Origin of the sequence: Microcystis aeruginosa LEGE 91341, assembly GCF_015206885.1 — a bacterium.
In the GTDB taxonomy this organism is placed as follows: Bacteria; Cyanobacteriota; Cyanobacteriia; order Cyanobacteriales; family Microcystaceae; genus Microcystis; species Microcystis aeruginosa_H.
This window is the reverse complement of record NZ_JADEXY010000006.1, coordinates 1-57,671: the sequence shown is the minus strand read 5'-3', so window position 1 is coordinate 57,671 and position 57,671 is coordinate 1. Positions and strand designations below refer to the sequence as shown.

Below are 57,671 nucleotides of genomic sequence, written 5' to 3'. Positions count from 1 at the left end.
TAATCCTCTGATCAGGTAAAGTTTTGTAAATAGATGCGGTGGTAGCAACAGCAAAATTGATCGCTATAAAGATTAAATTTTAGTCAAATTGCTGGTTTTTCGCCCTTAAAGCGACTATAAAGCCTCATTAGGTCAAAAATGGCCTAAATAGTTTGATTAAGCTCAAAATAACTAAATATTGTGGATAGTTGCTGGCAGCCCGCAGCCGGCTGAATTGATTTGTGTTCATCCTCAGCAAAGATTTAAACTAAAGAATCGAGACAAGATTCCCGATTTAATCACAAAAAACTATGTTTCCTATTCATCGCCCCCGTCGTCTGCGTCAAACCCCTCAAATGCGCCGTCTGGTGAGTGAAACCGTCTTGACAGCCAATGACTTTATCTATCCCCTTTTCGCTACGACGGGGGAAGGTATTGCCTTAGAAGTCAAATCGATGCCGGGGGTGTACCAATTATCAATCGATAAAATTGTTGATGAAGCCAAGGAAGTGCGGGATTTAGGAATCCCAGCGATTATTTTATTCGGGCTGCCGGAAAGTAAAGACACAGAGGCGACGGGAGCATGGCACGATCATGGTATTGTCCAAAAAGCGGCCACAGCAATTAAAGAGGCAGTTCCCGATCTACTCATTGTCGCCGATACTTGTTTGTGTGAATATACCAACCACGGTCATTGTGGTTATCTGCAAACGGGAGATTTAACCGGCAGGGTGTTAAACGATCCTACTCTGGAATTATTGCAAAAAACCGCCGTTTCTCAGGTAAAAGCGGGAGTGGATATCATTGCACCGTCGGGAATGATGGATGGTTTTGTCCAGGCAATTCGTCAAGGATTGGATGAGGCGGGTTATAGTGATACACCGATTCTTTCCTATACGGCTAAATATGCCTCTGCCTATTATGGGCCGTTTCGGGATGCGGCTGATTCTACCCCCCAATTCGGCGATCGCAGAACCTACCAAATGGATCCGGGTAATGCCAGAGAAGCCTTAAAAGAGGTGGAATTGGACGTATTAGAAGGAGCAGATATGTTAATGGTAAAACCTGCCCTGTCTTACATGGATATTATCTGGAGAATCAAGGAAATGACTAATTTACCCGTGGCTGCCTACAATGTATCGGGGGAATATTCGATGATTAAAGCGGCGGCGTTAAATGGCTGGATTGACGAAAAACGGGTGACTTTAGAGACTTTAACCAGCTTTAAACGGGCGGGTGCCGATATTATCTTAACCTACCACGCTAAGGATGCCGTGCGCTGGTTAGCAGAGGGTTAAACTTGTTGATTTAACCCACCATGCTGATTATTAAGTAGGTAGGCACAATTGATTCAAGCAACTACATAGCGCACTGCTGCAACAATTTGTAACTGATCGTGGAATCTATGATGCCTTTTATTTTTGGATGTTCAAGTTCCGACGGTTCCACAGTTTTAGTCCTTCAAACCAGAAAATACTGACAACTCCAGAAACTAAGCTAACCAGCAAATCATCAGTATGTAGCAGTGAAAAGCTGAACAGGTGTCGTAACAAGGGAACATAGAGAACTAATCCCAAAAACAGGAGTCCACCGCCGATCACCCACCACAAAGCCTGATTAGGAGCTTGGAGCATTTCTGGAATCGTTCGGGACCAGGAACGATTGGTGAGGATCATAGCCAAGTTGGAGATAATCAATGTGGTAAATGCTAAGGCACGAGCATTAAATTCACTATTGCCGTTGCTATAGGCGATCGCAAATACAATAACCAGTACCACTAAAACGCTGATCCCCTGAAGCAAAGCCAATCGCAACGTCCGACGACTGAACAAGGGTTCTTTGGGATTACGGGGGGGGCGACGCATAATATCGCTTTCTGCCGGTTCAGCTTCAAACACCACCGTGCAGGCCGGATCAATAATTAAGTGCAGAAAGGCAATGTGGATGGGGAGTAGCACCAAGGGCCAGCCAAACATGACTGGAATCAACGACATACCCGCGATCGGAACGTGAACGGCCAAGGTATAGGCCATCCCCTTTTTCAGGTTGTCAAAGATACGTCTTCCTAGTTTGACCGATTCGACAATGGATGAAAAATCATCTTTCAACAGGACCAGATCGGCAGACTCTCGCGCTACATCGGTCCCCCGTTCACCCATGGCAATGCCGATATGAGCAGACTTGAGGGCCGGGGCATCGTTGACACCATCACCGGTCATGGCCACAATTTCCCCGGAGCGTTTCAGTGCATTGACAATCAATAGTTTTTGTTCGGGGACGACACGGGCAAAGATGTTGGTGCTTTGAATGCGATCGCGCAATTCCGACTCACCCATTTGCTCCAGTTCCCTACCGGTGATCACCTTGTCTAAAGGCCTGAGTCCAATCTGACGGGCAATATTCTGGGCTGTTACGGGATAATCACCCGTAATCATGACAACGCGAATTCCCGCACCATAGCATTCAGCGATCGCAGGTGCCACAGTAGGACGCACGGGGTCTTCCAGGCCGATGAGTCCGACAAATTCAAACTCAAAGTCGTGTTGTTGAACCGGTAAGCGATCATCAGATTCTAAGTAGGCTGCAGGCCCGGATGACTCAAGAGCGTGGGTTTTGGGTAATGTTCCCATTTTGCGTCCTTGGGCGACTCCCAGAACTCGCAAACCTTCTCTGGCCATTGCCTGGATCTGTTCGACCAGATCCTGTTGTTGAATCGGGCTGAAATGGCAGAGATCGGCGATCGCTTCTGGGGCTCCTTTTGCCGCAACGGTAAGCTCCCCCGTCAGGGATTCCCAGACACAGGACATGGCCAAGAGATCGGTGGACAGGGGATATTCGTGCAGTAGTTGCCAATCGCTATGCAGGTGTTCAGTCTTGGCTAGGTAATCCCAACCAATTTGCTGCAAAGCTTTTTCCATCGGGTCAAAGGGATCTTTGCGACTCGCTAGAATACCAAACTCGACCAGGGGGTGAAGGACTTCTGGCAAGGGTTCGCGCTCATGGAGCGTCACATCGTACAGATAAGCATTGGAGCCGCTGTAAACCAACAACTGTTTAACGGCCATTTGATTCAATGTCAGGGTTCCAGTCTTATCGACACAAAGAACGGTGGCAGAACCCAGGGTTTCAACCACTGGAATGCGACGAGTTAGTACCTGTTTTTGCGAGAATCGCCACGCTCCCAGAGCCAGAAAGATGGCCAGCACCACCGGAATTTCATTGGGCAAAATTGCCATCGCCAGGGCTAATCCTGCCAAAAAGCCCTGTAACCAATCGGCCCGGGTTAATCCATAAATCACGACCACCGCCGCACAAATGGCAAGGGCGATTATCGTCAATTTACCGACAATGCGACGGGTTTCTTTTTGTAAGACCGTGTCTTCCGGTTCAACCGTTTGCAGAGCTTTGCCGATTTTTCCCATTTCAGTGCCGATACCCGTTGCTTGTACCTGGGCAATGCCCTGCCCTTGTACCGCCAGAGTGCCAGAATAGACGGTGGGTAAGTCGTCGCCACCCGGTCTCAAGGTGGCTGAAAGGTGCTTCGGGTCTTCTTCCCTGTGGATGGTGCGTTTTCTGACCGGAACAGACTCTCCAGTTAACAGCGATTCATCAATCGTCAAGTGAGTGGACCACAGCAAAATCGCATCCGCAGGAACGCGATCGCCCTCCTCCACCACGATCAGATCGCCCTGTACCACTTCTCGGCCGGCAATCCGCTGCCGCTCCCCATCTCGAATCACCAAGGCCCGCGGACTGGATAAGTCCCGCAGTGCTTCTAGAGAACGTTCCGTTTTTTGCTCTTGGTAAAGATTGATGCCAATAATAAAAAAGACAAACCCCAGTAAAATCAGAGCTTCTTGTGCATCACCCAAAAAGAGGTAGATGACACCACAAGCAATCAGGAGCAAGAAAATCGGCTCTTGGATAATGTCTAGGGCGATGGTTAAAAAAGTACGATGCTGAGTTGAGGGGAGTTCGTTGTAGCCTTGCTGTTTCAAGCGATCGCCAGCTTCTTGACTAGACAACCCGTTAAACTGCCTATTTTGCATAGGTGCAACCATAACACTTACCTGGGTTTTTCACACAGGCTATTCTCGCACACAGAGAGTGGGTAAGCTGTACTGAATTTAAACTGCGTATTGAAAATTTTAGTACAAATGCTCAAACTTCCTCTCCCTGCTCCCAAGTCTGGCACTCCGGTGCAGTCTTAACGGCTAATTTAGATAGTCAAGAGCTTGGCCGGTCGTCAAGACCAAATTAGGTTATAAGCTAAGACGCATCTTAACCGCCTATCCTTAGATTAGCTGAATCTCCCCCAATTCTTTTACTAAGTACCTAAGCAAAATTAATTACACATATCTAACCCCCCCTTTGCCTATTGCCTATTGCCTATTGCCTCTCCTAACCAAGAAGTTAATTTTTTTCTAGTGCTTAATCATATTCTTTTGCCGCTTGTACTAAGGATAAAAGTTGTCCAGTTTGATCGGTTCCCGATACTCCTAAATCACTGTGACAGAGGATAACTTTTTCGCTTACCCTTGCTAATAAATCCCTTAAAACTCTCTGTAAACGGGCCTGATTTTCCTCTAATTCTGCCTCCGTTGTCCAGGGTTGATAGGGACTTTTTCGCCAAAAAATTGGCGCGGCAAAAAGAGTGGCAGCACCTCCTTGTTCCCAGAGTGGAGAGGAACAATCTAGCCAAAAATGCCAACGATGACTAGAACGAAAAGAACGATATTGAAAGATATTGCCTAGGGTAACTGCTGAGGAAGATTTAATAAATTGTCGCACAGGATAGGGATTAGCAGTAATTGTACCACGGCGCAAAAGTTGGATAAACTGACTAATAGTTTCGCTGGGACTTTGAAAAGAGGGTTCACTCTCACGCCAACGGCGATCGATCTCCCAAAAATGTTGGGCAGTTTCCATTAATTCTCGCAAAGCTGCCAAGTGATCGAAGGGCAAATTTTCCCCATCGTTTAATAATTGTTCGATCGCTTGATTTAAGACAAAAATCGGGAAAAGTTTGGCTTCCTGCTGCCGTTTTTTCATCCCTTCGATCCAGTGACAAATTCTTTCGTAGGCAGTACAAGCTTTTTGTCCTAAGCGATCCCAACGGGGAAAAGTTTCGATCGCTAATAAACGAGGATTTTCCAGATCCACTTGATAACAATGATCGGCAATTAATCCAGCGCGAACCGGATCGATATCGGGAATTAAATTTTCTTCTTCATCCCAGCGATAACGGCTAAAAATCACCAGCATTTCCGCTATGGCCTCTTGGGGGGCTAAACGCCCCAAATTTTCATAAACAAGGGCGAGAAGGGTCAATAATGCCCGAATCAGAGGACAACTGATCAGGGGTCGTTGTTCGTTGAGGGGTTGAACGGCTATCCCGGCACTGGTTAAAATTTCCATCAGGCTATAACGGGCGATTTCGTCTAAACCGGGGGCAATAACGGCGATTTCTTCGGGTTTTACTGCCCCTTGCTTGACTGCTTGAATAATAGCTGTGGCTGTCTTCCGTAACAATTCAGCGCGAGAGGTGGTTTGCAGGGAGATGAATTGATCGGGAAGATTGCCACGATAGTCACCGTCGCTGATTAGGGAGAGAATCGTCTCGCTAAACTGAGCAGCTAATCCTTCAGTGGTGGATAATGGCATAATTTGACAGCGTTTCTCTAATTCGTGTAGATAATCGGGATCGGCAGTTAATCCTAAGCGAATTTTTCCCTGGGGATTGTAGGTAAAAACGCTAAAACAATCGTGATCGAGGAAAAAACTGAGTAAATCCTTGACAATAGCCGGATAATCGTCCACATCGTCTGCAAAAACTCCCCGGAAGCGTTTTAATAGTTGCTGTTGATAACGACTATCAGGAAATAAATAGCGCCAATAGAGTTCGTAGATGATACCATAACTTAATAAACCACGTTCTAGAGACCAATCACGCCATTTAATGATTAATTCTCCCACTTTTTCTGGTATTTCCTGCTCATTAATCGCTAAAACTCGTTTTAGATCTGTTTCTGATAATCCGTAGGCTAATCTTTCGGGTATCTTTTCTGCGGGAACACCACTAGCGCCAGCTAATTGTAACAAGTCGAGAACTTGACGCACGAAACGATATTCATTTATGCTAGTAAGCTGGAAGAATTCGGCGATTGCTGGTTGCCAGAGACGGGTGGCGAGTTCCTGCTCCGTTTCTGGGCGTAATCGGCGGGGAAATTGCGCTTTTAGCCCCAAAAACTCGAAAATTAACGGCCAAAACAGGATGACTTCATCGGTGAGAAAACCTAAAGGGGTTTTGCAGAGAATCGGATAGCTACCCCTAACAGCAATGGCTAATCGATCGGCTAATTCCCGTTTATTATCATCGTTGGCAGCGAAAACTAAGATCGATCGAGCAAGGGGGGATGATTTTGAGCGATCGCGAGACACCCAGCACCGAAATTCCCCGACTAAAGCGGTGGTTTTTCCCGATCGCGTGCCACCTTCGATCCAAATTGGTATGATTGACATCGTTTTTTCTCGATTGTATTTGTTAAGATAACTGATCGGTACTCTAGCTTTTCTCCCTTGTGGAAATAATTGTTTTCTATGAATCTTAATCGGATTTTGCAAGGTGTTAATCAATGGTTATTACAAACTCCTGAACGTTCTTTAGATGAAGCCTATCATGCAGCTTTGAAGATTAAGGAGATAGAAGACAAGCATTTTCAAGGGCGAAAAGTGGCGAATGAGTTCTCGAATTATGGCAGCAGCACTAATTCCTATTTTATCGCAGAAGTTAAAGGTTATCTGCAAAAAATTAAAGTCAGACTGACGGAGTTTAAAGCTAGTCGCTCGATCGTTAATACCTTCGGACCAAATCAACCGACAATTAATAATGGGGTGATTACTGTCACCACAGATGTTTGTCTGAAAAAACTTCAGTTTATCGATAGTATTATCGGGAAATATCAAGATAATTATTGGCAAGAAGAGGTGCAAGATGTCCCCAAAAGTCTCCAGAAAAGAAATTTTGACCAGGAAACAGCCAAAAACAAGACTTCCAGAAATCGCTCTTTTTTAGCAGCGGGTAGTATTGAAGATGAGGAAATAATCAAAAGTAATAAATCCCAAAAAGCTACGGAAAAACCGGGGGTTTTACCCCGTTCTTTTGTCAATACTTTTAATCGCATTAAGCAGGAAATTGATCCCCAAGCGGAGGAATCGGAGGAGGCAGTTTTAAAGAAATTTCGCAATTCTCGTTATAAAACAGCCATTTCCCTCAAGTTTATTTTACTGTTAATTATTGTTCCTTTATTAACCCAGCAATTAACCAAAACTTTCCTGATTACCCCCTTGGTTAATAAATATTTCCAACAACAGGAACAGTTTATTTTTATCAATCAGGATTTAGAAGAAGAAGCTTTTTCGGAATTGAGAAGATTTGAGGAAGCTTTACATTTTCGAGGTATGATTGGTTTAGCACCCAAATTATCTAACGAAGAAATCGAGGGAGAAATTACCAAAAAAGCAGCGGTACTAAGTGAAGAATTTCGCCAACGAGGTTTAAATGCGATCGCTAATATTTTCGCCGATATTTGTTCCCTAATTGCCTTTGGTTTTGTTGTCGCTTTTAGTCGCCGAGAAATCGAGATTGTCAAGTCTTTTCTGGATGGCATTCTCTATAATCTTAGTGATTCAGCTAAAGCTTTTTTAATTATTCTCTTTACCGATATATTTGTCGGTTTCCACTCTCCCCACGGTTGGGAAGTGATCCTAGAAGGATTAAGTCGTCATTTCGGTTTACCGGAAAATCGCCAGTTTAATTTTCTCTTTATCGCCACTTTTCCCGTTATCTTGGATACAGTCTTAAAATATTGGATTTTCCGTTATCTCAATCGCATTTCTCCCTCGGCAGTGGCTACCTATCGTAATATGAATGAATAGGGTAAAATCTGGGAGAAACTTGATAATTTACTCTTCTAATTTGGGGGGGATAATCTTGCTGCCGTCTCTTGTACTTTGGTAAGTTCTAACTGCAAAGCAGTGGCAATCTGTTCTATACTTAAACCTAAAGCCAGTAAACCAGCGATCACTTCAGTTTTAGCTTCTTCACGACCTTCTTCTTTAGCTTCTTGATAAAGTCGAGTCTGTCTGAGATCATCTAATCCGAACATAGCTTCTAACTCCGTGCGACTAAGATTAGTAAATTTATAGGCTAAGGTTCTTTCAATTAATTCTATAACTTTTTGCTGGAAAACTAGATCATCAATTTCAGCGATCGCTTTTTGTAAAAGTGGTTTTCCTCGTTGCTGTGCTAATTGGGGTGTAGCGACAATTAACTGAATAATTCCTAAACCCAGAGACGGATCTGGACTATCGATTAATTCATCTAAATAAATACGTCTGATCTGTCCCGTTATCTCAAATCCCCGTAGTTGATAGGGAAAATTATTGTCGATATCCCTGGAGGCAAATAAAGCTACAGCCATCCAATCCTGAACGGGTTTATACTGATTGAGATAAGTAGCTGGTTATAATTAAATTAAAAATGGATTTTAGGTTCGATCCCCCCTGCCCCCCTTGATAAGGGGGGTGCCGATAGGCGGGGGGATCTGATAATTTTTAACGCCTACCTACTTAGATGACAATTTCTGTTAAAAATCGCCAATAAAAATCACTTTTATCCTGAAATTGCACTTCAACAAAGTAAATAATTAGTTCTGGTGCTGCTGTGGTCGGTAAAAAAATACCGTCAAAACGACGCGCTAATTCTTTGATTTCTCGGGAGGAGAATTGATAATTTTCAGCTTTCTGGGTTGATTCTCCCAGTAATTCAAAAATTAACCACGGAAAAGTTTGCAAGAGTTGATAAAAAATTGTATCGGTCTTCACAAGCTTAAAAAAATCTAGATATTTACTAACAATTACTTACAAATCATCCAACAAGAGCGTGACTAACACCTTATCGACGCGATTACCGTCCATATCCACCACTTCCAAGCGCAACCTTTGCCATTCAAAATGATCGGCAGCCCCCGGAATCCTACCAAGATGGGTAATAATAAAACCCCCTAAAGTGTGATAATTGCCCTGTTTTTCCCCGGGTAATTCACTAATTTCAAATAAGTCTTTAAAATCTTCGATCGCCACTGTGCCATCGATCAACCAAGAACCATCTTCCCGCTGCACGATCTGAGCATCTTCAATATTATCTAATTGGGGTAAATCGCCGACAATTGCCTCTAAAATATCCTGACGCGTCACCAATCCTTGAATCACCCCGTACTCATCCACTACCAAGGCAATATGATGACCACTTTGCTGCACCAATTCTAAAACCTTTAAACCCCTAGTGCTTTCTGGCACAAAAAGCGGCTGCTGTAAATCCTTCGTTAGGTCGAAACTTTCACCGGTTAAACAATCGGCCAATAAGTCTGTGACTTCGATTACCCCCAAAACCTCATCTAAACTGCCCTGACACACAGGAAAACGGGTATGATTGCTCTCAATTAGCTTCTGGCGATTAATTTCGGCACTATCTTCCAAATCTAACCAAACAACATCCGGACGCGTGGTCATAATCTGACTGACTCGGCGATCGCTCAATCCTAACACCCTTTCCACCATATCCTGTTCTGCTTCCTCAAAGGTTCCCGCTTCGGTTCCCTGTTTAAGCATAATTTTCAATTCTTCTTCCGTAATTGGGGAATCATTATTATTGCCGCTAATCCCCAACAAACCGAGAATCAGATTAGTCGATTGACTCAAAAGATGGACAACAGGCGAAACAATTTTTGATAACCTATTCAGAGGATCAGCAACGAGGATAGCGATTTTTTCAGGATTACTTAAACCTAACCGTTTCGGCACTAATTCCCCCACCACTAGGGATAGATAGGTAATAATTAACACCACTAATCCTAATCCCAAAGCTTGACTATAGGGGGCTAAAACAGGAACTTGCGCCAACAATTGCGCCACACTGACCGATAAATTGGCTCCTCCGTAGGCCCCGGCAAAGATACCCACTAGGGTAATGCCAATCTGCACCGTCGATAAAATTTGATTGGGATCATTGGCCAATTTTAAGGCCACCGCCGCCCTTCGATCATCTCTGGCTAATTGTTCCAAACGGATTTTGCGGGCCGAGACAATGGCAATTTCCGAGAGAGCAAAGACTCCATTGAGGAGGATGAGGAAGAAGATAACAAGAATTTCGGTAGTCGCCGAGAACATGGTTAAAAGTTACAGGTAAAAGGGCGGATAGTTGTTTGTATCATAGTGCGAGGATCGGTTAAGTTCAGTAAAGAATCATCTTGATTTTTAACGAGTTACTAAGGCTTGTGTCTGGAGGGGGTTACTCCCAGTATAAATGGGATAGGATCAAGTCCGCACTCTTAACTCAGTTAGCAGTGAACAGTCAGGAGTGACCTGTTGCCAGTCAAAAAAGTTGTCCCTGGGAGAGTGGGGACAAACTATCTCAATCTATTCGCCTGAAAAATTATGATCGCTACACCCGTATCATCGAAATCGAACCCTATCACGGAAATCCGCCCCGGACTACCGACTATTTGCGGTTGGGAACAGGAAATTGCAGCGATTGTTAATCACGATGATCCGATCTTTTTACCGACAACAAATCTCAAATTAGACCATATCAACGCTGGTTTTGCCTGTGCCTTGCATATGCACCAACCCACTATCCCGGCGGGTGTTAACGGGGAATTAATCTGCAATCTCCAGCATATGTTCGAGAATCAAGGGGATGGCGATAACCATAATGCCAGCGTTTTTGCCTGGTGTTACAGTCGCATGGGCGATTTTATCCCGGAATTGGTGGCGGAAGGCTGTAATCCCCGGATTATGCTCGATTATTCCGGCAATCTCCTCTGGGGTTTGGTACAGATGGGACGGCAGGATATCCTCGATAAACTCAAATTAATCACCTGTAACAGTCAATATCAACCCTATGTGGAATGGTTGGGGACAATGTGGAGTCATGCGGTGGCTCCTTCCACACCGATTCCCGATCTAAAATTACAGATGCAAGCATGGCAAACCTATTTTGCCTCGATTTTTGGCCTAGATGCTCTGAAACGAGTCAAAGGGTTCTCTCCCCCAGAAATGCACCTTCCTAACCATCCCGATACCCTCTACGAGTATATTAAAGCTCTGAAAGAATGCGGCTATCGTTGGTTATTGGTACAGGAACACTCGGTGGAAAATCTCGACGGTTCGGGATTGAGTCAGGAACAAAAATATATTCCTAATCGCCTGGTGGCCCGCAATTCTCGCGGTGAAGTGATTGCGATTACTGCTTTGATTAAAACCCAGGGTTCCGACACCAAATTAGTCGCCCAAATGCAACCCTACCACGAGGCTAAATGCCGCGGTAAACAGCAAATCGGCGGCGTTTGGGTTCCTTCCCTAGGTTCCCAGATTGCCGACGGTGAAAATGGTGGCGTGATGATGAATGAATTTCCTCGCGATTTTCCCAATCCTTGGCGGGAAATGCAGGGGGGTTCCAGTGTGGCAGGATTTAACGGTACGGAATATCTGGAGTTAATCGAGGCTGCTGGCGTTAATCCCCAAGATTATCCGGCAATTCAAGCCGTACATCAGCATAAAATCTGGCAGCGAGTTAATCCCGATGCCGCTACCCCGGAAGCAGTGGAACAAGCGATCGCTGAGTTAAAACAGACCGACCACCGTTTTAGCATGGATGGGGCATCTTGGACAAATGATCTCAGTTGGGTGCGCGGTTACGAAAATGTCCTCGAACCGATGAACCAATTAAGCGCTCAATTCCACGAAAAATATGATCCTTTAGTACAGGCGGATCCTAGCTTCACCCGACGGCCGGATTATCTGGAGGCACTGCTTTATAATTTGCTTGTGCAAACCAGTTGTTTCCGTTATTGGGGCCAGGGTACTTGGACCGATTACGCTCGCACTTTGTACGAAAGAGGCGCGGCCTTAACCCGCTAAGATAGTAAGGTATCTAGGGCGCAGGATCTGCGCCCTAGATAGTACATATATATTATAAAATCCTGTTTAAAAGGTATCGGGGAACGGCGAGAAACAATCCATCTTCTTTACATTAATTTACGAACCCTCTCTTATACTAAATCCGTTGAGTAACGCACAGAAAACGGGTTTCTCGGAGAAACCCGTTTTCTACTCATGCACTCATGCAAAACGGAGAATAAATAATCAGTTTTTAATAACTGGATTTAGTATTAAATGTTTTTTAGCTGACTAAACAGCACCAAGGTGATTCTCCCCGTTGGCAAACCTAATCCCGCAACAATTAGAGGCAACACCGATGATGACTGGCGCTTCCCCTGCTTTCCACCCACCCGCAATTGATTTAATTGGGTTCGGTCCCCTGTGGACAGGTTTTAGTCAAGGTCGTTTTTCCCCCGATTCTTCTGGGGTAAAAGTGCAGTGTCATGGACGAGTATTATGGCTAGGCATAGGTTGCATCCGTGGGACGGAGAAAACGGTCATAGATAGGGCAATTAGGGCTGTTTTTCAGCGTTATCACCTCTCTTTAGCCGCTATTGCCGGTATCGCCACCCTTGACATCAAAGCTGATGAACGGGGTTTAATTGCCTACTGTCAGGAGAAAGGATTGCCACTAAAAACCTTTACTGCCCAGGAGTTGAGAGATATTAATGTCCCCAATCCCTCAGCCATTGTCAACAAGCAAGGGGGAACCCCTAGCGTCGCTGAGGCTGCCGCTTTAAAAATGGGCGAGATTTTGCTAGTCAGCAAGCAAATAGAAGCCAAATCGGTGACAGTGGCGGTTTCTTTGGCAGCAAGGGAATATAGAGGATACGAAATCGATGCTTAAACAGGTTTTATTTCTTAGTAATGGTCATGGCGAGGATTTAAATGCTAGTTTAATTGTGGGGGAATTACAAAAAATTCAGCCCCAATTATCTATAGCTGCTTTGCCTTTAGTGGGAGAGGGAAAAGCTTATCAAAAATTGCCAGTACCAATTATTGCCCCCACTGCCACTATGCCATCGGGGGGAATTATTTATACCAATCCTTTTAATTGGATTAAAGATATTGGTGCGGGATTAATTGGTCTAACTATTCAGCAAATTCGGGCAGCTTTTAAAGTTAGCAAGAATTGTGATTTATTGATAGCAGTGGGGGATATAGTGCCAATTGCGATCGCTCGTTTAACTGGTCGTCCCTTTGTGGCTTTTATTGTTTCTACTTCCAGTTATTACGAAGGTACAATTAAATTACCTTTACTGACAAAATTATGTTTAAGATCAGACAAGTGTTTAAGGGTTTTCACCAGAGATAAATATACAGCAACAGATCTACAAAATCGGGGTATTAAAAAAGCGATTTTTGCTGGTTATCCGATTATGGATGTCCTAACACCAACGGGTAAAGATTTAGAATTAGATAGTCAAATTCCTATGATTGCTTTATTAGCGGGGAGTCGTTTACCCGAAGCTTTGAGTAATTTGGCTTTACAGTTACAAGTCTGTGAGGAAATAGTTAAAATTAAACCAATGCAGTTTCGGGCTGCTATCATTCCTAGCATCAGAGAAACCGACTTAGAAAATTTAGCTAAACAAGAGGGATGGCATTATTTAGGAGCGGGAAAATTAGAGAAAAATGGGGCTTTATTGTACTGTTATCGTGATGCTTTTGCCGATATTCTACACCATTGTGACGCTTGTTTAGCCATGGCGGGAACAGCAGTAGAACAAGCGGTAGGATTAGGAAAACCCGTCCTACAAATACCCGGATTTGGTCCCCAATTTACCTACCCTTTTGCTGAGGCACAAATGCGCTTATTAGGGGAATCGGTGATAACTATTGGAAAGAAACCCACGGAGGTAAATTTATTTAAAAATGCTGCAGTTAAAATTATCGATATTTTGGCAGATTCTCGTTATTTATACAGATGTTTAGAGAATGGTAAAATTAGAGTGGGAGAGTCTGGAGGTAGCAGGAAGATTGCCGAAGAAATTTATATGAAATTAGGGTGTTAAGTAGCTGGTTATAATTAAATTAAAAATGGATTTTAGGTTTGATCCCCCCTACCCCCCTTGATAAGGGGGGTGCAGATTACTCCTTAATCCCCCCTTAATAAGGGGGGCATCTGAAAGTTTTTAATACCTACCTACTTAGAGCAGCGCAATCCGGCTTAAAATTAGCTCAATTACCTTTTAATTAACCATCGTCATTTTTCTGAACAGATAAAAACTCGGCCACCGCTTGATTAAACCTTTCCGGTTCCCCTAAAAATGCCCAATGATTACCCGGTATCTTTTTAATCTCTAGAGAAGTTAAATACTTTTTATAGGATTGAATTTGCCAAGCAGTGCGATTTAATCCCTGTTGGGGAAGGATTAATAAACTGGGAATATCTAAAGCTTTAGTTAATCCAGCAAACCCCATGACATCCTCAAAAATTTCTCCCCGTGCCGATAAAGTAAATTTACTGCTCCAACTGCCATCCGCTTTTTGTTCAATGGCATTTTTAAACACCTCTTGCTGTAGATTTGACCAACCTTTATATTGTTTTAATTGATAAGCGATCGCTTCTATGCTCTGATAACTATCAAAGGAACGAGTAATCTTTAAAAAGGGCAAAACTTGATAGAGAATTGGAAAAGTTATCCTAATCCAACTAGGCATTTTATCGATAAAAAAGGGATCGACTAAAATTAAACTCTTAAATACTTCTGGCTGTTGAGTTGCCCAAATTGCCGCTATTTTAGCACTCCAAGAATGACCTAAAATATGTGCTTGCGTCCAACCTAAATGATTAATTAAAGCCCTTAAATCGCCGATATAATCCTGAAAGTGATAACCCGTTGCTGGTTTACTGCTTTCCCCATGTCCCCGCAAATCTGGGGCAATAACTTGATAATTTGAGCTTAAATAATCGCCCAAACTTGACCAAACCAAAGCATGATCCGCCATGCCGTGCAATAATAATAGAGGCATACCTCGATCGCTCCATTGTAAATAGGAAATTGCCATCGAGTTATTGGTAAAAGTCTGGCGTTGTGGCATAAATTCTCGGCTGATTTTTACTCTATAATTTAAATATCACTTAATAAAACTTCATACAATGGCACTACAATCGCCGCTCACTGCCACTAGCTTAGAGCAATTGTCTTGGACATGGCAAGGTCACACCATCCCCTACACTGTGCGGGGAGAAGGACAACCCCTAGTATTAATTCACGGTTTTGGGGCATCTATCGGTCATTGGCGCAAAAATATCCCCGTTTTAGCGGAAAATGGCTATCAAGTCTATGCCCTAGATCTTTTGGGATTTGGGGGTGCGGATAAGCCCGCTTTAGATTATAGTCTCAACCTTTGGCAGCAGCAAATACAAGACTTTTGGCGGGAAAAAATCGCAAAACCGACCGTATTTGTCGGTAATTCCATCGGGGGACTGATTACCTTAATGCTGATGGCAGAATCTCCCGAAATCACTGCCGCAGGAGTAATTATCAACTGTGCGGGAGGATTAAACCATCGTCCCGAAGAATTAAATTTCCCTTTGCGTTTAATCATGGCTGCCTTTACCGGTTTAGTTAGTTCTCCGGTGACAGGAAAGTTTATTTTTGAACAGGTAAGGCAGAAAAATCGCATCCGGAACACCTTAAAACAGGTTTATCGCGACCATACTGCGATTACCGAGGAATTAGTCGAAATTCTCTATCAACCCTCCTGTGATGAGGGTGCGTGGGGAGTGTTTGCATCGGTGTTGACAGCACCCCCCGGACCTTCTCCCCAGGAATTATTACCGCCAATCGATCGCCCTTTATTGGTACTCTGGGGAGAGGATGACCCTTGGACACCGATCGCCGGTTCGGTAATTTACCAAGAAAGAGCTAAAATGGGAAATAATACCCAATTTTATCCGATTGCCAAAGCCGGTCACTGTCCCCACGATGAACATCCCGAAAAAGTTAATCAATTAATTTTGAGTTGGCTGTCGGAAATGGGGATTTAGTCAGTTAAAAAAGTTGGGGTTGAGGAATAATTTTTCTCATCCCCAAAGGTGAAGGAAGATTTTAGCGATTAATAGTTACTGGAGAAATCTGCCAATCGGGGCGAAGATTTTTCGCCCCCCGGAGATAGACGTGCTGCATTTCCCCTTGTAGTTTGGGAGTATTAACGTGGAGAATTATGCGAATACACTTTTCCAGACTACCAACGACGTGCATCTGTTGCACATCGAGGAGGGGGACATTTTGCCAATGGGGACGTTCACGAGCGATAGCAGCGGGGAAAATCACGTCTAAATCCTGAGTTGCCGTAAAGATAATACTAACAATATCATCGGGATCGAGACTATTGTGAATTTCGATCGCTTCGAGGAGTTCTGTCACTGCTTCTCGTATAGCTTCAATAGTATTAACCGTTACCGTCGTTGCTCCCCGAATGGCTCGAACCTTCCACTGCACGATTGTTATCCTCCGATAATCCTGATGAGTCAATTTTAGGGGTTAACGCGCCCTTTTTCTCGACTTTAATCTGGTCATCAGGGTCGGTATAACCACAACAGTTGTCCGTTAACTTCCAATTCAAATTCTAGACGCTGTAGGGTTTTTTGTAATCCTGGGGGTATTTGGGAACGATTGCCAGTCAGACGACTGAGGAGGGGTTTGGGTTCTTCGATAGTCTGACATTTAGTTTTATCTGGGGGTAATCCTGCCAATTCTAGCGCCCAAAGTCGGGCATCTTCCTCGGTTCCCAAGCGATCAACCACTCCTAATTCTAAAGCCTGTTGACCGGTAAAAATGCGCCCATCGGCAAAACTTTTCACCTGATTGACATCTAAATTTCTCGCTCCGGCGACGGTTTGCAGAAATTGCTGATAACTGGTATCGATCATATCCTGGAGAATTCTTTCTTCTTCATCAGTTAATTCTCGATCGAAGGAGAGAATATCTTTATAGGGGCCCGATTTAATCACTTTAAACGAAACTCCCACCTTATCCAACAATCTTTCCAGATTGTTCCCTCTCAGGATAACACCGATCGAGCCGGTAATCGTGCCGGGGTTAGCCATAATATAATTAGCCCCCATACCGATATAAACGCCGCCAGAGGCGGAAATATTGCCAAAACTAGCGATTATTTTCGTGTTTTTTTGTAACCGCTTCAATGCTTCATAAATTTCTTGGGAATCCCCCACGGTTCCCCCGGGGGAGTCAATACGGAGAAGTAGGGCGGGATATTGCCTTTCTTTAACGATTTCTAGGGCTTTTAAGACTCTTTTGCGGGTATCGGAGGCAATTGCACCTGTAATTTCTATTCGAGCGATTTGTTTGCGGGTTTTCGGTTTAAAAGGCCAGACCATCAGGTTTAAATATCTCTCAAAAAAGGACTCTTTCTAATCTAACGCTTTGATCGTTCTAGGTTAAGCAGACATTATATTTCAGAATTTAAGGACAAAATGTCTGGTTAAGTGTATAATGGCATTAAGTGACCGGAGTTGAGGTAGGCGAGGTGAACATTTGGGCAAGGTGGAATCCTTTAATTTAGATGGCTTAGATCTGTTTTTCAATTCTCACGATCATTTGCCACCTCATTTTCATGTTCGTAAACCGGGCCAATGGGAAATTAGAGTTTTTTTCTTGCTTTGTAATCAAGAAAATGGTCTAAAGTTTGAGGTGAAATGGCCCGCCAATGCCAAAATATCTAGTAAGGAAAAAAAGCAAATACTCGACCACGTTTTGACCAATCGTTCTGCGCTCCTAATTGAATGGGAGGCAAAAGTCTGTACCCAGGGGAATTAATCATGTTAAATAAGCCAGAAATTACTGTTATAATTGAGGATAAAGAAAGTTATAATTTCTTGCCAGAGTTTCAATCTGTGCCGATTCTTTCCTTACCAGATTTAAAGAATATTGATTCTTTAAAAAACATCTTTATTTATACTTCTTTGACCGGTTTAAAAGCAGTGTCAGATATTGTCAGAACCGCTAATGATAAACATCATCTACGAGGTCTTTTTATCCGAGCAGACATTGATTCTATCTACTTGCCGCAACTATTTAAACGGGTCAATTTACGCACCCTGCGAAATACCCTAATTTATCGAGATTTTACTTTACCGACAAGGGTGATTAATGCTTGGATTTGGGGAGCGCAAGAGCATTTAATCGCCACAGCTTTAGTTATTGGGGAAAGTTTATTAATCAGTCGCTGTGATTTCGATGAGCTAGAAATTCCCTTTGCATCTATGCCAGCTTTACAGCGTATTCCTCCAGAAGAAAGAGAGAAGTTCATTATAGCAGAAGATGGTAGTTATATTCATTGGCCAGTGGTGGACATTCATCTTGATATAGCGGCTTTTTTGAGTGTGATTGAACCGGCAGCAAAACAAAAGTTTGCAGCGATTAAATTAAAACATGATCAGATTTTTGGTCAAGCGATCGCATCTTTACGCAAACAGCATCAACTGCGACAGTCAGATATTATAGGAGTATCCGAGCGTCAAGTGAGACGCATTGAACAGGGAGAAGGAACAAAGGTAGAAACCCTTAATTTATTTGCTCAAGCTCACAAAATGGAACTTAATGATTATCTTGATGCTGTTGCTCAGTTAATCGATAATACTTCCGTAGATTTGCTCCAATCTTAGAGCTTATTTATAAAGCAAACATCAAAATAAATGTAGGGCGATCATTCCTTGATCGCCCTAGTTTTTCTGACAAGGATTTCTTATTTTCCGCAGTCATAATAGCTTATGCCACTTTCTTCACCTGTCTTTGTTCTCCAATCAGGACGACACCACTCGTTAAGAGATCTGACAAATGAGCCTCTTTTATATTCATTCTCTATTATTGGTAGAGCGTTATTGGCATCTTGCTGGGTTGGGAATAAGATGACACTCACATAAAAGTTGCTACGTTTAAATAATGAGCGCTCAAGGTTTCGATATTGTGGCAATCGTCCAGGCAGTTGATTAATTTCTGTTTGTGCCTCTTGAATGTTCGTGTCTGAACCATAAACAACCCCCCAAGAAAATTCAGACCCAGCAAATGCTATATTCAAACAATTGAAGACCAGACAAAATAATGTCATTAACAAACAATACTTATTATTCATGGTAAATAATATCCTCAAATATCTAAGGTTGTTTAAATACTTACTTCTCCTGTTTCAGTTTTTCATCTATACTACCACCTTTGAGCTTACAATCATTAGAACCAGGCTTTATTTGTTGAAAACCTAGTCTGGATAAAGTTTCTCTGTCTGATAAGCTATTTTTGTTGCTATAACAAGCATCTTGATATTTATTGTTTTTATCGAGAGAAACATTTGTAAGCGATGCTCCATCAAAGTTAATTCCTGATAAATCAGAATTTTCAAAAGTCACGTCTTGCAGTACAGCATCAGTGAGATTAACTGTGGACAAGTCCGAGTCAGAAATAAGTATATCGCTCAATTCTGTTGCTGTCATATTAGCTCCTACGATGTTTATCGAAGAAAACACCTGACGACCTTTTAACTCCAATTTTTGTAAATTTGCTCCACCTAATTGAATCAGAGGATCTATTTTATTTATTAATTGCGATTCAGCTAAATAAGTGATAACTTTTCCTTTACGTTCACCATCCAATTGTTCTAAAACAGAGAGAGTTAAAGCTTTAGCAGTTGATCTAAATTCCTGTAATAAATTCGCCTCTTTATCCTTTGGATGTGATTCTTTATACCCAGATGTTTCTTTGATTTTTTTTGTCTCTACAATTAAACCCTGCATTTTGGAAAAATAATCCGTCAGAATCTCCTGATGTTTCTGCTCTTGTGCAATTTGATAATCTCTAAAGTCGGCTGCAGAATTCAGATAGAAAGCACCCAGGGCTAACATTAGAGGTACTATCAATAATTGTAACCAATCCCAAAAACTTTTTTTCTGAAAGCCCGACCATTTAAAATTTGCTATCCAGTTCGATACTATCGCTACATTGGCTATAATAAGTAGGAATAATAATAAGAAAAGCATCCATCTTAGCCAGGGCATATCAGTGACGAACCCATAACCATCATTTATTAGACCAATCGCAACAACTATTAAAAAGGCAAACAAAAACAAGAATATGTACGGCCAATTTTTTCGATTGCCCAAAAAATCTCCAAGTTTGCTATGTTGAAGCTTCGGTGAAACTTGCTTTAAATAATCCTCATAACTTAGGTCGGGGGGAATTAGTTTTGTATCTCCAGAATATTCATAATCTGGATTGCCTGTCAATATCTGGAAAGCCAATTCCTTACCTGTAATTGTTTTCTGAGATGAGTTTTCTGGTAAATCATGTAACCATCTTAAGGCATATTTAAGTCGTTCTATAACTTCGTCGCTTTCAAAGGGTGATTTAACATCAGGAAGAATTCTCAGGTCAAAATCACGAATATCGTGACGTTTTAGGAGTTGCAGTTCTTGTTTTTCTAGATTTCCCAAACTAAAGAAATGCGTGTCCGATAAGCCAATTCCATAATGCCACGTTTGATATTTTTCTCGCCATTTGACTAGCTTGCCATAATATTCACTTTCTGGTCGCACATTTTCTTCAATGCCGATAATTAAAGAAGCCAACTCTGAAGTTATCATTAGTATAACCCCCTGTTATTTATGTTTTTCTATAAAAAGTTAGAGAGAGTTTGAATATCCGTGAAGACTAGCACTATATGCCTATCTCTCAGAATAGCAGAAAGTCCTTAACTAGAGATATTTACTTAATATAATGTTACTTTTCTCGTCCTTAAAAATTGACTGTTTATCTGATGAGTTTGTTTCTGGATTAAATCAGGTTTATCGCCCAGTTTGGTCGATCTTTTTTAAGGATGAACTTGTCTTTTATGTTGAGGAAATAATCCAGATTTTACTAGACTTTTCCGAATTCGATTAATTCGAGTAATTGTGCTTCGGTTAGCTGAGTAATGCCCAATTCTAGAGCTTTTTCTAGCTTAGAACCCGCCGCTTCTCCTAGCAGTAAATAATCGGTTTTTTTGCTCACAGAACCCGTCACTTTCCCCCCGGCTTTTTCGATTAATTCTTTCGCTTCCTCCCGTTTGAGAGTTGGTAAAGTGCCGGTAATCACAAAGGTTTTCCCTGCTAAAGTCGCTTTAGTGGTGGTGGTTTTTGCTGCTGCGGCAAATTGTAAACCGGCTGCCTGTAATTTAGCGACTAAATCCCGATTAGCGGCGATTTTAAACCAATCATAGACCGATTGAGCGATTTCTTCACCGATACCATAGACAGAAGCTAAATCAGTCACGCTGGCGTTAGCTAACTCCTCCACAGTCCGAAAACTTTCGGCGAGAATTTTGGCGTTAACGCTGCCCACATAGCGAATCCCTAGCCCATAAAGTACCCTCGACCAGCTTTGATTTTTGCTCTGAGCCATAGCTGTAATTAAATTTAAGGCGGATTTATCGCCCATTCGGTCTAATTTGGCAATTTCCGTTTTTTCGAGGCTGTAGAGGTCAGAAATGGCGGTAACTAATCCCTGTTCAATCAGCAAAATCACCACTTTTTCCCCTAATCCCCGAATATCGAGAGCATCGCGACTGGCCCAATGTACTATACTTCCCCGCAAAATCGCTGGACAGGAACTATTAACACAGCGCGTCACCGCTTCCCCCACCGGACGGACTAGGGGAGATTGACATTCAGGGCAATGAGTGGGCATCTGGAAGGGTAAGGTCTGGCTAGGCCGCAATTCTGGCAGTATTCTCACCACTTCCGGGATAATTTCCCCCGCTTTGCGGATAATTACCGTGTCACCGACGCGGATATCTAATTCGGCCACTCGATCGCTATTATGTAAAGTAGCCCTTTGTACGCTGGTTCCTGCTACCTGTACCGGTTCCATCACCGCCATGGGTGTAACCGCGCCGGTGCGTCCCACATTGACGATAATATCTTTAACTACCGTGGGGACTTCTTCGGCAGGATATTTTAAAGCGATGGCCCACCGGGGGAATTTTTGAGTGAATCCTAACCGATTTTGTCGCTGTAAATCGTTGATTTTGACTACGACACCATCGGTCATGTAGGCTAATTGATGACGTTTTTCTTGCCAATCTTGATAGTATTGCGCCACTTCTTGCAGGGATGGACAGAGTTGACGGTGGGGATTAACTAGAAATCCCATGGTTTCTAATCTATCTAAGGATTGCCATTGAGTGGTGATATGGTTATCGTCTAAATGCAGGGTATAGGCAAAAAATTGTAAGCGTCTTTTATCAACTATTTTCGGATCTAATTGTCGTAGGGTTCCTGCTGCCGCATTGCGGGGATTAGCAAAGAGAGATTCCCCTTTTTCTTCTCTTTCTTGATTGATTTTATCAAAGGTGTCGAGGGGTAAAAAAGCTTCACCGCGCACTTCCACAATTGCCGGAGGATTGTCTATATTTAAGCGTAAAGGAATAGAGCGAATTGTCCGCACATTGGGGGTAATATCTTCGCCAGTGACTCCATCTCCTCTAGTAACACCTCTGACTAAAAAGCCGTTTTCGTAGGTTAAAGCTAATGCGGAACCATCGATTTTTAATTCACACACATATTCCGTGTCTTGGGTTTCATTTACATATCTTTGCCAACGGCTGCCCCATTTATTTAATTCTTCGAGATTAAAGGCATTTTCGAGACTATACAGGGGAATATTATGACGGACAGAAACAAATTGACTGGAGATTTTATCCCCGACTCTTTGGGTGGGACTATCGGAGGTGATTAATTGGGGATAACGCTTTTCTAGGTCTTCTAATTCCCGATAAAGTTGATCATAAACGCTATCGGGTATAAAAGGATCATCAAGAACATAATAAGCATAACTGGCTCTTTGTAGTTCTGTTTTTAGTTGTTGGCAACGTTGTTGGATTTCTAAGGGGATAGTCATAATCGTTAATAATGCTACAGGGCAAAGACCATTTGAGGAGTTAATTTTAAATCGGGAAAAGTGACCGATATTATTCTATCTTCTTTGTGAAATTCTGCCAGTTCATAAAATCCTGAAATCAGGGTTAAAACTGATATTTTTAGGGCAATAGGATCGATAATCCAGTATTCAGGAATGCCTCTCACTGCGTATTCTGAACGTTTATAACGGTAGTCATCATCGGCATTACCGGGGCTAACAATTTCTACAACTAAGAGGGGAGGAAATTCAATCACTGCTGTGGTCATATTTCTAATCTCTTGACATTGTTCGGCAGTTAAAATCATTAAGTCGGGGATTCTCGATTTAGCTTTATCGGTGCGAATTCCCACCGTAGCAGGCATAACTTTCCAAGTTAGATTTAATCTTTTAATTTCTGCCATTAAATAATCATAAAGAAAGGCAAGAATTAAGGCATGAAAGCCACTAGCAGGAGGCATAGAAATTAATTCTCCGTTAAATAATTCGTATTTATTATCTGTGGAGTCCTGATAATTTAAATATTCTGCAAAGGTATATATTTTTTGTTGGGTAGCAATCATAAAAGTCTCCAGCTAAGATTTTACTGTGCAAAGACCATTTGAGGAGTTAATTTTAAATCGGGAAAAGTGACCGATATTATTCTATCTTCGTTATTAAATTCTGCCAGTTCATAAAATCCTGAAATCAGGGTTAAAACTGATATTTTTAGGGCAATAGGATCGATAATCCAGTATTCAGGAATGCCTCTCACTGCGTATTCTGAACGTTTATAACGGTAGTCATCATCGGCATTACCGGGGCTAACAATTTCTACAACTAAGAGGGGAGGAAATTCAATCACTGCTGTGGTCATATTTCTAATCTCTTGACATTGTTCGGCAGTTAAAATCATTAAGTCGGGGATTCTCGATTTAGCTTTATCGGTGCGAATTCCCACCGTAGCAGGCATAACTTGCCAGTCTAATTGTAGCCTCTCTATTTCCCTTTCTAACACCTTAAATATATATCTAAGTATCAAAGCATGAAAGCCACTAGCGGGAGGCATAGAAATTAATTCTCCGTTAAATAATTCGTATTTATTATCTGTGGAGTCCTGATAATTTAAATATTCTGCAAAGGTATATAATTTTTGTTGGGTAGCAATCATAATAATCTCTAGAAAAAACTTAATTGAATCTCCTTTGAAGATAAATATTGCCTTTGATACCCCCTTAATAAATTAGGGGGAATCTGACAATTTTTAACACCTAGCTTTTTACTTAAGATTCGATATCCTCAACTTTTTTGGGAACCGTTGCAGTTAAAACCTCATTTCCTGTGGCAGTAACTAACACATCATCTTCGATACGGATACCGATACCCCGCCATTTTTCTGGCACTTCCGGCTGTCCCTCAGCAGGTTTAATATCGGGGGAGATATAAATACCGGGTTCTACGGTTAAAACATGACCAGGCTGCAAAGTTTGCCAAGTTTCTTCGTTAACTTTATAACCTCCCGCATCATGGACATCTAATCCTAACCAATGGCCGGTTCTGTGCATATAAAAAGGCTTATATTTTTCCTCTTTAATTATCTCATCAATGTCGCCGACCAATAGCCCTAAATCTACTAATCCCTCCACAATTGTCCTCACGGCTGTGTCATGAAAAAGATTATAAGGATTACCAGTTTTCACCACTTCAATCGCCTTTAGTTGAGCTTCCAGAACAATTTCATAGATAGTTTTTTGTTCGGGGGTAAATTTACCATTAACGGGAAAAGTGCGGGTAATATCACCGTTATAGTAATTGTAGGCACAACCAGCATCAATTAATAAAAGCTCATTTTCTTGTACTTGGCGATTATTGTTGATATAGTGCAGAATACAGGCATTAGCACCACTAGCGACAATAGAAGGATAAGCCGGACCCATACCCCCTTCTAGGCGAAAAGTATGCTCAATTTCCGCTTGAATTTGATACTCATAGTGACCAACTTTGGTAAATTCTCTGGCCCGATTATGTGCCTGTGCTGAAATAGCAGTTGCTTGGCGAATATTGTCCAATTCGGCCTCGGTTTTCAGCAAGCGCAAAGGATGGAGAATAAAATTAGTATCCTCTAAAGCAGTCGGTCCGGTGCCGCGACGGGGAAAAGTGGCGATTAATTTTTGCCAGTGCTTAAGAACAGTTGTATTAAAAGTTTTGTCCCGGCCGAGATGATAATAAATTCGGTCGGCTTTTTCGAGATATTGGGGTAATTTTTCGTCCAATTCTTCGATAGAATAGGCCTCATCAGCAGCAAAAGTTTCCTTTGCTCCTTCCACACCGTGGAGATAGCCGGTCCAGGTTTCTTTTTCTGGGTCTTTTGGCTGCACGAACAGGATAAACTGATGTTCGGGGTGATGGGGTGCTAAAACCGCCACCGCCTCCGGTTCATTAAATCCTGTCAGGTAAAAAAAGTCACTATCCTGACGATAGGTGTATTCTACGTCATTGTGCATGACCACCATGGGCGCACTGCGAAAAATTGCGGTTCCATTGCCGATTTTTTCCATTACCTGCTGACGACGGTGTTGAAACTCTCTGCGATCGATGCCCATAGATATTCCTAGAAATGTCACAATAAGTCCTAGAGTCTATTATCGCTAATCTTTTTAATTTATGACCCCTGAAGAACCGGATTTTTCCCAAGATATCATCGAAAGGCGCGAGTTTACCCTAGCAGATTTTATCGCTCAAGAGGGGGCGGATTTCCTCAAAGGGGAATCTCCTGTCCCCAAATTGGTGCAAGTTACCACAGAGATTAAACAATTTATTGCCGCTAATTTAGGGGATTCTTCCGGAGCTTTGCAGATAATTTTACAGCTTATTGTCGATGAAGAATTAACCAAAGTCAGTCAGAATTTAGATAATCCCGTTCAAGCTTTACAGTTAATCCTAGAAGAAATTTTAGACAATCAAGAATTACTCTATGAATTAGTACACCGAGTCGATGTGAAATGGGGACAATTATACGGGGAACGTCCCTATTTTCAAAAACCCCATCAAAAACCCCACCCTGAAGACGAATACACTCACAATTCCGTTAGAGATAAGTTAGTCAGTTTATTATCCAGATTAGAAGCGGATGAGTAGTAAGTAGTCGTGCAAAATTAATTTCCTAGTAAAGATAGGCAAAAGGCAAGAGGCAAAAGGCAAGAGCGGGTTAGATATGTGTAATTAATTTTGCTTAGGTACTTATGAGTTTAACTTATATAGGAGCGATCAATCTTTGTGTCCTTTGTGTCTTTGTGGTTTTTCCCATAGGAGACTCCGAGACGATTCAAGACATACCTTATCTTCATAAAAAACTCTGTATTTTAATTATTTCTTAGTCACCAGAGACTAACAGGACTGACAAGGAGTATCTATCCCTAGACAGACAACCGGGGGGCGGTCAGAGGTGAAAATAGTTGTAAGATCAAAAAATTCTCCGATAACTGTTGCTCTATCCCCCGCGTGCCTACCTATTCCTACTATACCGCCGATGTTTTTAGCGATCGCATTTTTGGCGGTAATCCCTTGGCAGTTTTTCCGGAAGCGTCTGGATTAACCCGCACCCAGATGCAAAAAATCGCTGCCGAATTTAACTTCTCGGAGACAGTCTTCGTTTTTCCGCCAGAAACGCCACAAGGCACTAAAAAAGTCCGGATTTTTACCCCCAGTACGGAATTACCCTTTGCTGGTCATCCTACCGTCGGCACAGCCTATATTTTAGCCCTAATCGGTGCTATTCCCCCCTACCAAGAAACCACGATTTATCTAGAGGAAGGAGTCGGTTTAGTACCGGTGAAAATTATCATGGAGGGGGAAAAACCGGTCTATAGTGAGTTAAAAGTGGCACAATTGCCCGAATTAGTGACGGATACTTATGCTCTCGATGATTTAGCGGCGATTCTGTCCCTAAGCGTTGCCGATTTCTTACCCGGTTATCCCCCCCGGGCCTTTTCCTGCGGTCTCCCTTTTTTATTCATCCCCGTTAAAAATCGAGATATTTTGGGGAAAATAAAACTAAATCTAACTCTTTGGTCATCATTATTAGGCCAATCCCCCGCTAATTCCCTTTTTGTCTGCTGTTTTGACCCAGAATCTCCCCTATCTCGTCTCTATGGCCGAATGTTTGCCCCCGGTTTAGGAGTTATGGAAGATCCCGCCACCGGTTCGGCTGTGGCCGCTTTAGCGGGCTACCTAGGAGCTTTAGAATCTTCTAGGGAAGGGATGAATCAATGGACGATAATCCAAGGAGTGGAAATGGGCAGACCCAGCAGTTTACAATTAAGGTTTCAGAAAAACAACCGGTCAATCACGGAAGTTTCTGTGGGTGGTGCATCAGTTCTAGTCTGCCAAGGTCAGATGATAATTCCCGATGGGGAAACAACAAGCCCTACAAAAGGGTCATTGTGACCATAAATCCCTTGACTATAGGCTACATATCAGGACAGGCAAAAGAGCAAGAGATAATCAGTCTTTGATAACCGGATTTAGTATAAAATTTTGGACTGGTATCATTTAATCGAAAATCCCTATATGAAGAAGAAAAAAGCTTAATCATGCAAAAAAGCGAGGGGATAACTCATATTCTCAGCAAAGCCCAAGATACCTCCATCTCGATGCTCATAGAGTAAATTTCCTTGATTATCAAATAAAAAAGTCCCTCCCCGTTGGGTGAGATAACTACTATCGGGGACATAGGTTGACCAATTGCCCAAAACCTGAGTCATATTACGCAGTCTCAGGGTGGCTAATTCAAAAGGTCGCTGAAAACCTTGACCCCCGGCAAGATTGAATAGGGAACCCCGGAAAGCTGGTAAAGGCCGCGCTTGTATTGTTTCCTCCTCGGCAATTAATTGGGGGGCTTTGCGATCGCCACGATAACCCCGCAGCACTTCGGCCAGAGTCCCCGGACTACCCACACCCGCACACATCAAAATTAGATTTAACCAGGCATTTTGTCCGAGAGAAAACCCAGGTAATTTTAACGATAAACCCCGATACAGTCCTAATAAATCGTGTAATTCGGCTTTAGGGTCAACAAACAGCCAATCTTGCCGAAATTTCGTATATTCAGAGAATTTTAAACCTGAATTGCGATCGCCGATACCGATAGCACGAATGGTGATCCCGGCATTTTGCCAAAGGGCCGCCTCTTTTTCTAACCACCAAGCGTATTCGAGACTGTCAAAATCCCCCAACTGCGGCCAAACAAGAATTAAAAGACGTTTATACCCAGTACAATCGCTTAAAATTGGCACTATTTGCCCATCGCTGACCCTTTGGCGTTGAATTGTTGACAACATTTCATATATGCTGCTCATAGATAAATTTCTCCTAATAAAACCTCCTCTTTTGCTCCCGTGACTTTCGGTAAATTACCGGGGAAATCGTGCCAGCGCCAATAGGCCAAAAGGGCAAAAGCGATCGCTTCTTTAAAATCGCTATTTAATCCTACCTCATCAGTGGTCAAAAGCTTGACATTTGTCCCCAAATGTGCTAGGAGTCGTTGGCGCAGGTAGGCATTACGAGCGCCACCACCACAGAGCAGCACCTCCGCAGGCATTTCTGGCAAAAAAGTTTGATAGCTGTGGGCGATCGAAATAGCGGTTAAATCGGTTAAACTGGCCAACCAGTCGGCATCACTGAGGGAATAAGCTTGGGCATCCCGGTGCAATTGGGCTAGATAAGCGGGGCTAAATAACTCTCTGCCAGTGGATTTAGGGGGATATTGTTGAAAATAAGGCTCCTGTAGCCATTTATGAACTAATTCGGAGCAGGGTTGACCTTGGGCCGACCATTGACCGTTATGGTCGTAGGTTTGTTGGCCTTGGCTCAAAAATTGTACGGCCAAATCGATGAGGACATTGCCGGGGCCGGTATCCCAACCGAAAATTTTTTGCTGCCAATTTTCCGTTTTTCGGGGGGGTAGATAGGTTAAATTGCCAATACCGCCGATATTTTGGACGCAGCGGGCTTTAGTGGGGTGAGAAAGCAGATAAGCGTCAATTTTCGGCACTAGGGGCGCACCGTGACCAGTTTGGGCGATATCGGCAGCGCGAAAATTACTAATGGTGGGAATACTGGTGATTTTTGCGATCGCTGCTCCCCGTCCTAATTGTACCGTGTAACCGAGGCGATCGTTTGCGGGGGGTCGATGAAAAACGGTTTGACCGTGACTGCCGATTAATTGGGCTTTTGGGGCTTCTTTTTGGATATTTAAGGCAGCTTGGGCGAATTCTGCGGCGATATCATCATCTAAGCTGGCTAAAGCTTCAATAGATAGCTTTTCTCCCCCACAGACTTGTAAAATTGTCTCGCGTAATCGGGGGGAATAGGGATAGGTTTCCCCTGCTAATAACTGCACCTGTGGAGATTCCACTGTACCGCTAATCTCTACTAAAGCGGTATCGATGCCGTCCACCGATGTGCCACTGATTAAACCGATAACTAACAAGTTTTTTCCCTCAACTGTCGATTGTTGATTATTTTATCTTGAATGTCGGGGTGAAGACCCTCGCTTTTAGCGACGGGATGAAACCCCGACCAGTATAAAACAGCACTTCGACACATTTCGACAGGCTCAATGTAAAAGCTCAGTGACAAGAAGCACGACATTTCGACACATTTCGACAGGCTCAATGTAAAGGCTCAATGTTCACTGAAATCTTGACAATCCGATGCTCTACAGGTTAGAATAAAATAAGTTGTTTGAGGTCGATAAACAATGATTGTCTTAGAAATGAAAGCCGTGGTCAAACCAAGTCAGTGTTCTGCCATTGATGAAGCTATTCGTACAGTACAATTCATCCGTAATAAGGCTTTAAGGCTTTGGATGGATGCCAAGAGAGAAGACAAAATCGATAAATATTCTCTCAATAAATATTGTGCAGTTCTCGCCAAACAGTTCAAGTTTGTCGATACTCTAAATTCTACGGCCAGACAAGCATCGGCCGAACGAGCTTGGTCAGCTATTGCTCGTTTCTATGACAATTGTAAGAAAAAGGTTAAAGGTAAAAAGGGTTATCCTAAATTCCAGAAAAATAATCGTTCTGTGGAATATAAAAACTCCGGATGGAAATTATCGGAGGATAGAAAGAAAATAACTTTCACAGACAAGAAAAACATTGGCACGGTTAAACTGAAAGGAACTAGAGACTTAAACTTTTACCCTCTAGACCAAATTAAACGAGTTAGGATTGTTAAACGAGCAGATGGTTATTATGTCCAATTCTGTCTTAGCGTTGATATTCGGGAATATGCTAAACCCCTAGAACCAACAAAAAGATGTGTGGGATTGGATGTAGGTTTAAAAGTTTTCTACGCTAACAGTGATGGGGAAATAGTAGAAATACCGCAATACTATCGCAAGGCAGAAAAAAGATTAAACCGACTGAATCGGAAGAAATCTAAAAAGTTTAGAAAAGGTCAACCCCAATCAAACAACTACCAAAAAGCTAGAAAGAGATATGCTAGAAAGCATTTAAGAGTAAGTAGGCAACGTAAAGGCTTTGTCGAAAAAGAGGCATTGCGCGTCATTAAATCTAACGATTTCATCGCCTACGAAAACTTAAATATTCAAGGCATGGTAAAAAACTCTAAACTTGCTAAATCTATTAATGATGTGGCTTGGTCAACTTTTCGGCAATGGTTAGAATATTTTGGTTTTAAATATGGTAAGGCTACAGTAGCAGTAGCCCCCCATAACACGAGTCAAAATTGTTCTAATTGTGGTCAAAAAGTCCCTAAATCTCTATCTACGAGAACCCATGTTTGTCCCCATTGTGGCTATGTAGAAGATAGAGATATTAACGCCGCTATCAATATTCTCAAAAAGGGACTAAGTACGGTGGGACACACCGAAACTAATACGCTTGGGGAGAGATTCCCTCTGGTTTGGTTGGATACGTCCTGCCAGATTAAGGAAACTCAGTGAACCAAGAATCCCTCGCTTTTAGCGATGGGAGTGTCAACCCCCTCCGACAATAGTAACAATTTCTAATTTATCCCCCTCCTTGATTTCCGTGTTTTCCCAATACTGACGATGGAGGATTTCCCCGTTATATTCCACTGCAACTAACCGAGGATTCATGCCCAAATTTTCTAGCATTTGCGGTAGTTTAGTTGCGGGTAAACAGGTTTGATTTTTGCCGTTGATTTGCAAGGTTATTTCTGACATGGATTTGGATATGAACGAATCAAGTTAATCGGAGGAGACAGGAGACAGGAGGCAGTATTCAGGAGTCAGGAGACGGGAGACAGTATTCAGGAGATAGGAGACAGCTTTTTTCTCCCCACACCCTACACCCCACTTCATAATTCATAATTCATAATTCCCCCCCCCACACCCCACTTCATAATTCATAATTCATAATTCCTACACCCTACTTTAATTGGGTTAATAATTGTTGTGTCACCACATCGGGGTGCTGCGCTTCCATGATGGCCCGGACTACAGCCACCCGTTGCGCTCCTGCCTCTAAAACCTCTTTAATGTTATTACTATCAATACCACCGATCGCAAACCAGGGTAAAGGGCAATTTTCCCGCGCATAACGGACGTATTCCAATCCTGCGGGGGTTTTTCCCGCTTTGGTGGGGGTGGCATAAACCGGACCGACTCCCACATAATCGGCCTTTTCTTGGATTGCTTTGGCCATCTCTTGGGGATTAGTGGTGGACCGGCCGATAATTGCCGTCGGGCCGAGAAATTGCCGCGCTAGGGAAATCGGTAGATCCTGTTGGCCGAGATGAACACCATCGGCATGAACGGCCTTAGCAATATCAACGCGATCGTTCATAATAAATAAAGCATCGTAACGGTGGCATAACTCACACAGTTTAGCGGCCTCTTCTAAACGAATCGTATCAACGGCGGTTTTATGGCGGTACTGCACCAATTTTAAACCTCCTTTTAGGGCTAATTCAACGATTTCTAGCAGATTTTCGGCGGGAGAAGTGACTAGATAGAGGGGAGATGCTTTTAGTTTTTCCAGAGGTGGAGAGATTAATAGTTTACTCTCTAGCTGATAAACCCGATAGCGCAGCTGTTTACAGGCTATCCCTAGCTCTAGATCATAGAGTTTACCGTATTCTTCTAAAACCCGAAAAGCCTCCTGTACGCGAGCGAGATTTGCCTGCAGCAGTCCCTCGACAGTCTCCCGGATTTCTTCCCTGGGATGGCTTAAATTTGTGCCGATATCGCCAGCTGTGTCCCGATGTCGTTTAAGATCGATCGAGTGCCAACTAGCCAACTGATGGCGCATTTCTTTACATTCTTGGGCTAAATCGGGATTATCTAAGCCAAAACGACACCATTCTTCGATAATTCGCAGTCCTTCTCTAGCGCGGTCAAGGTTAGCATCAAGAATCCGTTTAATCGCCGTGGTTTCTAGTTTCATTTGCCGTCAATAGACCTCTTGTAAAAATCAAAAATTGTTGTTAGGGTCAGGAGTCAGGAGTCAGGAGTCAGGAGTTAGTAGTCAGGAGAATTAAGAATGAATAATAATCAATTAAACGGTCTATTTAAGGATTTTATGCAATTTAATCCTTAAATAGACCGTTTTTGAACCCTCAAAAATTAATTATGCAAGAAGTTTAATGTAGAGTTATTATAGCCGTCAGCCGTCAGCTAAAATATTACTATTTTTGGCCCTTGTTCGGGGAATAGTAGAGGCGGCATCAGACAGGCAACAAAGAGGGACGGGAAAGCTAGTCCAAGGACAATTTTAAGCCGGGGGGAGATTCTTAAGCGCCCCTAGGTATTGCAGTAATTGCTGATGATCTGGGTTATGTAGCGGGTAGAGACGATTGTAACAGATGGTAACGAGGGATTGGATATCCTCGACTAAATCCTCAGCTGCAATGGATTCCTGGGGTTGATTGAGGAGAATGACTTGGATTTTGAAGAGACTGCACAAACCCAAAATAAAATCATGACAAAAGCGACTCACACTTTCCGGATGGGTTAAAACTAGAGATTTCACCTCACCGTGACAAATCATCTTCACTAGACGCATAAAATTAGGGTGATTGTGGCTGACTCCGTCGCCGATATCGGTGAGAATTTCAAAGGGTTGACCCTGCTGACTACAAAAGTCTTCTAACGCTTTTATCTGGTCGTCTAATTGTGGTTTTTGTTCAGGTCGATTAACACGAGCATAGCCCACAATAAATCCAGTTTCTTGTACAGATTGTAAGATATCTACCCGTCGAAATCGGCGATGACCGCCAACGGTACGAATTGAGGCAATTTTCCCCTGTTGTTCCCAGCGCCGGAGGGTTTTAATGCTAACTCCAAGCAAATCCGAGGCTTCTCGAATAGTGATGAGGTTATTCATAATATAGAACTCGGTTTTAATTAAAGAAATTTATCGAGGTAAGGTTGTCCAATTTTAGACAGTTGGTTGTCCACTTTTATAGTAGGGTCACCCTACAATCGTGAGTCTAGATGATTGAGGCAAATTAGTCATATATCTTTAGATAGAGATGAGTAGGTAGGCGTTAAAAATTATCAGACACCCCCCTGATCAAGGCTATCCTGCGGGGGTCCTCGAAGGCTCTCCCCCTACTTAGGGTGATCAGCAAACCTGATTGATAGTAACGGATTTTGTCCACAATGTAGGGGCGAACTGCGTTCGCCCAAAAGGTACATTATCAAAGCGCAGGTCTTTTAATTCTTATGCAATTTCAGTTTTAACGATCAAAACTGTTAAATTTTATACATTGTCCCTCTTTTGATTAAGTTTTGTAACAACTTGAGAGATTTTTTTTTAAGTAGAGCCTGTTTATTTGTCCAACTTTCACCAAAAATCTTGGGTATATTTGTCAATTTTTGGGCAGTTATTTTGAGAAAAAACTGCTATAAATTGGACAAAAAAATAGATAAATATTGCCGAAAAAAAGTTTTCTAAAACACTTGTTTTTTTTGAAAAGTTTCGCTATAGTTCTGTCAAGTCAAACAAAAAGTTATTAGCGAGCTTAACCCTTGCCTAACTTCTTTTGATGGCTATAGTACACACAATTAACGCTGGATAATTCAGTTATGATGACAACCAACAAATTAACCAAAACCTTTGCTTCTGGCTCTCTAGCGATCGGGGTTCTCGCCGGCTCCGTGTTTGCCGCTACCAGTGCGAGTGCCGCCAACATATTAACTTGGGGGCAATGGACGACGTTAGATCCTATCACTGGAACATATTCTAATGTTCTTACTGCTGGGGACAAAAAAGTTACGTTCGTCTCAGAAAATGGCTTTGGGGCCGATCCGCTGGATGAAGTTGCCCTGCTGTTGACCGGTGATGAGTATGATTTCGTGTACGATGCCACGACTCTGGGTTCCCCTGGGGCTAATATGAATTCCGGGTCTTTCACATATACAATCGAGGTCACTGACCCCAACCAGTATATTACCGCGGTTGCACTGGATTCAGACGTAACAGCCACTTACGGGACTGTAACCAAAACATTTGCTGAGATACCTAATGTCTTAGTTTCAGTTAACGGCAGTTCTGACCCTGCTATAGGTTTTTACCCTATCGCCCCCATCAAAAAGTTGACCGTCACAGATACCCTTGCTGCTAACCCCGGTGAAGGTCTATTCAGCTTGAACAATGCTTACAAACAAACCCCCGAACCGGGTACTATCCTCGGACTTCTGGCAGTGGGTGGTTTAGGAATGGTTTCCCGCTTCAAGAAGCAAAAATAACAGTTACCAATGTCTCGTACACATTGATAACTGTGACGTTGAACAAGAATAGCTAAAGGTTAGATGCCCTGTTTGGTTTTCTAGCTTTTAGCTTTTTCCTTAAGTATTGATTCTAACGCAAGTCAAGACCTGATTTTTGTTTTTACTCAACGGGTCGTTTGATCCCCCCTGCCCCCCTTGATAAGGGGGGTGCCGATCCCCCTTTATAATAAGGTGGGCATCTGATAATTTTTAACGCCTACCTACTTAAGTATTGATTCTAACGCAAGTCAAGACCTGATTTTTGTTTTTAGTCAACGGGTCGTTTGATCCCCCCTGCCCCCCTTGATAAGGGGGGTGCCGATCCCCCTTTATAATAAGGTGGGCATCTGATAATTTTTAACGCCTACCTACTGATCAGACAGGCAAAAAGCAAGAGACAAAAGGCAAAACGGAGAATAAATAATCAGTTTTTAATAACCAGATTTAGTATTACTGTTCACTAACAGGGGTATTCGTGAGAGAGGAAGGGTAAAGAGATTAATTCTCCCGTTGCCTCGCCGATTTGTACTTTTAAACCCTCTCCTCCGGCTTTTGTTTTCACATAACCCAAGCCAAAATCCTCCAGCACACTGGTGAGTAAACCGACTTTTTGCCCTTCTAAAATAATCGGGGTATTGCTGGGGACGGGTTGGCTGAGTTTTATGCCCCAAAGTCTTTGTTTTACGCCTTTATAGGTGTTAAGACGGGCGATAGTTTCTTGACCAATATAACAACCCTTATCAAAGACAATCGCTCGCCATAAACCGGCCTCTAAAGGGTTATAATCTTCGGTTAATTCTCGATCGACTGCTGGTCGGCCCTGATGGATTCTCAGGTATTCCCACACCTGTTCATCGGCGGGAGTAACGCCATTTTTAATTAAATTTTCCCAGAGAGAACCCGCTTCCGCGGCGGCAACGATTAAAGTATATCCGGGTAGATCTAAGCCGGTGCCGACGGCCACTCTCAGGGGGGGGTCAGAAAGGAGATAATGACTATGCTGCACCCCCGTTAAAATCTGCTCTGGAATGGCGATTTTTTGCAGGTATTGCCCGCTTTCAGCACCTATTATGGTGAAAATGCTAAAATTATCGGTTAAGTCGCTAATTTCCACCTTATCGAAGGGGAAAATATAGCGATCGATCAATTCCAGTAAAAATTGACGACGTTGGGGAGAAACGAGGATGAGGAGGGAGTCATCGCCAGCGTAAACTGTGACAAAATCGAGGGTACGACCAGTAGAGTTAAGGAAAATTGTCTCACAACCCTGACCCGGTTTCAGGCGATCGATAGCGTTACTGGTTTGATTGTGGAGAAAACGCAGCCGATCCTGGCCTTTTAATTCTAATAAACCCCAATGGGAGCGATCGATTAAAATTGTTGGCGATGCTAAACTTTGGGGATCATTGCCGTAATCTTTCAGAAAATTAGCGGCATACTCTGCCTTGATCGTGTCTAAATCTGCTTTCATGGGGGTAAATTAGCGAATAATTGCTTAATAATGCGCTCGGTTTTCGTTTCCAAACTCTGCCAATCTAGTTCACCGGTGGAGTCGAGGAGACTGGTATCGATGGTGACGCTCTCTCCTTCATCGGTGGGATAATCGAGAAAACAGACTTGAAAACAAAGTTCCCAAATATTTACAGTAACGGAGCGATCGAGATAAGTCAAACAGAGCAGATAACTGGGATAGGGATCTTGAATTTCTGTATAAGTTCCTTTCCAGAGGGAATTTTCTAACTGTTTACGCAGATTATCCAGCACCCGAATAAATGCCGGTTGCATTAATAATTGTGCCTGTTCCCAAGCGGTAATATCTTTAAATTTTGGATTCATCTTATCAGTTATCAGTGATCAGTGATCAGTTATCAGTGATCAGATTTGAGTATTAAGTGGGGGGATACCCCTGCCACCCTTGATAAGGGGGTATCTGACAATTTTTAACACCCACCTACTTATTAAGTGAGCAATATTAAATAGACAAAGACATACATTTCAGCCATAGAACTATTTTGTTTCACTCTTGGAGATGTCTAATGGCATTAACAGTGCTGTCTTTTCACTGTTTACTGTTAACTGTTAACTGGTTACTGGTTACTGATAAGTAGTCGGACATAAATTCTGTTGTCTATCTTAAGAAATGTAAATTGCCGCAATTCTTACTGACGACCGGCTACTGACTCCTGACTCCTGACTCCTTACCCCACAGTTAACTTTACTTTTGTCCAACTACTTAACTGATAACTGATAACTGATTTAGGCTGTTACTAGGGTTGCTTCCTTAGCTGCCATCATTTTCATGAGGTCTAACATCCGGCAGGAGTAACCCCACTCGTTATCGTACCAAGAGACGACCTTAAAGAAATTGGCATTAAGTTGAATGCCAGCTTTAGCATCAAAAATACTGGAGTGGGGGTCGGTGATAAAGTCACTCGATACCACTTCCTCATCGGTATAACCGAGGATACCTTTCATCGGTCCTTCGCTGGCGGCTTTCATAGCGGCGCAGATTTCCTCGTAACTGGTGGCTTTTGCGGTTTTAAAGGTTAAATCCACCGCCGAAACGTTGGGAGTTGGCACACGGAAGGCCATGCCGGTTAATTTGCCTTTGAGGGAAGGAATAACTAGGGTTACTGCTTTGGCTGCTCCCGTGGAGGAGGGGATAATATTTTGACCGGCGCCGCGACCACCGCGCCAATCTTTTTTCGATGGACCATCCACGGTGGGTTGAGTGGCGGTCATCGAGTGTACTGTGGTCATTAATCCTTCCGCTAGTCCGAAGTTATCGTTAATAACTTTGGTGATCGGGGCTAAACAATTGGTGGTACAACTAGCGTTAGAGACGATCAGATCCTTAGCGGGATCGTACTCATTATCGTTAACACCTAGTACAATAGTACGGATTTTGTCGGGATCTTTGGTGGGTGCGGAGATAACCACCCGTTTGGCCCCAGCTTCTAGGTGTTTTCCTGCTCCTTCGGCGGTGGTAAATAAACCGGTGGACTCAACCACATAATCGGCCCCGGTTGCACCCCAAGGCAGTTGAGCGGGGTCTTTAATCGAGTAACAGGGGATAAACTTACCATCCACGACGATGCCATCTTCTTTCGCTTCTACGGTACCCTGAAAACGTCCGTGGGTGGAGTCGTATTTGAGCAGATAGGCAATATTATCGGGGGGGACGAGATCATTTATACCAACAAACTCGAAATCAGGATTTTGGATACCCGCCCTAAAAACGAGGCGACCGATACGACCGAATCCGTTGATAGCGACTCTTACTTTTGTCATGAAAAAAACTCCTTTGCAGCTGCGATAAGCTTAGGCACGATCAAGAAAAAATAATTTGAGAATTGATTGGCCTCTAGAGAATCACTATATATGCTAATCAGCTTTTGTTGATCGCTAGATGAAGTATAGAAAGATTTTAAGTTTCAGTGCTTCAAAAGCTCTCCTGCAAAAATAAAAAATCTTTCGTTAGGTGAGGAGACTCCGAGACAAAAGATAACTGTAATATCCATAAAATCTCAGATTATGTCAAATTTATCCGATTTTTTAGATATTTTGACCTGATAGCGGCTCTAAAACTTACTTTTGCAGGAGATCTAAAGATAAAAAATAATAAATTTGCTATCCTAGTAGTCCTCACCACCGGCATCGAGAAGGCCTAATTAGGCTCTTCCCGACAAAAAAGTTCTCAGAGAATTTATTGCTCTATAAGTTAAGAAGAAATTAATTTTCCTTTAAAAGCCATTTAAAAACCCCGCCCGACTGACATAAATTAGCCAAGCCAGATCAGTAAAATATAGTTTATTTTAATAGTTTTTTGCGCCCCCAAAGGTTAGACTCTTGATTACAGTTTGAAAACTGAGCGAGGGTTAACCCTCTCGATGGAGAAATTGTCTATCAACTCTCTTAATCTCATCGTTCATAGATATCGGAGAAATATTCATGGTATCCGCACCAGAAAGACCCTTAACAGAACAAAATCCCCTTTCTCAAGACGAACTCTACAAAACCCATGCCTATTGGCGCGCTTGTAACTATTTAGCTGTAGGTATGATTTATCTACGCGATAATCCCCTGCTCAAGGAACATCTTAAACCCGAACACGTTAAGTATCGTTTGCTCGGTCACTGGGGAGCAAGTCCGGCCTTAAGTTTTACCTACATTCACCTCAACCGTTTAATCAAAAAATACGACCTCGATGTGATTTTTATGGCAGGTCCCGGCCATGGGGCGCCGGGGGTACTCGGTCCGGTTTATCTAGAAGGAACCTATTCGGAAATTTACCCCGATAAAAGTCAAGACGAGGAAGGATTACAAAAATTCTTTAAACAATTTTCTTTTCCCGGTCACATCGGCAGTCACGTCACCCCCGAAACCCCCGGTTCTATCCATGAGGGCGGCGAACTGGGTTATAGTGTTTCCCATGCCTACGGTTCTGTTTTCGACAATCCCGACCTAATTACGGCCGTGGTGGTGGGTGATGGGGAAGCAGAAACAGGTCCCCTTGCTACCGCATGGCACTCGAATAAATTCCTTAACCCGATTCGCGATGGTGCGGTACTGCCAATTTTAAACTTAAACGGTTATAAAATCGCTAATCCCACCATTCTCTCCCGTATTTCGACCCACGAGTTAGAAAGTCTCTTTGTTGGTTACGGTTACACTCCCTACATCGTCGAATGTAAGGAAGATGAAGACCTGCTCCACTGCCATCAAAAAATGGCCGCTACCCTAGAACACTGTATCAATCAGATTCGCTCCTATCAACAGGAAGCTCGCAGCACGGGAGTGGCTAAACGTTACCCCTGGCCGATGATTATCCTGCGGTCTCCCAAGGGTTGGACCGGTCCGAAAAATGTGGATGGTCATAAAGTAGAAGGATTCTGGCGCGCTCACCAAGTCCCCATGGGTGGGATGCACGAAAACCCCGACCACTTGAGAAAATTAGAAGAGTGGATGAAAAGCTATAACCCGGAGGAATTATTTGACTATACCACGGGTAAATTTAAGCCGGAATTTAAAGAACTCGCTCCTATTGGTCATCGTCGCATGAGTGCTAATCCGCACGCTAACGGCGGATTGCTGCGTAAAGACCTAAAAATGCCCGATTTTCGTCAGTATGCCGTAGATGTCACCCACCCAGGCCAAGTGGAAGCGGAAAACACGGGAGTGATGGGGGTATTTTTGCGGGATGTAATGCGAAATAATATGACTAATTTTCGCGTTTTTGGTCCCGATGAAACTGCTTCTAATCGTTTAGCGGCTCTCTATGAAGTGACTAAAAAAGCTTGGTTAGCTGATACCTATCCGGAGGATTTAGATGGTAGCCAATTATCTCCCGATGGTCGTGTGATGGAGATGCTGAGTGAACATACTTTAGTCGGTTGGTTGGAGGGTTATTTATTATCCGGTCGTCACGGTTTATTTCACTCCTACGAGGCTTTTGCCCATGTTATCGATTCCATGTTCAACCAACACGCTAAATGGCTCGATATCTGCAAAAATCATGTGCCTTGGCGTGCTTCTGTTTCCTCTTGGAATCTGTTATTATCCTCGGTAGTTTGGCGGCAGGATCACAATGGTTTTAGTCACCAAGACCCCGGTTTTATCGATTTAGTAACTAATAAAAGTGCCGACGTGGTGCGGGTTTATCTTCCCCCCGATGGGAATTGTTTATTAAGTGTGACTAATCACTGTCTCAAGAGCAAGGATTACACTAATATTATCGTTGCTGATAAACAGAAACACCTGCAATACTTGACCATTGAAGAAGCAATTAAACACTGCACCAAAGGTATCGGTATTTGGGATTGGGCCAGTAACGATGATGATGGAATAAATCCTGATGAACCAGATGTAATTATGGCTTGCTGTGGGGATATTATCACTAAAGAATCTTTGGCAGCAACAGCAATTCTGCGGGAGGAATTCCCCTACTTAAAAGTTCGCTTTATCAATGTGGTTGATCTGTTTAAATTACAGTCGGAAAGTGAACACCCCCATGGTTTATCGGAACGGGATTTTGATAGTTTATTTACCCCTGATAAACCAATTATCTTTAATTTCCACGGTTATCCTTGGCTGATTCATAAACTTACCTACCGTCGCAGTAATCAAGAACGTATTCATGTGCGCGGTTACAAAGAAGAAGGGAATATTAATACTCCCCTAGAATTAGCCATTCGTAACCAAGTTGATCGTTTTCATTTAGTAATTGATGTCATCGATCGCGTGCCGAAATTAGGTTCTGCTGCCGGTCATGTAAAAGAACGGATGAAAAATGCTATTATCGATAATCTCGATTATGCTTTTACCAATGGTATCGATAAGGACGAGATTACTAACTGGAAATGGCCTTATTAATTAGGCTAGAAAGTGGTTTAGGTGATGATAATTTATTAGTTTATTGATAAATTTCATCTTCCTATTCCACCTAAAAAATCTTCTTGATTTTCTACAAGAACGAGAGCTATTTGTGGAAAACGCAGCAAGATTATTTGAGCGTATTGATGCTGGGGAAATTCAGGGATTTATGGCATCAACGACAATAACTAACATTAGTGGATAGGATGCACAAAATTAGCATTCAGGTCTTGATTCAGCAACGCCTTTGACACTGGCAATGATTTGTCCGATGTCTTGAGGAGTGACACCTGTTGCCAACAGCTTTTTATCGATGTCTCTAATGCGTAGCTCATGACAATGATAGCCTACACTTGGCAGAGGACGCGAATGTGGCAAACCAAGAGGTTCGCCTTCCTGTAGTTGCCTGAGGAAGACACCTGCTTCGATCCGTGCTTCTAAACTGAAAGGTGGGGTCTTGATCTCACCATGCAGCCAAGCTAAAGGTTTGCTTTGATCAGCCATGATGTGTTTATATCATATCTGATGTATTAAAATATGGTAATCGCCTCACTACTATCTAACAATTCAAAGGTGGCGGAGCGACGAAATATGAACAGCGAACCTACTTTGAGCAACTCTCAAACTGATTGGTAACGATGAGAGGCAATCAGCGATATTGATAGCGATGTGTGAGATTAGTTTTGAGATAACATGAGGTCGATGTCTGATAACTGTTAACTGATCGCTGAATTTAACTTCTTAAAGAAACTTGGAACTGTTTAACTAAAGCTTCTCGCACTTTTGTCATTAAGGGTTCCACCTCTTCATCGGTTAAAGTTCGATCGCTGGCACGATAGACTAAACTAAAGGCCAAACTACAATGATTTTCTGGCACATTCTGCCCCTGATAGCGATCGAATAATTCGACTTTTTCTAAGAGATTACCCCCAGCATTTTTGATAGTTTTTGTCAATCTATCTACGGGTATATCTGTGGAAACAAAGAAGGCGATATCTCGCGCTGCCCCCGGATAGGTAGAATAGACCTGTAAACGTGGGGTAATTTTGGCACTATCGCTAAGAGTTGCTAACAGGATCGGGAACTGGATTTCAAAGGCATAAACTGCCTCAATTAATCCCTTTTGCTGACGCAATTGCGGGTGTAGTTGACCAAAAATTCCTAAGCGTTGTTTACCAATCCATAAAGAGGCTGTTCGTCCGGGATGAAAACGCGCATCTTCGGCATCTTTTTCGTAGCTTACTGTCAGCGAAAGGCGATCGAATACTGCTTCTAAAATGCCTTTTGCTTCATACCAAGTCATGGCTACCTCTTTACCCGATCGCAGCCAACGTCCAGCAGGGAAGAAATCACCGCCGAAAATACCAGCAATTGCATCGTATTCGTTGATATTATCCGATTCTAGGCGGAAAACTCGCCCGATCTCGAAGCCATTTAAGGAACCGTTACCCTGAGACTGATTATACTCAAACGCTTCGATTAAACCGTCTAGGAGATTAGTCCGCAAAGCAGAATACTCGACAAAAAGGGGATTAGCGAGGACAACTTCCGCTAATTCCGGTTTAACTAGGGAATACTGGACTAATTCCGTCAAACCCACTGCGCGAAAAGCTTCCCGCACTCGACGCTGTATAGTTTCCTCAAAGGATAATCCTCCGGCTGCGGTTTTTGCCGGCAAAGTATCGACAAAGCGATCATATCCGTACAGTCGCGCCACTTCTTCAATTAAGTCAATTTCTCGTTCTAAATCCCGATAACGGTAGTCTGGCACTGTCACAGTCCACAGAACGGGATTTTTCGAGGTTAACTGCAATTCACAGCCCAAATTGCCTAAAATACGTTCCACATCCTCGGCGAGAATTTCACCGATCGCACCATTATCTAGGGTAACTTGACCCAGTAGCTGCTGTAAACGTTCTAAACGCAATTCGATCGAACCACTGGACTGATCAGCGCGATAATCAGCTTTAACCTGACTGCTGACAGTTCCCCCAGCTAACTCTAGAATCAAATCGATCGCCCTTTGACAAGCATATTCCAAAGCGGCGGGATTAACACCGCGTTCATAGCGTCCGGAAGACTCGCTGCGTAAACCCTGCGCTTTTGAGGAACGACGGATAGCGATCGGATCGAATAAAGCCGACTCTAGCACAAGATTAACGGTTTCCTCGTTAACTTCCGTATCTTGACCTCCCATCACTCCTGCTAAAGCTACAGGCTTATTATTGGCAGTAATTAACAAATTAAGCTCTTTTAAGCTTCTTTCCTGACCATCAAGGGTAATGATTTTTTCCCCTTCCTCGGCAAAACGGACCCCAATAGTAACGGATTTACCTCCGGCAAAACTCTGTAAACGATCGCGATCGAAAGCGTGTAAGGGTTGTCCCCACTCCAAAAGTACATAATTAGTAATATCGACCACATTATTGATCGATCGCAGTCCGGCAGCCTGTAAACGCTGTTGCAACCATAGCGGAGATGGGCCAATTTTTACCCCCTCGATCACCGTACCAATATAAGCAGGACAAGCTTTATTTTCTGATATTTCCAGCGTTAAATCTTTTTTAGGGGAAAATTCCCCTAATTTCACTTTTGGTAGGCTTAATTCTCCTCCTGTCAAAGCCGCCACTTCCCGCGCGACTCCGATCATACTCAAAGCATCGGCACGGTTAGCGGTGGGAGAAATATCTAAAATCACCTCATCGAGTCCTAAAAGGGGACGAACATCTGTACCTAAAGAGAGATTTTCCTGACTAAAAATGTGGATTCCTTCAGAATCCTTAGTTAATCCTAATTCCGCGAGGGAACAGATCATCCCTTCCGATTTTACCCCCCGCAATTTAGCCGGTTTAATCGTTAAATTGATTTTCGGTAAATAGGTTCCCAAAGTAGCCACGGGAACTAGAATATCAGCCCTAGCATTGGGCGCACCACAGACAATTGTACTAGGATTTTCCTGACCGATATCCACCTGACAGACACTTAATTTATCTGCGTTAGGATGGGGTTGGCGATCGATAATTTTACCAATAACCACACCCTTTGCCCATTCTCGGCGATCCTCGATCTCTTCCACTTCTATTCCCGCAATTGTCAATAATTCGGCTAATTCTTGGGGAGATTGGGCGACTTTGACTAATTCTCGTAACCAGTTGATCGAAATCCGCATCGTTAATTCTTGCTTGCCGTTGGTTCTTAACTATTGTAAACCGTGGGTAGTCAATGATTTAGAGATTAGGGCCGATCAGCTGTTAAAATATTAGGGGCAAGATGGAAGACCTGTGTAAATAACCGCTCATTTTCCTTGGCCAGGGGTGATATTATCTTTGAACAGATTACCGATAATTTGGGGAGATAATCAGTAGTTAGCTATCTATATCAAAAAGGATTATTGATGCCACCCGATCAAATAGAAAACCTACTCAAGGGAATTTTGAGACAATACCAAAGTTCTTTTAGTGACAAAATCTATGGAGAAGAAAATGATGATTATGATCCGCTTATGAGGGTATTTGGAATTACTCCTAGTTTAAAAAGGGAAAATCGTCAGTATTGGGGCAGGGAACTAGGAATGTGTTGGCAACGTCTGGTGACAGAAGTTTTTAAGGCTAATTGTTTAGATTATCAACCAGCTTTAAAGATTGCAGATGATCAACCTTGTGACTGCATTTTAGGTAGAGATGCCATTGATACTAAATATAGAATTGGTTCGGGAGATTCTGGCACACTTAAAAAGTTTAAACAGTATGGAAAACTATTACAGGAAAGAGGACTTAGACCTATTTTACTGATTGTGCGAGAGGATAACTTACCAGCAGCGATTAAAGCTTGTCATCTGGGTGGCTGGACTGTTTTGCAGAGCCAACAAAGTTTTGATTATATACTTGATCGCAGTGGGTTCGATTTGCTGAAAGCTTTTGATAAATTTTCTGAAACACAGGAGTTTTATATTGCCCGATGAATATCTCAAAAAGATGGCAACTTCTGCACGGTGATTGTAGAGAACTTCTCACTTTACTAGAAGAATCTAGTATATCTTGTGTGATCACAGATCCACCCTATAATTATGAGTTCATTGGCAGAAATTGGGATCATGATGAAATCCAAAGACGCAGAGAACGCATTCAAAACAGTTCCACACTGGTAAAAAATATTCCCTATGGAAGTGGGTTAGCTGGTGGGGTTCGCAATGAGCGTTGGTATCAACGCAATCGCGAAAATGTGGTCAATTATATTGAATGGGCAACAGATTGGTCAAAGGAACTAATGCGTGTTTGTAAAAGGGGGGCTGTTGTCGCTGTTTTTAGTAGCACAAGAACACTGGCTCATATTCAGATTGCTCTTGAAAATGCCGGTTTTTATGCTAGAGATGTGCTGGTTTATAGACGACATTCAGGCATTCCTAAAGGATTAAATATTGAGAAAAAACTTGACAAAATTGGTGATACTAATGCCAAACAATGGCAAGGTTGGCATACTTGCCTTAGAAATGAATGGGAAGCTATAGTTATTGTGCAGAAGCCTCTTAAAAACAACTATATTGAAACTATACAAATGACTGGATTGGGTCCCTTCAAAGCTATACTAAATGACGGCTCTTTTCAATCCAATATTTTAGAGGGCTTTTCTAAAGGACGGGATGAAAATTTTGATGAGCATTGTACGATTAAACCTTTATCATTGATTAGAAAACTGATCGAGTTATTTCTACCACAGGATAACAGTCATATAGTTCTCGATCCTTTTGCTGGAACGGGTACAACTTTAATTGCTGCTCTAGAATTAGGTTATCAGACTATTGGTATTGAAATTGAAGCTCAGTATATTAATATCATTCAACAACGTTTGGGGGAATATTTTGGCAAGATCGGCCAGGAATTTGAGGTATTTGATTAGTCAATCTAAAAAGTTAACAATAATAACCGCTACGGTAGAAAATCGGCTCGACAATAAATCGCTCGGAGAATTAAGGAGAGTTAGTCAAGCTTTCGATCAGAACATCATTCTTAATAACTCTTATCTTAAAATACACACAGACAGAACACTTCTGGGAAAATTATCCCCATCTCCCCTAAAAACAAGCTATCCTAAAGATTGCCGTACCGTTCTGATTCTATCCGTGCCTTACTATTCCCAATATCCCGACGCTTTCACTCCCAGTTATCTGAGCGAACTACAAGGACAGATTCTCGCTTGTCCCCACTTCACAGTTAACAATTTAAATCGAGATTTCGTTAAAACTAAAGGCTTTTCCATCGCTTTTCGACGCACACAAATCAGCGAAGTCGAACGAATTTTTCCCTATTTTAAACCCTATCTTGATCGCAGTTTACAAGCTGACTGCAACGCTTTTTATCTTAATCCCTTACTCCTACAAACTGGTTCACGCGTCGATCCCCATATCGATCGCTCCCTGCGCTCCTATTGTAAAACGATCGATCCCCCGCTCCTAGTTAGCGTCCTTTATGTGCAGGTTCCTAGGGATATTCAAGGGGGGGAATTGGTACTAGCAAACCGTAATCGTTCCGTGGCCCAGATTCGTCCTTGTGCTAACACCCTGATTCTCTTTCAAGGAGATCTCACCCATTCAGTTAATCCCGTTAGCTGTTCTGGTATTCGTCTCAGTCTTGTCTGCGAACAATATCGTTTAGATGCGGAAGAATTGCGAGAGATTCCCGAAATGCAGATAGAATCGCGAACCATAAAACCAGAAAAGAAAAAAAAGAAAGATCGGGTCGTTGCACTACAATAAAAGGACATTTTTGTAAAGATATTCTAGATGGTGATGCGCGAACCGATCGTCGAATTAAGGGGAGTGACTAAAGCTTTCGGCAAGAAAGTAATCTTAAATAACGTCGATCTCAAGGTGTACGAAGGAGAAGCGATCGGCGTGATCGGTCCATCGGGGACGGGAAAATCGACCATTTTACGCTTAGTCGCCGGATTACTGGCCCCCGATCGAGGAGAAGTGTACATATACGGCACAAAACGACAGAGAACCGTAGAACAGGGGGAAGATCCCCTCGGTGTTGGTCTAGTTTTCCAACAATCGGCCCTTTTTGACTCCCTCACCGTCGGGGAAAATGTCGGTTTTGCTCTCTATCGCAACTCAAAGCTAAAACGAGCCGAAATCCGCGATTTAGTGGAAGAAAAACTAGATTTAGTGGGAATGTCTGGTTCCTACGACCTCTATCCCTCTGAAATATCCGGAGGGATGCGAAAACGCGTCAGTTTAGCCAGAGCAATTATCAGCGATCCCTCGATCGCAGCCGATCGAGCGAACATTCTCCTTTACGATGAACCCACTGCTGGACTCGATCCCGTCGCTTCTACCCGCATCCAGACGGTAATTATGGAACTTCTCAAGGTAAAAAAAGCCTGTGGGGCCCATCTTATTGTCACCCACGTCCACAGCACCATCGAAAATACCACCGATCGCATCGTTTTTCTCTATAAAGGTCAATTTCAATGGGTTGGACCGACTCAAGAGGCTTATCACTCCGAAATCCCCGTACTCAAGCAATTTTTTACTGGCAGTATCGACGGACCAATTCAGTGATCAGTAAACAGTAAACAGTAATCAGTGAACTGATAACTCGCATCTGATCACTGATAACTCGCATCTGATCACTGATAACTGATCACTGATAACTGATCACTGATAACTGAAATCCCCCGATTTCTCCTGTAAGATACTGTATAGAGATGAGGAGTAATTATTTATGGAAGCTGGCGGTTCACAACAGGGGATTTCCCCAACTCTGCGGCAAAGTGGTATCGGTTTAATGTTACTGGCATCGGGGGGAATATTAATCTGGTTAATCGCCTGGTTAAGTAATTTTAGCTTTGGGGGACGCAGTTATCGAGCCACCTTTCTTTTTCCCAATGTGGGTGGCCTGATGGTGGGAACCCGCGTCGGTTATCGGGGAGTGAGAATCGGACAAGTGACGGCAATTACCCCAGAACCGGAGGGAGTCGCCGTAGAAGTGGAGATTTCGCCAGCAGATCGCCTAATTCCCAGTAATTCCCTCATCGAAGCCATTCAATCCGGTTTAGTCGGTGAAACCACGATCGATATTACTCCCCTGCAAGCTTTACCCGTCGGTGGTGTTAAAGAACCCCCTTTGAGTCCTAACTGTAATGGGGAAGTGATTATCTGTAACGGTTCCCGTTTACAAGGTCAATCGGCGCTAAATGTCAATACCTTGATCAGATCTTTACTGAGAATTTCTAATCTAGTTAGTGATCCCGATATGGTGGCCGGATTTCGTTCCTTTACCCAACGCGCTGCCAATGCCTTGGGGGGACTCGATCGCTTTAGTGGTGAGGCAACCACCGCTTTAAGCGAGGTACGTCGCAGCGGTACTCTAGGTAAACTTAATTCGGGGATGAGATCCCTGGAATCTTTACCCCAAGTATCCGGTTCCCTCGGTCGCCTTTCTAGTGATCTTTCCGGTGTCGGGGGATTGAGTCAGGAAGCGACTACTTTACTGAGAAGTTTACAGGGAAGTGGCGGCCTGAAAAATTTAGACGCTACCCTAGTGGAGGCCCGAAAAACGCTGCTTTTGGTGGGACAAACTACCGAAGAACTGCGGGTTTTTTTGGCAGCTAATCAAAATCGTTTAATTGCTACTCTCGATAGTATCAAAACTACCAGCGATCGCCTACAAACTACTCTCGCTGCTTTGGATCCGATTCTGACGCAAGTGCAGAAAAGCCAAATTATTGAGAATTTAAACACTATTTCGGCAAACGCTGTTAAATTAAGCGAAAATTTGGGTAACTTTACTGCTTATCTCTCCGATCCTGCCACTGTTGTCACCCTACAGCAACTCCTCGACTCCTCTCGCGCTGCTTTTGCCAATCTTCAGAAAATCACCTCGGATGTGGATGAAATTACCGGTAATCCGCAACTGCGACAGGAAATTATCCGTTTAATCCAGGGTTTAAGTCGTTTGGTTTCTTCTAGCGAACAGCTACAGCAGGAATTCGCCCAAGGTCAAGCAATGACAAGAATGGCCGCCCAAATTGCGACAATAGCCCCAAATCCCGCCGCTAATACCCCGGAAAAAGACGCTAAAAAACCTGACTCTGAGTAGCAGAATTTGGGGTTAGGGGTTGGGAAAAAAAGTCTGATCATTTGTACTAAATTTTTCAAAGCCCAGTTTCAATACACAACAGGTTGCCTAATTTTTTGTCATAGCTAAATGAGGAATTTCTTCACCATATTGACGATAACTTTCTTTAACGCCTTCCCAAGCTAAAATTAATTGATTGAGTGCTGTTTGGGGGCTATTTCTTCCTCCTGTATTTTTAAAAATTGTTTAACTTGATCAGCTTTCGCTTCACCGTTTTTTGTCGGTTGAATAGATAGACGGACGGGTACATCTCCTATTGGTGACTTTCTCTCACATATAGGTGAGCAGCCGAAGTTATTAAAAGAGGGCGAATGCAATTCGCCCCTACAATATATTCAATATTAAAAACTCCATTTTCACAAGAACGGCCACACCATAGCACAGAAAAGCTTAAAATAGATAAAAAAAAGATTAACTTTTTGCTCAAGATCGACTTAAATGAGCTTTGGGATAGAGAGACTTGTGGCAAGATATAATTAAGGGGTATTTGGGGAAGAAATTCGATTATGGAAGAACTTTTAGAATTAAAAGCTTTGCTCTTAAAAGGTGATATTAAAGGTTCACTGGCGATTGTAGAAGAACTTGAAGATATGAGCAAAAACGGGATTATTAGCACTATTCGTAGTTATGCGATTATCTTATTACTTCATTTAATTAAACAACAGGCAGAAAACCGAACCACCCGTTCTTGGGATGTCTCCATTCGCAATAGTGTTAGAGAAATTCAACGCCAAAACAAACGCCGAAAAGCGGCAGGATATTATTTAAGTGATGAAGAATTAACAGACACTTTAAACGATGCTTATCTTAATGCTTTGGATGCCGCTTCTTTAGAAGTTGAATCAGGTCGTTATCAATCGGAGCAAATAGAAGCTATAATTGACAAAAACAAACTGATTAGCGATGCTTTTACTTTAATCAAAACTGACCCTACTTAAAAATACTATGACAGACTCAATCTCTCAAGAACAAGCCCAATAAATGTTACGTTTGTTAAACAAAAATCGTGACACCGTGCTTGATTTATATAAAAATCAATACATTGCCTATAATGAAAAAGGGGTGATTGCTCACGGTGAAAATTTACAGAATGTTCTGGAAGAAGCCAACACAACCAATCAAGAATTTGTCATTTATCTTGTGCCTCGTTGTCGTTATTCTATGCAAATTCTACCCGTTCAAGTTTAAAGTAGTTTAAGATGATTTTGACAACGGCAAAATTCTATGAAAATAACCCTTTATCAACCGACATTATCTTTATTATTGCTGCTGTTGCTATCCGGTGGTTGTGCAGTCAATCAGGAAAAACGCAAAACCACCACTCCGCAAGCGCCTCCCCTAGCAGAAATCGTTCCTTGGCAGATGGTGGAACGGGTTACTATTTTAAAAGCCGATCAGGATCCCATCTATGCTTTGGCTATTAGTCCCGATAACTCCCTGCTGCTGAGTGGTAGTTTTGACGGCACTGTTAGGGAATGGAACCTAAAAACTCAAAAACCTCTCAGGACTTGGCAACTAGGAGATACTGTTAACGCTATCCAATTTAGTCCCGACGGTGAGAGTTTCGTAACTGCCGATGCGGGGGGAAAAGTGCAACGCTGGAATACGCGCACGGGAAAATTAGAAATGACCTATCCTGGCCATGCTTTTCTCGTTACTGATGCCGCTATTTCTCCCGATGGCAAAATTTTGGCCACGGGTAGCTGGGATCGTACTGTTAAACTCTGGGATTTTCAGACGGGTACACTGTTAAAAACCCTGCGCGGTCATAATCATCCGATTCAGGCGATCGCATTTAGTCCCGATGGTAAAGGAATTGTTAGCGCCGATTACGATGGCTTCGTTAAACTGTGGAAAGTGAGTACCGGTCGCTTTATTCGTGCCTATGCGGGGAATTTATTCCCCGTTTATCGGGTGCTTTTTTCCAAGGATGGTAATACCGCCGGTACTGCTAGTCAAGACGGTTCGATCCGCGGTTGGCAAGTGAAAAGCGGCATCGGTACCACTACTATTCTCGCCCATAACGACGCTGTTACCGATATGGCCCTACTCGATGGGGGTAAAGTTTTGGCCAGTACCTCCGGGGATGGAACCGTCAAATTTTGGGATGTTAATACCCGTCGGCACTTGAATACCCTCAAGGGAAACGTCATCTTAAGAATGGTTGCCAGTCGAGATGGTCGTTGGTTAGTCACTGGAGATCGGGACGGTGCGATCGCACTGTGGCGGGGAATCTAATTGACTATAATTAAGACTAGAGTGTTTTCTAGGGTGAAATATAGCCATGGCAGCAGTGATTTTAAACTTAGATACAGTCAATCTCAGCGATGAGCAGTTTTACCGTCTCTGTCAAGTTAACCCAGATTGGCAACTAGAAAGAAACGTTCAAGGAGAATTAATTGTGATGCCACCTGTTGGGGGAATTAGCGGCAACCGAGAGGCCGATTTTATTAGTTTGCTTTGGTTGTGGAATCATCAAACCCAATTGGGTAAAGTCTTTAGTTCGGCGACGATTTTTCGTTTGCCGAAAGGCGGATATCGCGCTCCTGATGCCGCTTGGGTGAGTTTAACTCGTTGGCAAGCTCTAAGTCGAGAAGAACAGGAGAAATTTCCGCCTATTTGTCCCGATTTCGTTATTGAACTGCGCTCCCGTAGCGATTCCCTCCCAGAAATTCAAGCTAAAATGCGGGAATATCTCCACAGTGGTTTGCGATTAGGTTGGCTAGTTAATCCTCAACAACAACAGGTGGAAATTTATCGTCCTCAGCAATCCGTAGAAATTATGGAACTACCGGCTAATTTAAGCGGAGAGGATGTCTTACCCGGCTTTAGTCTATTTATCTCTATTTTTGAGTAAAATATAGTCAAGACCGATGTATGATTCTACTTGTAAATTTATCGCCCTGGAATATTCGAGAGATTTAGCCACTTGGTTATTAGGTAAACCTTTGGATTTAACCGAAATTAAACCCTCAGAGTTGTCATTAGAGCCGATAAGAGCCGATAGTTTAATCTTTTTGGAGTCAGAAGAATTAATCTTACATATTGAGTTCCAAACCGACCCTAAAGAGGATATTCCCTATAGAATGCTCGATTATGCCACAAGACTCTATCGACGCTATCAAGGCAAACCTATCTATCAGGTAGTGATTTATCTAAGGAGAAGTACCTTACCCCTAGTCAGACAGAATGACTATCAACAGGGAAAAACTTATCATCAATTTGAGGTGATTAGACTATGGGAACAACCCTATCAACCCTTATTGCAAGCACCTGGACTATTGCCCTTTGCTATACTAGCTCAAGCTGAGGAGCAAGAGAATTTACTGCGGCAAATCGCCCAAAAAATCGAACAAATCAGCGACAGTCGAGAACAAAGCAATCTGGCTGCCTCCACCGCAATTCTCGCCGGATTAGTATTAAACAAAGACATCATTCAACAATTGTTGAGGAAGGATATTATGAAAGAATCTGTCATCTATCAGGAAATTAAAGGGGAAGGAAGACAAGAAGGAGAGGCTAACCTGGTTTTACGTCAATTAAATCGGCGTATAGGTGGCATTTCTGCCGAATTATCTGCCAATATCCAAAGTCTTTCCCTAGAAAAATTAGAAAACTTAGGAGAAGCTTTATTAGATTTCCAGTCAGTAGAGGATTTAGAACAATGGCTAGAAAATGAGCGTTTTTAACTAATTTACTGTCCAAATAAAACCGAACTATTACCAGATCCTTGGAACAAGATCCAAGTCATCAGCAGATTAGATACAAAAATCGCTAAGAGCATAGTGACTACAGCTGCGGTCGTAGCTTGGCCAACTCCTTTAGCACCACCATCGGTCGTTAAACCCCAATTACAGCCGATAATCGCGATTAAAGCCCCAAAAACCAACCCTTTAACTGGTCCACTCAGCACGTCTCCCACGCGCAGGAAACCGCGAACCGAGTCGAGAAAAACTGAATTAGCAATTCCGTATAAACTTTGGCCGACCAGCAAACCGCTACCTAAACCGATCAGCAACGCCATAATACTCAAAGCGGGAACCATCAGACAACAGGCAATTAAACGAGGCAGCACCAGATATTCCACGGGATCGGTTTTGAGCATATAGAGTGCGTCGATCTGCTCCGTCACCTTCATGGTACCAATCTCCGCCGCAAAAGCCGATCCTACCCGACCAGCTACCACGATCGCCATCATAATCGGACAGAGTTCCCGACCGAGAGCAAGGGCCAAAATTCCCCCCACCATACTGCCAGCACCCAAAGCTTGGAACTCCCGGGCCACTTGGATAGTAAAGATCATCCCGATCACCGCAGCCGTGATCATGGCGATAATCAGCGAAGCAGGCCCGGCTGCCACCATTTGTTCTTGGGTGACGCGCCAATCGGGTTTGCGCGTGAATAGGAAGTAAAAAACCCTGCCGGTTAATAGTACCGCTAACCAACAGCGCCGAAACCAAGAGCTTAATTCCTTGCTAAAAATTGCCAATAAATCCTTCATGGCCCTCAAAATAGATCGGACTAGAGAAAAGTCTATCCTGTTTTGTCTTTTAATCCCATTCCCTACCACGCTATGGATAGTGCAGAATTTTTCTGATCTACACAATAGAACTCTTGCCAATTAATTATAAGTAGCTGGTTATAATTAATTTGAAGATAGATTTTGTCTTTGATCCCCCCCCTGTACATTAGTCACATCTTTCTTAACATTTCAACCCCTTGTAGCACAAGGCTTTTAAGACTCGGTTAACAATTTGTAATATTCCTTGTTGACACCCTTACTGACAAAGAAAAAACTGAAATCAAGTCAGGATAAGGATTGGAGTGCTTACTGACAAAATTGTTAAGAAAGATTCCTACAAGAAATAGGTCTTTTCAAAATGTTGGGCAGCAAGTTGGGCTTGCCATTCGAGAAGCTTAATATAAGTGTCCCCTTTAAGGGAGCCTAATTTCAATCCATAGTCAAAACTCACTCCCACCGAGTAAAGTCCCAGAATATTTAATCTTTTTCCTCGTCTTTTAGTCTGTTCTCAGACTTTCTGCTCTCCAATACGAGCATAAGTGTAGCTGACGGGACTCCAAAGAGAAAAACCTGATTGATCCAAAAATTTTAGACGGATTTCTCTGGCACGATGAGCCAAGAACAACCAGTCTAAATCGGCTTTTTTAGCTAATTTAACTTGAGGATCAGCACAATTGGGTTGTTTGTATCTTGTTCTTTTCCAAACCCATCCTCTTGCTTTGAGAATTCTCCTTAATCTATCTTGACTCCAAACAACTCTTCGCTCTGTTCCTAGTTTTCGAGCTAATTGAGCCGCATTATAGGTTCGTGAATCTTATTCACTTAAATCAATTTTTAGAGGGGCTGGCAAGGTTTGATTCATCCTCCGCAAAGGGTTCTCTGCTATTTTATAAGTTTTTTCGCCTACCTACTTAGGGCTTGCTGAATAATGGTAAAACCCTTTTAAAATAAAGCTTTTGACCTGTTAAAGTCCGATGTTAGTGCAAGAAAATAGGATTGGGACTTTCAAAAACCGGTTCTTCCGAACTTACACTGTAGAAAATTCCCCAAGCTCCCTCTCTGTCCAGCAATGCTCTAAAGTTGATAAATATCAATCTAACAAAAACTCAAAGCTTTGCTGTACAAGCTTTACAAGCATGAGTTGTTAATAGTTTTGCATGACAGATTTGGTAGAGTCCAAAAACCTTGCATTATCCTTCTTGTAGTACATCGCTTGGTATAAAAAACAAGGGCAACAAAGCCTGAAACTCCTGACTCCTGACTCCTACCCCCAGGAAAAACTTTTTCAGCAGACCCTACTTATGTATGGGGAAGTTCAGTAATAAGGGTGTCTTAGCTCTAGCTAAGACACCCTTACCGATGATTTCTGGGGGCTTAATTTTTCCCTAAAAATCAACAATTCTACAACCCACCGCAGTGGAGGGACAGCGATAGATTAGGCGACAACCTGAATATTGGTTGCAGCGATGACTGGCAAATTAGTGAGAGTTGCGAGTTGAACCAGACCACCAGGATTAGCAAGGTTTGAGTCAAACGATAAAATACCACCACTGTAGATAAATTTGGCAGTGCCATTTTCAGCTGTCGCGAATAGGCTAGCAGTCAAAGTACCGCCAATGGTAGTCAGTCCACCAAAACCAGAGGAAGAAACTACGATAGCATCAGCTTCACTGACGTTAAAATCGGTGATAGTGTCAAGGCCTTCGGTGGGATTGTTGAAAACAAAACGGTCAGTATTAGTGCCACCAGTTAGGGTATCGTTTCCAGCGCCACCGATGAGAGTATCGTTTCCAGAGCCACCAGATAGGCTATCGGCTCCAGTTCCACCGTCTAGCAAATCGGCTCCCTGTTGACCGAGTAGGGTATCGTTGCCCGTACCGCCATCGAGTCGGTTATTGCCAGTATTACCAGTAAGGGAGTCGTTGCCGTCGCCGCCAACTAGGTTTTCGATACCGCTCAGTACGTCTATACCTTCCCCCGTGTTCTGGCCGGTAGTTAAAGTCAGATTGACGGTGTTGTTGCCTGCACCAAATGTTGCTGTGTCGATACCCGCACCACCCACTAAGCTGTCATTGCCCGCACCACCGATGAGGGTATCGTCGCCCGCATCACCTAGAAGGGTGTCATTGCCCGTACCGCCATCGAGTTGGTTATTGCCAGTATCCCCGATAAGGGAGTCGTCGCCGTCGCCGCCAACTAGGTTTTCGATACCGCTCAGTACGTCTATACCTTCCCCCGTGTCCTGGCCGGTAGTTAAAGTCAGATTGACGGTGTTGTTGCCTGCACCAAATGTTGCTGTGTCGGTACCATCGCCACCCAGAAGGGTGTCGTTGCCCGCACCACCACTTAGGTTGTCGTTGCCCGTACCGCCATCGAGTTGGTTATTGCCAGTATCCCCGATAAGGGAGTCGTCACCGTCGCCGCCCACTAGGTTTTCGATACTGCTCAGTACATCTGTGCCTTCACCCGTGTTCTGGCCGGTAGTTAAAGTCAGGTTGACGGTGTTGTTGCCTGCACCAAATACTGCCGTGTCGGTACCCGCACCACCATTAAGGGTATCATTGCCCGCACCGCCAGAGATCGTATCGTTGCCCGCACCGCCGCTGTATTTGTCATCGAACCCAGTGCCAATGATCAACTGACCATCTCCACGAAGCCCGTAGATGCTCACTTGCGGCGACGCACCCGTAAATGTGCTTCCGCTTCCAAAGGTCAACAGATTAGCAGTACTCGACAAAATCCCAAGTCCGACTTGTTCAAAGACATTGTTGGTAAACGAGTTTCCAGTAACCGCAACATCAGTTGGATTGTTTGTGTCGAAGGACAAGCCAACGAAGTTGTCTTCGAAGCTATTCCCACTGACTGAGCCGGCAGCTCCCGGCTTCAGATAAACGCCGGTTGCGAAGCCGCTAAAACTGTTTCCAGAAACCTCCAGTCCCGTGATGGAACCAGCCGTGATAACGCCGCGCGAGCCATCGCCATCAACCGTTCCGCTCCGGTGGAAGACCGTGTTCTCCACAGTTGCGTTATTCCCTTGGACATAGACCCCCGCCAACTCTCCGGAGATCGTCGTGCCTTCTGCGATCTTCATACCATCGATCAACACGCCCTCGTCCAGAATATGAATGCCGCCAGTCAGAACCGATTCAGCACCACGGGGATCGCCCGCCGCAATGCCTGTATTGGCACCACGAATCGTCAACGACTTCTTGTTGACGGTGAGGTTCTCGGTGTAGGACCCAGCCCCGACAACGATGCGATAGCCCTCGGCCGCCGCGTTGATCGCCTCCTGGATGGTCGTGAAACCGCCAATCAAAACGTCGTTGTTGTCGAACAACCGGACTGTGGTAAGGATGTTGGCGACTGGAACCGTCACGTCCGCGAATTGCAAGAATTCGACGTTCTGAACTGTATCCGTGCCGTCGGGCGAGCCGTCACGATTGTCCACGATCGTGAAGTCGTTGGCCGAGCCACTGGTCGAATAGTCGGCAAAGTTACCGGTGTAGATCGCTGTATCGGTACCCGCGCCACCTTCAAGGTTGTCATTACCCGCGCCACCTTCAAGGGCATCATTGCCCGCGCCACCTTCAAGGGCATCATCGCCGCCGTTGCCAGAAAGCTGGTCGTTGCCATCGCCGCCAGAGAGCGTGTCGTTGCCCGCATCACCATTAATTGTGTCGTTGCCCGTTCCACCGATGAAGGTGTCGTTCCCGTCGCCAGCGTTGAACGTGACCGTACCAGAGCCTTCCACCTGCACGGTGTCATTGTTGGCGGAGCCGTCGATGGTTGTTGCGCCGGTGATGTTGACCAGTCCGTCAGCTGCAGGCTGGCTCGACTCCAATCGGCCGATCTGCACAACGCCGGAGTTGATAGTAGACCTCCTGCAAAAATAGGAACTGATTATGTAAAATAAAGTAAAACACTCAGAAAAACAATGACTTACGAAAAAGTAAAAAATTTGAATCCAGAAGAGTTTAAACGCTTTTGTGGAGTATATCCTG

48 protein-coding genes and 2 pseudogenes are annotated in these 57,671 nt (G+C 43.3%); 23 read left to right on the top strand and 27 right to left on the bottom strand.

Annotated features, from left to right (window positions below):
• Positions 1 to 290: 290 nt before the first annotated feature.
• Positions 291 to 1,277, top strand: a complete 987-nt coding sequence (gene hemB / locus IQ234_RS02220; RefSeq protein ID WP_159294679.1) for a porphobilinogen synthase — start codon at positions 291 to 293, stop codon at positions 1,275 to 1,277.
• Positions 1,278 to 1,394: 117 nt separating this feature from the next.
• Here hemB and IQ234_RS02215 read toward each other — a convergent pair whose 3' ends face one another.
• The gene (locus IQ234_RS02215) at positions 1,395 to 4,040 is read right to left on the bottom strand and encodes a cation-translocating P-type ATPase (protein ID WP_193955867.1); all 2,646 of its coding nucleotides are present in this window, start codon (positions 4,038 to 4,040) and stop codon (positions 1,395 to 1,397) included.
• 370 nt (positions 4,041 to 4,410) lie between these two features.
• A complete protein-coding gene (locus IQ234_RS02210) occupies positions 4,411 to 6,501 on the bottom strand; it encodes a recombinase family protein (RefSeq protein ID WP_193955866.1) in 2,091 nt (696 codons plus the stop codon).
• Positions 6,502 to 6,579: 78 nt separating this feature from the next.
• On the opposite strand from IQ234_RS02210, the gene IQ234_RS02205 reads away from it, so the two are divergent.
• Positions 6,580 to 7,917 carry a proton extrusion protein PcxA gene (locus IQ234_RS02205; protein WP_193955865.1) on the top strand — a complete coding sequence of 446 codons (1,338 nt, stop codon included), beginning with the start codon at positions 6,580 to 6,582 and terminating at the stop codon, positions 7,915 to 7,917.
• A gap of 35 nt (positions 7,918 to 7,952) precedes the next feature.
• Here the strand turns inward: IQ234_RS02205 and IQ234_RS21510 are convergent, their stop codons facing one another.
• The 3 genes and pseudogenes from IQ234_RS21510 to IQ234_RS02190 form a co-directional block, all read right to left on the bottom strand.
• Positions 7,953 to 8,462, bottom strand: a complete 510-nt coding sequence (locus IQ234_RS21510) for a DUF2887 domain-containing protein (RefSeq protein ID WP_265578459.1) — start codon at positions 8,460 to 8,462, stop codon at positions 7,953 to 7,955.
• A gap of 151 nt (positions 8,463 to 8,613) precedes the next feature.
• Positions 8,614 to 8,865 (bottom strand): annotated as a pseudogene (locus IQ234_RS21505) (DUF2887 domain-containing protein); the annotation flags it as partial.
• Positions 8,866 to 8,901: 36 nt separating this feature from the next.
• Positions 8,902 to 10,209 carry a hemolysin family protein gene (locus IQ234_RS02190; protein ID WP_193955864.1) on the bottom strand — a complete coding sequence of 436 codons (1,308 nt, stop codon included), beginning with the start codon at positions 10,207 to 10,209 and terminating at the stop codon, positions 8,902 to 8,904.
• 267 nt (positions 10,210 to 10,476) lie between these two features.
• On the opposite strand from IQ234_RS02190, the gene IQ234_RS02185 reads away from it, so the two are divergent.
• The 3 genes from IQ234_RS02185 to IQ234_RS02175 all read left to right on the top strand — a co-directional run bounded on the left by IQ234_RS02185 (position 10,477) and on the right by IQ234_RS02175 (position 13,997).
• Positions 10,477 to 11,961 (top strand): glycosyl hydrolase family 57, encoded by a 1,485-nt coding sequence (locus IQ234_RS02185; RefSeq protein ID WP_193955863.1) that lies wholly within the window; start codon positions 10,477 to 10,479, stop codon positions 11,959 to 11,961.
• Between the two features lie 340 nt (positions 11,962 to 12,301).
• Positions 12,302 to 12,829 (top strand): cobalamin biosynthesis protein, encoded by a 528-nt coding sequence (locus IQ234_RS02180; protein ID WP_193955875.1) that lies wholly within the window; start codon positions 12,302 to 12,304, stop codon positions 12,827 to 12,829.
• A complete protein-coding gene (locus IQ234_RS02175) occupies positions 12,822 to 13,997 on the top strand; it encodes a lipid-A-disaccharide synthase-related protein (protein ID WP_193955862.1) in 1,176 nt (391 codons plus the stop codon). Before IQ234_RS02180 ends, IQ234_RS02175 begins: the two co-directional genes overlap by 8 nt.
• A 181-nt stretch (positions 13,998 to 14,178) precedes the next feature.
• Here the strand turns inward: IQ234_RS02175 and IQ234_RS02170 are convergent, their stop codons facing one another.
• Positions 14,179 to 15,027, bottom strand: a complete 849-nt coding sequence (locus tag IQ234_RS02170) for an alpha/beta fold hydrolase (RefSeq protein WP_193955861.1) — start codon at positions 15,025 to 15,027, stop codon at positions 14,179 to 14,181.
• A gap of 58 nt (positions 15,028 to 15,085) precedes the next feature.
• Here IQ234_RS02170 and IQ234_RS02165 point away from each other — a divergent pair, with 58 nt between their 5' ends.
• Entirely contained in the window at positions 15,086 to 15,979 is an 894-nt protein-coding gene (locus tag IQ234_RS02165) for an alpha/beta fold hydrolase (RefSeq protein WP_193955860.1), read from the top strand.
• A gap of 61 nt (positions 15,980 to 16,040) precedes the next feature.
• Here the strand turns inward: IQ234_RS02165 and aroH are convergent, their stop codons facing one another.
• Positions 16,041 to 16,442: a chorismate mutase gene (aroH, locus tag IQ234_RS02160; protein WP_193955874.1), complete on the bottom strand. Its 402-nt coding sequence runs from the start codon at positions 16,440 to 16,442 to the stop codon at positions 16,041 to 16,043.
• A 68-nt stretch (positions 16,443 to 16,510) separates the two neighbouring features.
• Positions 16,511 to 17,332, bottom strand: coding sequence for a signal peptide peptidase SppA (gene sppA / locus IQ234_RS02155; protein ID WP_104398235.1), 822 nt, complete (start codon positions 17,330 to 17,332; stop codon positions 16,511 to 16,513).
• A 166-nt stretch (positions 17,333 to 17,498) separates the two neighbouring features.
• On the opposite strand from sppA, the gene IQ234_RS02150 reads away from it, so the two are divergent.
• On the top strand, positions 17,499 to 17,771 hold the full coding sequence (locus tag IQ234_RS02150) for a DUF4160 domain-containing protein (protein WP_322743418.1): 273 nt from the start codon (positions 17,499 to 17,501) through the stop codon (positions 17,769 to 17,771).
• 2 nt (positions 17,772 to 17,773) lie between these two features.
• Positions 17,774 to 18,619 carry a DUF2442 domain-containing protein gene (locus tag IQ234_RS02145; RefSeq protein ID WP_193955858.1) on the top strand — a complete coding sequence of 282 codons (846 nt, stop codon included), beginning with the start codon at positions 17,774 to 17,776 and terminating at the stop codon, positions 18,617 to 18,619.
• 80 nt (positions 18,620 to 18,699) lie between these two features.
• Here the strand turns inward: IQ234_RS02145 and IQ234_RS02140 are convergent, their stop codons facing one another.
• The 6 genes from IQ234_RS02140 to IQ234_RS02115 all read right to left on the bottom strand — a co-directional run bounded on the left by IQ234_RS02140 (position 18,700) and on the right by IQ234_RS02115 (position 25,480).
• Positions 18,700 to 19,086 (bottom strand): hypothetical protein, encoded by a 387-nt coding sequence (locus IQ234_RS02140; RefSeq protein ID WP_193955857.1) that lies wholly within the window; start codon positions 19,084 to 19,086, stop codon positions 18,700 to 18,702.
• A 40-nt stretch (positions 19,087 to 19,126) separates the two neighbouring features.
• Positions 19,127 to 20,572: a pentapeptide repeat-containing protein gene (locus IQ234_RS02135; RefSeq protein WP_228008328.1), complete on the bottom strand. Its 1,446-nt coding sequence runs from the start codon at positions 20,570 to 20,572 to the stop codon at positions 19,127 to 19,129.
• 289 nt (positions 20,573 to 20,861) lie between these two features.
• Positions 20,862 to 22,880, bottom strand: coding sequence for an NAD-dependent DNA ligase LigA (gene ligA, locus IQ234_RS02130; protein ID WP_193955855.1), 2,019 nt, complete (start codon positions 22,878 to 22,880; stop codon positions 20,862 to 20,864).
• A gap of 14 nt (positions 22,881 to 22,894) precedes the next feature.
• Complete coding sequence (locus tag IQ234_RS02125; protein WP_193955854.1) at positions 22,895 to 23,461, bottom strand: Uma2 family endonuclease; 567 nt, start codon at positions 23,459 to 23,461, stop codon at positions 22,895 to 22,897.
• Positions 23,462 to 23,481: 20 nt separating this feature from the next.
• Positions 23,482 to 24,048 carry a Uma2 family endonuclease gene (locus IQ234_RS02120; protein WP_193955853.1) on the bottom strand — a complete coding sequence of 189 codons (567 nt, stop codon included), beginning with the start codon at positions 24,046 to 24,048 and terminating at the stop codon, positions 23,482 to 23,484.
• 112 nt (positions 24,049 to 24,160) lie between these two features.
• Positions 24,161 to 25,480, bottom strand: a complete 1,320-nt coding sequence (locus IQ234_RS02115; protein WP_193955852.1) for an aminopeptidase P N-terminal domain-containing protein — start codon at positions 25,478 to 25,480, stop codon at positions 24,161 to 24,163.
• 61 nt (positions 25,481 to 25,541) lie between these two features.
• Here IQ234_RS02115 and IQ234_RS02110 point away from each other — a divergent pair, with 61 nt between their 5' ends.
• Complete coding sequence (locus IQ234_RS02110; RefSeq protein ID WP_193955851.1) at positions 25,542 to 26,015, top strand: hypothetical protein; 474 nt, start codon at positions 25,542 to 25,544, stop codon at positions 26,013 to 26,015.
• Between the two features lie 363 nt (positions 26,016 to 26,378).
• Positions 26,379 to 27,323 (top strand): PhzF family phenazine biosynthesis protein, encoded by a 945-nt coding sequence (locus tag IQ234_RS02105; protein WP_193955850.1) that lies wholly within the window; start codon positions 26,379 to 26,381, stop codon positions 27,321 to 27,323.
• 140 nt (positions 27,324 to 27,463) lie between these two features.
• On the opposite strand, the gene IQ234_RS02100 is transcribed toward IQ234_RS02105, so the two are convergent.
• Entirely contained in the window at positions 27,464 to 28,234 is a 771-nt protein-coding gene (locus tag IQ234_RS02100; RefSeq protein WP_193955849.1) for a peroxiredoxin-like family protein, read from the bottom strand.
• On the bottom strand, positions 28,231 to 29,367 hold the full coding sequence (locus tag IQ234_RS02095) for an anhydro-N-acetylmuramic acid kinase (RefSeq protein ID WP_193955848.1): 1,137 nt from the start codon (positions 29,365 to 29,367) through the stop codon (positions 28,231 to 28,233). Before IQ234_RS02095 ends, IQ234_RS02100 begins: the two co-directional genes overlap by 4 nt.
• Positions 29,368 to 29,637: 270 nt before the next feature.
• Between IQ234_RS02095 and IQ234_RS02090 the strand changes: the two genes are divergently transcribed.
• Positions 29,638 to 30,846, top strand: coding sequence for an RNA-guided endonuclease InsQ/TnpB family protein (locus IQ234_RS02090; RefSeq protein WP_193955847.1), 1,209 nt, complete (start codon positions 29,638 to 29,640; stop codon positions 30,844 to 30,846).
• Between the two features lie 33 nt (positions 30,847 to 30,879).
• Here the strand turns inward: IQ234_RS02090 and thiS are convergent, their stop codons facing one another.
• The 3 genes from thiS to IQ234_RS02075 all read right to left on the bottom strand — a co-directional run bounded on the left by thiS (position 30,880) and on the right by IQ234_RS02075 (position 33,250).
• Complete coding sequence (gene thiS / locus IQ234_RS02085; protein WP_193955846.1) at positions 30,880 to 31,089, bottom strand: sulfur carrier protein ThiS; 210 nt, start codon at positions 31,087 to 31,089, stop codon at positions 30,880 to 30,882.
• Positions 31,090 to 31,294: 205 nt separating this feature from the next.
• A complete protein-coding gene (locus tag IQ234_RS02080) occupies positions 31,295 to 32,311 on the bottom strand; it encodes a thiamine phosphate synthase (protein WP_193955845.1) in 1,017 nt (338 codons plus the stop codon).
• A gap of 327 nt (positions 32,312 to 32,638) precedes the next feature.
• Positions 32,639 to 33,250 carry an IS607 family transposase gene (locus IQ234_RS02075; protein ID WP_193955844.1) on the bottom strand — a complete coding sequence of 204 codons (612 nt, stop codon included), beginning with the start codon at positions 33,248 to 33,250 and terminating at the stop codon, positions 32,639 to 32,641.
• Positions 33,251 to 33,954: 704 nt separating this feature from the next.
• On the opposite strand from IQ234_RS02075, the gene IQ234_RS02070 reads away from it, so the two are divergent.
• Positions 33,955 to 34,617 carry a PEP-CTERM sorting domain-containing protein gene (locus tag IQ234_RS02070; RefSeq protein ID WP_193955843.1) on the top strand — a complete coding sequence of 221 codons (663 nt, stop codon included), beginning with the start codon at positions 33,955 to 33,957 and terminating at the stop codon, positions 34,615 to 34,617.
• Between the two features lie 481 nt (positions 34,618 to 35,098).
• On the opposite strand, the gene IQ234_RS02065 is transcribed toward IQ234_RS02070, so the two are convergent.
• The 3 genes from IQ234_RS02065 to gap all read right to left on the bottom strand — a co-directional run bounded on the left by IQ234_RS02065 (position 35,099) and on the right by gap (position 37,929).
• Positions 35,099 to 36,109 carry a YgfZ/GcvT domain-containing protein gene (locus IQ234_RS02065; protein ID WP_193955842.1) on the bottom strand — a complete coding sequence of 337 codons (1,011 nt, stop codon included), beginning with the start codon at positions 36,107 to 36,109 and terminating at the stop codon, positions 35,099 to 35,101.
• Positions 36,106 to 36,474, bottom strand: coding sequence for a hypothetical protein (locus IQ234_RS02060; protein ID WP_024968910.1), 369 nt, complete (start codon positions 36,472 to 36,474; stop codon positions 36,106 to 36,108). The genes IQ234_RS02065 and IQ234_RS02060 overlap by 4 nt, the downstream gene beginning before the upstream one ends.
• A 420-nt stretch (positions 36,475 to 36,894) precedes the next feature.
• On the bottom strand, positions 36,895 to 37,929 hold the full coding sequence (gene gap, locus IQ234_RS02055) for a type I glyceraldehyde-3-phosphate dehydrogenase (protein ID WP_004161594.1): 1,035 nt from the start codon (positions 37,927 to 37,929) through the stop codon (positions 36,895 to 36,897).
• 660 nt (positions 37,930 to 38,589) lie between these two features.
• Between gap and IQ234_RS02050 the strand changes: the two genes are divergently transcribed.
• Positions 38,590 to 41,010 (top strand): phosphoketolase, encoded by a 2,421-nt coding sequence (locus IQ234_RS02050; RefSeq protein WP_193955841.1) that lies wholly within the window; start codon positions 38,590 to 38,592, stop codon positions 41,008 to 41,010.
• A 216-nt stretch (positions 41,011 to 41,226) separates the two neighbouring features.
• Here the strand turns inward: IQ234_RS02050 and IQ234_RS02040 are convergent, their stop codons facing one another.
• Entirely contained in the window at positions 41,227 to 41,514 is a 288-nt protein-coding gene (locus IQ234_RS02040; RefSeq protein ID WP_228008327.1) for a hypothetical protein, read from the bottom strand.
• A gap of 229 nt (positions 41,515 to 41,743) precedes the next feature.
• On the bottom strand, positions 41,744 to 44,179 hold the full coding sequence (pheT, locus tag IQ234_RS02035; RefSeq protein ID WP_193955840.1) for a phenylalanine--tRNA ligase subunit beta: 2,436 nt from the start codon (positions 44,177 to 44,179) through the stop codon (positions 41,744 to 41,746).
• A 225-nt stretch (positions 44,180 to 44,404) separates the two neighbouring features.
• Here pheT and IQ234_RS02030 point away from each other — a divergent pair, with 225 nt between their 5' ends.
• The 5 genes from IQ234_RS02030 to IQ234_RS02010 all read left to right on the top strand — a co-directional run bounded on the left by IQ234_RS02030 (position 44,405) and on the right by IQ234_RS02010 (position 49,109).
• Positions 44,405 to 44,971 carry a hypothetical protein gene (locus tag IQ234_RS02030; RefSeq protein ID WP_002735446.1) on the top strand — a complete coding sequence of 189 codons (567 nt, stop codon included), beginning with the start codon at positions 44,405 to 44,407 and terminating at the stop codon, positions 44,969 to 44,971.
• Positions 44,968 to 45,906 carry a DNA-methyltransferase gene (locus tag IQ234_RS02025; RefSeq protein WP_193955839.1) on the top strand — a complete coding sequence of 313 codons (939 nt, stop codon included), beginning with the start codon at positions 44,968 to 44,970 and terminating at the stop codon, positions 45,904 to 45,906. The genes IQ234_RS02030 and IQ234_RS02025 overlap by 4 nt, the downstream gene beginning before the upstream one ends.
• Positions 45,907 to 46,129: 223 nt before the next feature.
• Entirely contained in the window at positions 46,130 to 46,762 is a 633-nt protein-coding gene (locus IQ234_RS02020) for a 2OG-Fe(II) oxygenase (RefSeq protein WP_002754083.1), read from the top strand.
• 27 nt (positions 46,763 to 46,789) lie between these two features.
• The gene (locus tag IQ234_RS02015) at positions 46,790 to 47,569 is read left to right on the top strand and encodes an ABC transporter ATP-binding protein (RefSeq protein WP_185238015.1); all 780 of its coding nucleotides are present in this window, start codon (positions 46,790 to 46,792) and stop codon (positions 47,567 to 47,569) included.
• A gap of 163 nt (positions 47,570 to 47,732) precedes the next feature.
• Positions 47,733 to 49,109 carry an MlaD family protein gene (locus tag IQ234_RS02010; protein WP_193955838.1) on the top strand — a complete coding sequence of 459 codons (1,377 nt, stop codon included), beginning with the start codon at positions 47,733 to 47,735 and terminating at the stop codon, positions 49,107 to 49,109.
• A gap of 87 nt (positions 49,110 to 49,196) precedes the next feature.
• Here the strand turns inward: IQ234_RS02010 and IQ234_RS21700 are convergent.
• Positions 49,197 to 49,301 (bottom strand): annotated as a pseudogene (locus IQ234_RS21700) (type II toxin-antitoxin system HicB family antitoxin); the annotation flags it as partial.
• 353 nt (positions 49,302 to 49,654) lie between these two features.
• On the opposite strand from IQ234_RS21700, the gene IQ234_RS02005 reads away from it, so the two are divergent.
• The 5 genes from IQ234_RS02005 to IQ234_RS01985 are packed head-to-tail and all read left to right on the top strand — an operon-like array spanning position 49,655 to position 52,837.
• Positions 49,655 to 50,086, top strand: coding sequence for a DUF29 family protein (locus IQ234_RS02005; protein ID WP_193955837.1), 432 nt, complete (start codon positions 49,655 to 49,657; stop codon positions 50,084 to 50,086).
• Between the two features lie 43 nt (positions 50,087 to 50,129).
• On the top strand, positions 50,130 to 50,336 hold the full coding sequence (locus IQ234_RS02000; RefSeq protein ID WP_228008326.1) for a DUF5678 domain-containing protein: 207 nt from the start codon (positions 50,130 to 50,132) through the stop codon (positions 50,334 to 50,336).
• 36 nt (positions 50,337 to 50,372) lie between these two features.
• Positions 50,373 to 51,386, top strand: a complete 1,014-nt coding sequence (locus IQ234_RS01995; RefSeq protein ID WP_193955836.1) for a WD40 repeat domain-containing protein — start codon at positions 50,373 to 50,375, stop codon at positions 51,384 to 51,386.
• Between the two features lie 46 nt (positions 51,387 to 51,432).
• A complete protein-coding gene (locus IQ234_RS01990) occupies positions 51,433 to 52,005 on the top strand; it encodes a Uma2 family endonuclease (RefSeq protein ID WP_193955835.1) in 573 nt (190 codons plus the stop codon).
• 16 nt (positions 52,006 to 52,021) lie between these two features.
• Positions 52,022 to 52,837, top strand: coding sequence for a DUF4351 domain-containing protein (locus IQ234_RS01985; protein WP_193955834.1), 816 nt, complete (start codon positions 52,022 to 52,024; stop codon positions 52,835 to 52,837).
• A 5-nt stretch (positions 52,838 to 52,842) separates the two neighbouring features.
• Here IQ234_RS01985 and IQ234_RS01980 read toward each other — a convergent pair whose 3' ends face one another.
• On the bottom strand, positions 52,843 to 53,649 hold the full coding sequence (locus IQ234_RS01980; RefSeq protein WP_104398267.1) for an MlaE family lipid ABC transporter permease subunit: 807 nt from the start codon (positions 53,647 to 53,649) through the stop codon (positions 52,843 to 52,845).
• A 1,456-nt stretch (positions 53,650 to 55,105) separates the two neighbouring features.
• Positions 55,106 to 57,671: beta strand repeat-containing protein (locus IQ234_RS01975; RefSeq protein ID WP_265578457.1), on the bottom strand; the 2,566-nt coding region annotated here is incomplete at its 5' end.

Coding starts and splice junctions, on each gene's coding strand:
- IQ234_RS02005 (WP_193955837.1), top strand. CDS start 49,655: ATGGAAGAACTTTTAGAATTAAAAGCTTTGCTCTTAAAAGGTGATATT.
- IQ234_RS02215 (WP_193955867.1), bottom strand. CDS start 4,040: ATGGTTGCACCTATGCAAAATAGGCAGTTTAACGGGTTGTCTAGTCAA.
- IQ234_RS02015 (WP_185238015.1), top strand. CDS start 46,790: ATGGTGATGCGCGAACCGATCGTCGAATTAAGGGGAGTGACTAAAGCT.
- IQ234_RS02115 (WP_193955852.1), bottom strand. CDS start 25,480: ATGGGCATCGATCGCAGAGAGTTTCAACACCGTCGTCAGCAGGTAATG.
- thiS (WP_193955846.1), bottom strand. CDS start 31,089: ATGTCAGAAATAACCTTGCAAATCAACGGCAAAAATCAAACCTGTTTA.
- IQ234_RS01985 (WP_193955834.1), top strand. CDS start 52,022: ATGTATGATTCTACTTGTAAATTTATCGCCCTGGAATATTCGAGAGAT.
- IQ234_RS02000 (WP_228008326.1), top strand. CDS start 50,130: ATGTTACGTTTGTTAAACAAAAATCGTGACACCGTGCTTGATTTATAT.
- IQ234_RS02080 (WP_193955845.1), bottom strand. CDS start 32,311: ATGAAACTAGAAACCACGGCGATTAAACGGATTCTTGATGCTAACCTT.
- hemB (WP_159294679.1), top strand. CDS start 291: ATGTTTCCTATTCATCGCCCCCGTCGTCTGCGTCAAACCCCTCAAATG.
- ligA (WP_193955855.1), bottom strand. CDS start 22,880: ATGACTATCCCCTTAGAAATCCAACAACGTTGCCAACAACTAAAAACA.
- gap (WP_004161594.1), bottom strand. CDS start 37,929: ATGACAAAAGTAAGAGTCGCTATCAACGGATTCGGTCGTATCGGTCGC.
- IQ234_RS02075 (WP_193955844.1), bottom strand. CDS start 33,250: ATGAATAACCTCATCACTATTCGAGAAGCCTCGGATTTGCTTGGAGTT.
- IQ234_RS02175 (WP_193955862.1), top strand. CDS start 12,822: ATGCTTAAACAGGTTTTATTTCTTAGTAATGGTCATGGCGAGGATTTA.
- IQ234_RS02190 (WP_193955864.1), bottom strand. CDS start 10,209: ATGTTCTCGGCGACTACCGAAATTCTTGTTATCTTCTTCCTCATCCTC.
- IQ234_RS02140 (WP_193955857.1), bottom strand. CDS start 19,086: ATGAATAATAAGTATTGTTTGTTAATGACATTATTTTGTCTGGTCTTC.
- IQ234_RS02030 (WP_002735446.1), top strand. CDS start 44,405: ATGCCACCCGATCAAATAGAAAACCTACTCAAGGGAATTTTGAGACAA.
- IQ234_RS02185 (WP_193955863.1), top strand. CDS start 10,477: ATGATCGCTACACCCGTATCATCGAAATCGAACCCTATCACGGAAATC.
- IQ234_RS02010 (WP_193955838.1), top strand. CDS start 47,733: ATGGAAGCTGGCGGTTCACAACAGGGGATTTCCCCAACTCTGCGGCAA.
- IQ234_RS01990 (WP_193955835.1), top strand. CDS start 51,433: ATGGCAGCAGTGATTTTAAACTTAGATACAGTCAATCTCAGCGATGAG.
- IQ234_RS01995 (WP_193955836.1), top strand. CDS start 50,373: ATGAAAATAACCCTTTATCAACCGACATTATCTTTATTATTGCTGCTG.
- IQ234_RS02070 (WP_193955843.1), top strand. CDS start 33,955: ATGATGACAACCAACAAATTAACCAAAACCTTTGCTTCTGGCTCTCTA.
- IQ234_RS02125 (WP_193955854.1), bottom strand. CDS start 23,461: ATGATTGCTACCCAACAAAAAATATATACCTTTGCAGAATATTTAAAT.
- IQ234_RS02100 (WP_193955849.1), bottom strand. CDS start 28,234: ATGAGCAGCATATATGAAATGTTGTCAACAATTCAACGCCAAAGGGTC.
- IQ234_RS02165 (WP_193955860.1), top strand. CDS start 15,086: ATGGCACTACAATCGCCGCTCACTGCCACTAGCTTAGAGCAATTGTCT.
- IQ234_RS02180 (WP_193955875.1), top strand. CDS start 12,302: ATGACTGGCGCTTCCCCTGCTTTCCACCCACCCGCAATTGATTTAATT.
- pheT (WP_193955840.1), bottom strand. CDS start 44,179: ATGCGGATTTCGATCAACTGGTTACGAGAATTAGTCAAAGTCGCCCAA.
- IQ234_RS02170 (WP_193955861.1), bottom strand. CDS start 15,027: ATGCCACAACGCCAGACTTTTACCAATAACTCGATGGCAATTTCCTAT.
- IQ234_RS02145 (WP_193955858.1), top strand. CDS start 17,774: ATGTTAAATAAGCCAGAAATTACTGTTATAATTGAGGATAAAGAAAGT.
- IQ234_RS02040 (WP_228008327.1), bottom strand. CDS start 41,514: ATGGCTGATCAAAGCAAACCTTTAGCTTGGCTGCATGGTGAGATCAAG.
- sppA (WP_104398235.1), bottom strand. CDS start 17,332: ATGGTCTGGCCTTTTAAACCGAAAACCCGCAAACAAATCGCTCGAATA.
- IQ234_RS02110 (WP_193955851.1), top strand. CDS start 25,542: ATGACCCCTGAAGAACCGGATTTTTCCCAAGATATCATCGAAAGGCGC.
- IQ234_RS02060 (WP_024968910.1), bottom strand. CDS start 36,474: ATGAATCCAAAATTTAAAGATATTACCGCTTGGGAACAGGCACAATTA.
- IQ234_RS02025 (WP_193955839.1), top strand. CDS start 44,968: ATGAATATCTCAAAAAGATGGCAACTTCTGCACGGTGATTGTAGAGAA.
- IQ234_RS21510 (WP_265578459.1), bottom strand. CDS start 8,462: ATGGCTGTAGCTTTATTTGCCTCCAGGGATATCGACAATAATTTTCCC.
- IQ234_RS02050 (WP_193955841.1), top strand. CDS start 38,590: ATGGTATCCGCACCAGAAAGACCCTTAACAGAACAAAATCCCCTTTCT.
- IQ234_RS02120 (WP_193955853.1), bottom strand. CDS start 24,048: ATGATTGCTACCCAACAAAAATTATATACCTTTGCAGAATATTTAAAT.
- IQ234_RS02090 (WP_193955847.1), top strand. CDS start 29,638: ATGATTGTCTTAGAAATGAAAGCCGTGGTCAAACCAAGTCAGTGTTCT.
- IQ234_RS02205 (WP_193955865.1), top strand. CDS start 6,580: ATGAATCTTAATCGGATTTTGCAAGGTGTTAATCAATGGTTATTACAA.
- IQ234_RS02065 (WP_193955842.1), bottom strand. CDS start 36,109: ATGAAAGCAGATTTAGACACGATCAAGGCAGAGTATGCCGCTAATTTT.
- IQ234_RS02210 (WP_193955866.1), bottom strand. CDS start 6,501: ATGTCAATCATACCAATTTGGATCGAAGGTGGCACGCGATCGGGAAAA.
- IQ234_RS01980 (WP_104398267.1), bottom strand. CDS start 53,649: ATGAAGGATTTATTGGCAATTTTTAGCAAGGAATTAAGCTCTTGGTTT.